The organism is Streptomyces anulatus (assembly GCF_014650675.1).
In the GTDB taxonomy this organism is placed as follows: domain Bacteria; phylum Actinomycetota; class Actinomycetes; order Streptomycetales; family Streptomycetaceae; genus Streptomyces; species Streptomyces anulatus.
Map to the genome: position 1 here is coordinate 173,015 of NZ_BMVK01000003.1, position 55,294 is coordinate 228,308.

Consider the following 55,294-nt stretch of genomic DNA (forward strand, 5'->3'; position numbering starts at 1 on the left):
CGCGCTGAACAGGCCGTACGCGCACAACCACAGCGCACGGGCGCGCCGCACGGGGTCGGGGACGGCCTCGGCCGTGATCTCGATCCCGGCCGCGATCCCGGCCGCGATCCTGATCCCGTCCTCGGTCCCGCTCTTGGTCCCGCCGGCGCCTCCGGTGCCTCCGGTGCCTCCGGTGCCTCCGGTGCCTCCGGTGTCTCCGGTGAGCAGGGCGAACGCGCGGTGCAGGAGGACGAGTTCGGCCGTGTCGGCTGATCCCCCGGGTACGGTCATCAGGACCGCACGCAGACTCCGGCGGGCCTCGGTGAGGCGGCCTCGCAGCAGCCACCACCAGGCCAGCGCCGCAGCCGGCCGCACGACCTCACCCGCCGCACCCGCCGCACCCGCCGCACCCGCCGCACCCGGGGAGACCGACGCACGGCGCACCGCCGCGTCGAGGGCCGCCCGCAGATTCCCGGCCTCGGCGTCCAGCCGGTCCAGCCAACGGCGTTGCTCCGCGCCGCGCAGATGGGGTTCGGCGCGCTCGGCGAGCGCGAGGTAGTGGCGCAGATGCCGGTCGCGTACGGCCGCGAGGCCCTCCGTCGCGCGCAGTTGCTCCGTCGCGTACGCGGCGACGGACTCCAGGAGCCGGTAGCGGGGCCCGTCGGGGCCGTACGCCACCGCCACCAGGGACCGGTCGACGAGCCGCCCGACGAGGTCGAGCACGTCCTCCCGGGCGACGCCGCCCCCCGCGCACACGGCCTCGGCCGCGGCGAGGTCGCAGCCGTCCCGGTGGACGGCGAGGCGGCGCAGGACCACGCGCTCGGGTTCTCCGAGCAGCTCCCAGCTCCAGTCGATCACCGCCCGCAGGGTCTGCTGGCGGGCCGGGGCGCCCCGCTGTCCGGTGGTCAGGACCCGGAAGCGGTCGCTCAACCGTGCCGCCAACTCCCGTACACCCAGCGCCCGTACGCGGGTGGCGGCGAGCTCCAGCGCCAGCGGGATGCCGTCCAGCCGGCGGCAGATCTCGGCAACGGCCTCGCGCTCGGGCCCATCCGGATCACGGGGGAATCCGGGGGCCGAGGACGCGGCGCGCTCCACGAACAGCCGGGCGGCCTCGGCGGGCGGGAGCGGCTCGACCAGGAACACCGCCTCGCCCGCCAGGCCGAGGGGCTCCTGGCCGGTGGCGAGGACGCGCAGCCCGGGGGCGGTGCGCAGGAGCAGCTCGGCGAGTCCGGCGGCGGCGTCCACGACCTGCTCGCAGTTGTCCAGGACCAGCAGGGTCCGGCGGTCGCGCAGGGCGGCGGCCAGGCGGTGCGGCAGGGACAGGGCGCCGCCTCCGACGCCCGGCGCGGCGCTCGGGGCGTCGTCCCGGACGCCCAGGGTGGCGGCGACGATCTGGGCCAGGTCGGCGGGCGTGCCCGTGCGGACGCCCGCGAACTCGACGAGCCAGATGCCGTCCCCCGGGCCGCCTGCCTCGGCACGGTCCCACTGGGCGGTGGCCGCGGCGACCGCCAGCCGGGTCTTGCCGACCCCACCGGGCCCGGTGAGGGTCACCAGCCGCTCGTCGGCCAGGAGCCGGGAGATCCGGGCGAGCGCCCGGCGGCGGCCGACGAGGGGAGTGAGGGGCAGCGGAAGGTTCCCTTGAGGACCCTGGGGAGCCCGCGGTGCCTGAGCTGCCTGAGCTGTCCGAGCTGCCCGGGGAACCTGGAGCTCCTGGAGTGCTGGGGCGTCCTGGGAGTGCACCCGCCCGGCCGCGGGCCCAGGCGCAGGAACAGATACGAGCGTAGGAGCAGGCGTCAGCACCGACCCCGTCCCCGGCATCAGCAGCGGGTCCTGCCGGAGCACCGCCCGGTGCAGGGAGGCGAGTTCGGGGCCGGGGTCGACCCCCAGTTCCTCGACGAGCCGGCCCCTGAGGTCGTCGTACGACGCGAGCGCCTCGCTCTGGCGGCCCGCCGAGTAGAGCGCCCGCATCTGGACCGCGCGCAACCGCTCCCGCAGCGGGTGCCGGGCGACGAGATCGGCCAGTTCCCCGGCGAGCAGCACATGGTCCCCCGCCTCCCAGCGGGCCTCCGCCTGCTCCTCCAGCACGGACAGCCGCTGTTCCGCGAGGCGCTGGGCGGCCTCCCGGGCGAACGGGGCGTCCGCGAAGTCCGCGTACGCGGGGCCCCGCCACAGCCCGAGTGCCTCGGTGAGCAGCGCGGCCCGCGCGCGGGGATCCCGTACCGGGCGGGCCTCGGTCACCAGGGCCCTGAAGCGGTCGGCGTCCACCTCGTCCGTGCCGCGCTCCAGCCGCAGCCGGTAGCCCGGGGGCTGCCGCACCACGCGGTCGCGGCCGAGCACCCGGCGCAGTTGGGAGACCTTGGCCTGGAGCGCGCCCGAGGGCCTTCCGGGCGGCGCGTCGCCCCAGAGGTCATGGATGAGCCGGTCGACGGGGACCGGGCCGCCGTCGTGGGCGAGTAGGTCCGCCAGCAGGGCCCGGACCTTGCGCTCGGGGACGGTGACGTCGTTCCCCTCGCCGTCCCCCACCACCAGTGGCCCGAGCACCCCAAACCGCATACGCGCCACCGTACATGTGGGGAAAGGGGCCGGTCGTCAGCGTTCCCGAAGCTTTCCCGAAGCCCACCGGAGCACAGTCGTGACCGGCGCCGGTGACCGGCACCCGATGGCCGAAACCCGTGACCCCGGACCCTTGGAGCAGCCCCCATGAGCACCGCACCCGACACGGCCGCCGCCTCCCCGGCGGCACCGGAGCCCCGGAGCGGGGACAGGGCGCAGCAGAAGCTCCCGTTGCTCGCCCTGCTCGCCCTCGCCACCGCCGTCTTCATCACGAGCCTCACCGAGACCCTTCCCGCAGGTCTGCTCCCCGCGATGAGCGCGGATCTCCGGGTGAGCGAGTCCGCGACCGGGCAGACGGTGACGGTCTACGCGATCGGCACCGCCCTCACCGCGATCCCGCTGACGGCGGCCACCGCCGCTTGGCGGCGCAAGCGGCTGCTGCTCGCCTCGATGGCCGGCTTCGCCCTCGCCAACACCGTCACCGCTCTGTCGTCCGTCTACGAACTGACGATGGCGGCACGGTTCGTCGCCGGGGTCGCGGCCGGTCTGGCCTGGGCGCTGCTCGCCGGGTACGCGCGGCGGATGGCCCCCGCGCACCTCCAGGGCAAGGCCATCGCCGTCGCCATGGCGGGGATCCCGGTGGCCCTCTCCCTCGGTGTGCCCGCCGGTACGTTCCTCGGCGACGCGCTCGGCTGGCGCGTGGCGTTCCTCTCCATGACCGGGCTCACCGTGCTGCTCCTGCTGTGGATCTCCGCGGCCGTGCCGGACTTCCCCGGGCAGGGGCGCGGCGAACGGCCGAAGATGCTGCGGACCCTGCGCATCCCGGGGGTGAGCCCGGTCCTGTTCGTCACGCTGGTCTTCGTCCTGGCCCACACCATCCTGTACGCGTACATCGCCACGTACCTGGAGGACCTCGGCCTGGGCGGCTCCACCGGGCTGATCCTGCTGGTCTTCGGGGCCGCCTCGCTCGCGAGCATCTGGATCACCGGCGTCCTGATCCACGACCGGCTGCGCGGCCTGACCGTCGCGGGCGCCCTGCTGGTCGCCGTCGCCGCGGCCCTCCTGGCCGTGCTCTCCGACACCACCACGCTCGTCTACGCCGCCGCCGTGCTGTGGGGCCTGGGCTGGGGCGGAATGCCCACCCTGCTCCAGACCGCCGCGGGCGACGCGGGCGGAGCGTCCGCCGACGCGGCCCAGGCGATGCTGGTCACGCTCTGGAACGCCGCCATGGCGGGCGGCGGCATCGTCGGCGGGATCCTCCTCGACACCACCGGCAGCGGTTCCTTCCCCTGGGCCGTCCTGCTGCTCCTGCTGCCGGTGATCGCGGTCGTGCTGTACGCCCGTGGAGCGGGCTTCCCCACCCGGCGGAACGTGACTGCGACCGCGACAGCGACACCTACGACGGCAGCGGCGGCAGCGGCGGCGGCCGGAAGCGAGGAGGACCGGGCATGAGACAGATACACCTCGCCGCACAGCTGCCCGGGATCCACAACGTGACCGTCTGGTCGGATCCCCGGTCCGAGAGCCAGATCGCGATCGACTCCTTCGTCCGGCTCGCGCGGACCGTCGAACGAGGAAAGTTCGATTTCTTCTTCCTCGCCGAAGGGCTGCGGCTGCGCGAGCACAAGGGGCAGGTCTACGACCTGGACATCGCGGGACGCCCGGAGAACCTGACCGTGCTGAGCGCCCTGGCCGCCGTGACCACCCACCTCGGGCTGGCCGCCACGGTCAACGCGACCTACAACGAGCCGTACGAGGTGGCGCGCCGGTTCGCGACCCTCGACCACCTCAGCGGCGGGCGGGCCGCCTGGAACGTGGTCACCAGCCACGACGCCTTCACCGGCGAGAACTTCCGCCGGGGCGGCTTCCTGACCGAGGCCGACCGCTACTCCCGCGCCGCCGAATTCCTCTCCGTGGCCCGGGTGTTGTGGGACAGCTGGGCGGCGGACGACCTGCGCGCCGACGCCGCGTCGGGGGTCTTCGCACGGGCCGGGGCAGGCCGCTTCGCCCATCGCGGGCGGCACTTCGACATCGCGGGCCGCTTCACCACCCCGCCGGGCCCGCAGGGGCACCCCGTGATCATCCAGTCCGGCGAGTCCGACGCGGGCCGCGAGTTCGCCGCATCGGAGGCCGAGGTCGTCTTCAGCAAGCACAACCGGCTCGACGCGGCCCGGGACTTCTACCGGGACGTGAAACGGCGCCTCGCCACGTACGGACGGAGCCCCGACGACCTGCTGATCCTCCCCACCGCCAACGCGGTCGTCGCCGACACCGACGCGGAAGCGGCGGCGTACGCGGACGAGATCGCCCGCGACCTGGTGAGCCCGCAGACGGCCATCGCCCACCTGGAGGCCGTCTGGGGCCGCGACCTGTCCGCCTACGACCCGGACGGACCGCTGCCCGGCGTCGAACCGCAGGACGACGCCCACTTCCTGAAGGGACACTCCGTGTTCCGCCGGGACCGGGCCGCCACCGCCCGGCAGTGGCGCGGGCTCGCCGCGGAACGCGGCCTTTCGATACGGGAGTTGGTCATCGAGGTCGGCGGCCGTCCGACCTTCGTGGGCAGCCCGCGCACCGTCGCGGACGCCATCGACCACTTCGTGCAGACGGAGGGCGCCGACGGTTTCGTCCTCGTCCCCCACCTGACCCCCGGCGGCCTGGACGACGTGGTGGACCGGGTGGTGCCGCTGCTCCAGGAGAAGGGCTCGTTCCGCGCGGACTACACGGGAACGACCCTGCGGAACCACCTCCGCCCGCACTCCGGCACGACCCGGCGGGCCGTGAACGAGCAGAAGGCGAGCCCCGCATGACCGACACCCCGCTGCATCTCGCCGTCGCGCTCGACGGCGCGGGCTGGCACCCGGCGGCATGGCGGGCCGCCGGAGCCCGGCCCGGGGAGCTGCTCTCGGCCGCGTACTGGGCCGGGCTGGTCGCCGAGGCCGAGCGCGGCCTGCTCGACTACGTCACCTTCGAGGACGCCCTCGGGCTCCAGTCCGCCGCCCTCCACCGGCCCGACGACCGCACCGACCAGGTCCGGGGCAGCCTGGACGCGGTGCTGCTCGCGGCCCATCTCGCGCCGCTCACCACCCGTATCGGGCTGGTCCCGACCACGAACGTCACGCACACCGAGCCGTTCCACGTCGGCACCGGCATCGCCACGCTCGACCACGCGAGCGCGGGCCGTGCGGGCTGGCGGCCGCAGATCTCCTCCCGCGCCGCCGACGCAGGGCACTTCGGCCGGCGCGCGACCCCGCAGCTCACCGACGACGACCTGACCGGCCCGGAATCGATCGCCGCCCGGCTGAGCCCGCTGTTCGCGGAGGGCGCGGAAGTGGTGGAGGCGGTGCGGCGGCTGTGGGACAGCTGGGAGGACGACGCGGAGATCCGGGACGTGGCCACGGGCCGCTTCCTGGACCGCGACAAGGTGCACCACATCGATTTCCGGGGAACGCACTTCTCCGTCAAGGGCCCCTCGATCACGCCGCGTTCACCGCAGGGAGCGCCGCCGGTGGTGAGCCTCGCGCACGCCTCCGTGCCGTACCGGTTCGCGGCGCTCTCCTCGGACGTCGTGCACCTCACGCCGCACGACCGGGCGGGTACGTCGGAGGTGCTCGCCGAGGTCGGCGCGGCGGTCGAGAGCACCGGCCGGGACGTACGGGAGCGGCCGCTCCTGCGGTTCGCGGACCTGCTGGTCCTCCTGGACGAGGAGCCGGGCGCGGCCGGCCGCCGCAGGGCACGCCTGGACGAGTCGGCCGGTACCGGACTCGCCTCCGACGCCGCGATCTTCACCGGCACGCCCGGCGACCTGGCCGACCTGCTGCTCGACTGGCGTGACGCCGGGCTCGACGGCTTCCGGCTCCGCCCCGCCGTCCTGCCGCACGACCTCACGGCGATCACCCGGGGCCTGGTGCCGGAGCTCCAGCGGCGCGGCGCGTTCCGGACGGCGTACGGCGCGACGACGCTCCGCGGCCACCTGGGCCTGGCCCGCCCCGCCGGCCGTTACGCCAGCACGGGCTGACCGGTGCGGCGGCCTCGGGGCCGTGCCCCGGTCACAGGCCGCCCGGGGCCGGGGCCGGGCCCGGGTCCCGTCCGTACGGTCCCGGCTTCACGGTCCCGGCCTCAGGCCCCCGTCGTCGATCCCGGCCGGACGATCATCAGCACGACGACCGTCGCCCAGAGCAGGTTGAAAATCCCGGTGGTCATGGCGAGCCGCGTCGCCGCCGACCGGCGCTCGGCGACCGGCGCGTCCATGAGCAGCTCACGCTGTCCGGGCAGGACCATCGCCATCAGCAGGGCGGCGGCGACGGCCGTGAGCACGATCGACGCGAGCAGCCAGGCATCACCCAGCACCCCCATCTGCGCGCCGGTGGCGAGGCCGAGGACGGGTACGGCGATGCCGACGAGCGCGTACGCCCGGCAGATCTTGTGCAGGAAGGCCGCCGTGCGGGTGTCGTGGTCGTGCGGGCCCTCGCCGCCGGGGGCCGGCGGCTTGGCGTAGCGGGGAAACATCGAGGCCGCGACGGTGATCGGCCCGACGGCCAGGATCGACGCCAGGACGTGCAGCGAGAGCAGCAGCTTGGTCACGGGGCCCCTCCAGGGGTGCATGGCGATGACAGTGGCAGTGGTGGCAGTGGTGGCAAGGGCACGGGCAAGGGATTGCACGGGCGGGGCGCGGACGGCCCGAACCATAGGTTGGCTACCAACGTATGGGCCGCCGCCCCAGGAATAGCACGATCCGGCGCTCGATAGGTAGCCTGCCTACTTATTCACCACGGACGGCGACCTCACCCCGGCGCGTCCACCCGGCACGCTGGCCCTGCCCTCCGACCATGTGTAGCCTGCCTACACATGAGGCAGGATGCGGTACGCGGACATCTGGACGGTCTCCTCCTGGCGGTTCTCGAACCGGCCCCGCTGCACGGATACGCGATCATCACCGCGGTCCAGCAGCGCAGCGGCGGTGCGCTCGAACTGCGGACCGGCACCATCTACCCGGCGCTGAACCGGCTGGAGCGGCTCGGTCTGCTGCACAGCAGCTGGGAGGCGGACGGCGGGCGCAAGCGCCGCTGCTACGCGTTGACGGATGCGGGAGCGCGCTTCCTGGCGGACGAGCGCACGGCGTGGCAGGACTTCACCGCCGCGATCGGCTCGGTCCTCAACCCCGTCGCACCGCACCCGCACCCGCAGCCGCACGGACAGGGCGCATGACCGCCGGCCCCGCGCGCGGTGGCAGCGCCGACGACCTCGTGGAGAAGCACGTCGCCGAGCTGGACGCCCTCCTGCACGGCCCCTCCCGGGCCAAGTCCCGTCTGGTCGAGGAGGCCCGCGACGGGCTCACCGAGACCGTGGCGGTGTACACGGGCGAGGGCGAGCCGTACGAGCGGGCCGTCCACCGGGCGGTGGCGGAGTTCGGCTCGGCGCGGGAGCTGGCCGCGAGCTTCCAGCGCGAACTGACCATCGCCCAGGCCCGGCACACCGCCCGCGCCATCGCCCTCAGCGCCCCGTTCCTGCTGGCCTGCTGGTTCCTGGTGCAGAGCACCGGGGCCCCGCAGACCTCGGCGGTGCCCCGCGCCGCGCAGCTGCTCGCCACGCACCTGGCCACCGTCGCGGGGGCGGCGGTCCTCCTCGCCGCCGCGGCCCTGGCCGCCACCGGCGTCCTGGCCCGCCGGCTCCCCGTCCCGCACCGGCTGCCCATCACGGTCGCCTGGACGGGCACCACCGCGAGCGTGTCCATGGCCGTGGCCACCCTGGCCCTCGCCACCGCGTCGGTCCTCGCCGAGAACTGGCCCCTGACGGCGGCGGCCTGCGCACTGGCCGCCGCCTCCCACGCGGTCGTCGCCGGCTCGGCCCGCGCCTGCCGCCGGTGCGCACGACTGCCCTCGGGGGCGCCCGTCACCCTGTGAGCCGGTCCGTCACTGCGAGCGGTCCACCACCGTGAGCGGGCCGTACGCGTCCGGGCGGCGGGTGGCCAGGAACGGGAACAGCTCCAGCCAGTCGCGGCGGGCGTCGAGATCGAGATCGGCGACCAGCACGGCGGGCTCGTCACGGGGAGCCTGGGCCAGGACGCGGCCGTACGGGTCCACGATGAAGGAACTGCCGTAGAAGGTGAGGCCGTTCTCGGCACCGATGCGGTTCGGCACGACCATGAAGGTGGCGTTGGCGATGGCGTTCCCGGTGATCACCTTCTGCCAGAGCGGCTGGGAGTCGAAGCCGGGGAAGCCCGGCTCGGAGCCGATGGCGGTCGGGTAGACGAGGACGTCGGCCCCGGCGAGCGAGTAGGCGCGCGCCAGCTCCGGGAACCACTGGTCCCAGCAGGTCGGCAGGCCGAAGCGGGCCTCGTCGACCGTGACCAGCGGGAAAGCGTCATCGCCCGCCGGACCGGGGCGGAACCAGTCGTCCTCGTAGTACCCCTCGGTGACCGGGATGTGGGTCTTGCGGGTGCGCTGGGCGAGGGCGCCGTCGGGGGCGACGAGGATCGCGGTGTTGTAGCCGAGGCCGTCGTCCTCACCGCCGGGCGCCGGGGCCTTCTCGTACAGCGAGGCGTGCACGTACACGCCGTGCTCACGGGCGGCCCCGGCCGCGAACGTGAAGGTGGGGCCGGTCAGCAGCTCCTCCGGCGCGGCGGGCGCGGGGTGGTCGGCCCGGCGTACGACGGCGAAGTACGGCGACAGCGTCAGCTCCTGGAGACAGACCACGCGGGCGCCCTCGGCCGCGGCGAGCCGGACGCCCTCCAGCAGGGCGGCCCGGTGCTCGGCGGGGTCACGGTGCCAGCGCTGCTGGACCGCCGCCACACGCAGGGGGGCGCGCTCGGCGGGGCGGGTCCGGGTCGGGGACGCGGGCGGGTCGTACGCGGTGATCAGACGCATGGCGGGTTCCTGGGGAGGGAGGGGCCGGCGGGGCGGGCACGGGCAGAACGGACACGGAGAGGAGTGCCGGAACGTTCCGGCAACGGGTCGAACCTAACCCTGCCGGAACGTTCCGGCAACCCTTCGCCGCCCCCTGGGCGAACGTCTAGACTTCACCCCCGTGACCTCCCGGACCGTGACCCTGCTCGATGTCGCCCGCGCCGCCGGGGTCTCCAAGAGCACCGTCTCCGACGCGCTCCAGGGTTCGGGGCGGGTCGCGGAAGCCACCCGGGACCGGGTCCGCGCGGTCGCGGAGGAGCTCGGCTACCGCCCCAACAGCGCCGCCCGGCGGTTGCGCCGCGCCAGCACCGGAGCCGTCGGGCTGCATCTGCCGGCGACCGCGACCCGGCTGGACTACTACATGAACCTCGCCTTCGGGGCGGTGGAGCGCGCCCAGGAGGACGGGCTCGACATGGTGCTGCTCGCCCCCTCCGGGGCGGCGGGCGGACGGATCGCCTCGCGCGTCGACGGCCTGCTGGTGATCGACCCCGAGCCCGGCGACAGCGCGGTGCCGGGACTGCTCGACGCGGGCGTCCCGGTAGTGACCGGCGAGCGCTACCTCGGCCCGGCCACCGGCCCCAGCGGCGCCGTGGTCTGCGACAACGCCGCCTCACTGACCGCCCTCCTCGACCATGTCACCGAGCGCGGCGCCCGCCGCCCGGCGCTCCTGGCCCCGTCCGGCTCCTCCGCCTGGGCGACCGCCCTGCGCGCGACGGCCGGATCCTGGGGCCGGGCCCACGGGGTGGCGGTGACCCTGCGCACCGTGCCGTTCGCGGCGACCCCGGCCGAGGCCGAGGCGGCCACCCGGGCCCTGCTCGCCGCCGACCCCGCCGTGGACGCCGTGATCTGCGCCCCCGACGGCTCCGCCCCGGGCGTCCTGCGCGCGGCGGCGGCCCTCGGCCGGAAGGTCGGCGCAATCAGCGCAAGCGGGGCAAGCAGCGCACACGAGGCAAGCGAGGCACGCGGCGCAAGCAGTGCAAGCGAGGCAAGCTGCGGAAGCAGCAGAAACGGCAGAAACGGCGGAAGCGGCGGAAGCGGGCGAGCCGGCGAAGGCGGCCGTAGCGAAGGCGGCGGGCCCGGCAGGCCGGGCGGCACCGGTGCGGCCGTCGGCCCCGCGGGCGCCGGCCTGCTCGTCGCGTCCTGCGTCGACGGCACGGCGACCCGGGGCGCCGAACCGCCCGTCACCGCGGTCGACCTGCACCCCACCGCGTACGGGCGCGCCTGCGCCGAGCTGCTCTGCGACATCCTCGCGGGCCGCGCGGCCCCCGACACCGTCCGCCGGCACTCCTGGTCCCTGGAGACCCGCGCCTCCACGGGGTCACCGGGCTGACCAACCCCCGGCGGGCGGCGACCGGTTGCCGTCCTCCAGGTCTCCGCAATGTGAACGTTGTGAGTCGACTGGCAACTGGCGTGGCGGCCTTGACATTTCGGCGCGCGGCCGATGATAAGATCATCTTACTTCCAGTGGGCTGATGGCGTGTGGGGGCATTCCGGGAGGGATGAAATCCTCGGCCCCACCTTCGGAGGGGCACCTCCCGAAGCGGCGCACGGTCGTGGCGAACGAGCCCTGGCTGCGTGCCGCATGACGGGGTGTCAAGCCGTTTCCGCCATGGCACTTGAAGTGAGTCTCATGACATTTCCACAGGGCCCCGTCATCTGGGCGCTGGTTGTCGTAGCACTGGTCGCCGTGGGTGCCGTTCTGCGGGCTCGCGCGACCAACGTCAAGCTCCGCAGACACCATGCGGAGCTGCGCCAGGAGCGCGACGCGCTCCTGCACCAACGGGACGAACTCCACGTCGTCCACAACGGTCTGCTCCAGCGTCAGTCCACCGAACTGGCGGAGGTCCGCAAGGACGCCGAGGAGGAGACCAAAGCCGTCCTCAAGGCCGCCGTCCGCACCCTCCAGGGCCTCGCGGACGAACAGCAGGTCGTGATCGAGAAGGCCCAGCGCAAGTACGGCGACGATCCCGGGATCCTCGCCGACCTGATGGCCATGGACCACGCCAACAGCCAGTTCGGCCGGCGTGCCCAGGGCATCGCCGTGCTCTGCGGCGGCTGGCTCGGCCGGCGCGAGACCGTGGCCTCCGTCTTCGACGTGGCCCGCAGCGCCCAGGGCCGTATCCGGCACTTCGACCGGGTCCGGGTCAACGGCCAGGTGAACTTCTCCGTCGTCAGCCGGGCGGTCGAACCCGTCGCCGTGGTCCTCGCCGAGCTGCTCGCCAACGCCACGAACTACTCCGCCCCCGGCACCCCGGTCGAGATCAACATCCAGGCCGTGCCGACGGGCGTCTGCCTCATCGTCGACGACGCCGGTCTCGGCATGGGCCAGGAGGAGAAGGACCGCGCGGCGGCCCTCCTCTCCCCCCAGGCCGCGATCAGCGTCTCCAGCCTGGGCATCCCGCCGCAGTTCGGGTTCGCCGTCTCCGGGATGCTCGCCGCCCGCTACGGCTTCCGGGTCTCGGTGGACTCCGTTTCCCCCTATGGAGGCGTACGCGCGGTGGTCCTCATCCCCGACGAACTGCTCACCACGGAGGCGCCGCCGGCCGCCGCGCCCGCCGAAGCGCCCGAAGCGGCCGTCTCCCCCGCACCACAGGTGCGGCAGGCGGACCAGTGGCAGGCCCCGGCTCCGGCGCCCACCCCGCTCTTCCCGCCCACCCCGCAGCCCGACACCGCCACCCAGCCGCTGGCCCAGATCACCACCACGGCCGGGGGGCTGCCGAAACGTCGTCGTAAGAGCCCGGTCTCCGCGGTGCCGTCGGCGGAACCGCAGCCCGTGCGCAGCAACGAGGAGACCGCCTCCCGACTCGGCGCGTTCCAGCGCGGCACCCGGTCCGGACGCGACACGACGACGACGGAAGGACCCGAGTTCCAGTGAACCCCGATCTGTCCTGGGTGCTCAACGACCTGCTCCAGGTACCCGGCGCCAGGCACGCGATCCTCGTGTCCGCCGACGGCCTGCTGCTCGCCAACTCCAGCGAGATCGGCCGGGACGACGCGGAGACCGTCGCCGCGGCGATGAGCTCCATGCAGTCCCTCAGCCGGGCCGTCGCCCCCTTCATCGGAACCCGTGAGCCCGGCCGCTGGCGGCAGACGCTCCTGGAGTACGAGGACGGCTGGATCTTCCTGATCGCCGCCGGCACCGGCGCCTACCTCGCCGCCACCGCCGCCGCCGACGTGGACATGGAGGCGATGTCCTTCCGGATGCAGCAGCAGGTCACCGCGCTGGGGAAGGCGATGACCACGCCGCCCCGCCAGAACGCGAGCAGCGAAATATGACGGCGCCGGGCGAGGAGCAGCAGGTCAGCAGCGGGTTCGTCCGGTCCTATGTCATCACCGGCGGGCGGGGGCTGCCCGACGCGGAGGACCTCTCCCTCGTCACCCTGGTCACCCTCGCGCCCGACCGTCAGCCGCCGCCGAACCCCAGCCCCGAGGTCAAGGCGATCTGGGAGCTGTGCTCCGGCGGCTATCTGTCGGTGGCCGAGGTCGCCGGTCACCTCGGCCTGCCGGTCGGGGTGGCCCGTCTCCTGCTCCAGGATTTAAACCAGCAGGGACACCTGCTGCGCCGGAAGGCGCCGCCGCCGGCCCAGCTCGTTGACAGGAAGATCCTCGAAGAGGTGTTGCATGGACTCCAAGTCCGGTTCGGCTGAGAGCATCTATGTGCCGGACGCGGTGCAGCGCGCGGCGAAGATCCTCGTCGTCGGGCACTTCGCCGTGGGCAAGACGACCCTGATCGGCACACTGTCCGAGATCACCCCGCTGCGCACCGAGGAGCGGATGACCCAGGCCGCGGCCCAGGTCGACGATCTGCGCGGCGCACCCGACAAGAAGACGACGACCGTCGCCCTGGACTTCGGGCGCCTCACGCTCAGCGACGAACTGGTGCTGTACCTGTTCGGCACGCCGGGCCAGCAGCGTTTCGTGGAGCTGTGGGAGGACATGGCGCGCGGTTCGCTGGGCGCGCTCCTCCTGGTCGACCCGGCGCGGCTCGCCGACACGTTCCCCGTCATCGACCTGGTCGAGACGTACGGGCTGGAGTACGCGGTCGCCGTCAACAGCTTCGACCCGTACTCGCAGCACGCCGAGAACGAACTGCGCGAGGCGCTCGACCTGCTGCCGGACACCCCGGTCGTCTTCTGCGACGCCCGGGACCAGAACTCCTCCGCTCAGGCCCTGATCACCCTGGTCCGCCACCTGCTGGCGCACGCGGCCTGACGCACCCCCAGACGTATACCGAGCCGGGGCCGACCGGGCCCCGCGATCACACCGAGGAAGCCGACATGGACCCGCAGCCGGGAGCCACCCCGTACAGCGCCCCCGCCGGGTGCCCCATGCACCAGCAGCAGACGTCGCTGTACGGACCGGAGTTCGCCGCCGATCCGCACCGCTTCTACGACGCGGCCCGTACGCACGGCCCCGCCGCGCCCATCGAGCTCGCGCCCGGCGTGGACGCCACGCTGATCGTCCAGCACGAGGCGGCGCTGCGGGTGCTGCAGAACCCGGCGCTGTTCGCCCGGGACTCGCGGCGCTGGGCCGCGCTGCGCGAGGGTGCCGTCCCCATGGACAGCCCCGTCCTGCCGATGATGGTGTACCGGCCCAACTGCCTGTTCACCGACGGCGCGGAGCACCTGCGGCTGCGCAAGGCCGTCACCGAGTCGCTGTCGCGGCTCAACAGCAGCAGGCTGAGCCGGGACGTCGAGCGGATCGCCGACTACCTGATCGACCAGTTCATCGAGCGCGGCACCGCCGATCTGCTCAACGAGTACGCCAAGCTCCTGCCGCTGCTGCTGTTCAACCAGCTCTTCGGCTGCCCCGGCGACATCGGCGACCGGCTGACCCGCTCGATGTCCGCCATCTTCGACGGCGAGGACGTGCTCCGCGCCAACGCCGAGCTGACCGAGTGCCTGATGGAGCTGGTCGCGATCAAGCGCCGCCAGCCCGGCGAGGACATCACCTCCTGGCTGATCCAGCACCCGGCGGGGCTGCGGGACGAGGAGCTGAAGGACCAGCTGGTGATGCTGATGGGCGCGGGCGTGGAGCCGGAGCGCAACCTGATCGGCAACGCGCTGCTGCTGATGCTCGCGGGCGACGAGCCGGGTGCGCCCGAGCGGCGCGGTTCGGGGCTGCTCGTCGAGGACGCGCTGGACGACGTCCTGTGGAACAACCCGCCGATCGCCAACTACGCGACGCACTACCCGGTGCGGGACATCGAGCTGAACGGGGTGACGCTGAAGGCGGAGACCCCCGTACTGATCAGTTTCGCCGCCGCGAACAGCGACCCGGGGCTCACCGACGCCCGCCAGACCCTGAGCAAGGGCGCCCACCTGGCCTGGGGCGCCGGCCCGCACGTATGCCCGGCCAAGTCGCCCGCGACGCTGATCGCGCTGACCGCGATCGAGAAGATCCTCAACACCGTTCCGGACCTCTCGCTGGCCGTGCCCGCCTCGGGTGTGGCCTGGCGGCCGGGCCCGTTCCACCGGGCCCTGGTCGCGCTGCCCGTGCGGTTCACCCCGACGGCCGCGCGGCGTGCGGGGAACGGGGTGCAGGCCCCGGCCCAGACCTCCGCCCAGCTGCCCGACCCGTTCCGGAACGCGCCCGCCGCTCCCTCCGTGACACCCCGTCACGCACAGGAACCGGCCAAGAAGCAGAAGGGCTGGTGGAGTTCGTTCCTCGACGTGTTCCGCGTATGACTCACAGGCTGACAATTCGCCTGTGACAACGGGCATTTAGTGACGATTGCATGTGACGGGGGCAACAGGGAACGATGCTTGGCGTCGATATCCGGAGGGGTAGGTTCAGGGCGGTAACCACGGGCCTAGGTCGAGGAACTCTGCGTGAGCATCACTGGCGGTACAACCAGGACGCCCGACGGACGGCGCGCGGTCATCGGGCTGCTCCGCAGACTCAATTCCCCGGAAGGACAGGCCGAGCCGTACGGAATACTCGCGGAGCTGCGGACGATGGGTGACGTCGTCCGCGCTCCGTGGAACGGGTATTTCGTCACCGGCTTCGACGCCTGCAGTCAGGTGCTCCGGGGCCGCAACTGGCTCGCCCCGGACCTCGCCTGGCAGGAGCGGCAGGACGACTCCAAGCAGTGGGACGCGATCGCGACCCGGGAGATGACCACCACCCTCGCCCGGCTCAACGCCCCCGAGCACACCTGCCAGCGCCGCTCCCTGGGCAATCTCTTCGACCGCTCCACCATCGAACGCCTCACCCCCGACGTCGAGCGCGACGCCGACCGGCTGCTGGACGAGCTGGCGGAGAAGCTCCGCTGGGGTGAGGCGGACTTCGTCTCCACCGTCAGCGAGCAGCTGCCGATCAGCACCGTCGGCGGCTGGCTGGGGATACCGCCCGAGGACTACCCGGACATCCTGGAGATCACCCACAACCAGGTGTTCGCCCAGGAACTGCTCCCCACCAAGTCGCAGCTCACCGTCTCCGCCGAGGCGACCCTGCGGCTGCGGGCCTACTTCACCGATCTGGTCGCCCGGCGCCGGGCGGAGCCCCGCCACGACGTGCTGACCGGCTGGATCCACACCTGGGACGCGATGGAGCCGGACCGGGAGCGGGCGGACGAGATCCTCTACCGGCTGACCATGTTCGTCACCATCGCCTCGCTGGAGACCACCGCGACGCTGCTCACCTCGATGACCTCCCTGCTGACCGAGCCCGGCCGGTGGGCGTGGCTGCGGAAGTACCCGGAACACATCGACGCGGCCGTCGACGAGGTCCTGCGGTACGACCCGCCCATCCACATCAACACCCGGATCGCCGCCGAGGACACCGTCCTGGCCGGGGTCCCGATCAAGAAGGACAGCATGATCCACGTCCTGTACGGCGCGGCCAACCACGATCCGCGGCGGAACCCGGATCCGGGGGCCTTCGACATCCTGCGCGGCGGCAGCCACCTCACCTTCGGCGGCGGGGTGCACTACTGCCTGGGCGCGGCGCTGGCCAAGCTGGAGGCGCGGACGCTGCTGGCGCGGATGCTGGATCGTTTCCCCACCCTGCACACCGTCGCGCGGCCGGTGCACGCCCCCCGGATGGTCTTCAGACGGATCACCTCCCTGGGCGTGGCCCTGTGAAGCTCTCGCTGCCCGACTTCCTGACCCCCGCCGGCCGCTCCGCGACGGTACGCACCCGGCGCGAGGGGCCCGTCCTGCAGGTGGAACTGCACGCGCCGGACACCGGCAACGCGGTGACCGAGGCGATGCTCGACGAGCTGCTCGACATCGTTGCCGCCCCGGACCCCGAGGTGCGGGTGCTGGTGCTCAGCGGCGCGGGTGACGACTTCTGCCTGGGCGGGGACCGCACCGAGTTCGCGGGGTGGCTGGAGGAGGACCCCGCCGGCCGGGGCATCCGGGTCGCCGGGGAGAAGGCCCGCCGGGTCTGCGAGGCGATCTCCGGCGGCCGGGCGGTGACCATCGCCCGGGTGCAGGGCAAGGCGGTCGGCGCGGGGTTCGCGCTGGCCCTCGCCTGCGATCTGCGGGTCGGCGCGGACACCGCCTCCTTCCGGCTGCCGGAGCTGGCGCTCGGGCTGCCGACCGCCTGGGGCGGGCTGCTGCCGCGGCTGATCCACGAGGTGGGCGCGGCCCGGGTCCGCGAGCTGATCCTCACCGGCCGGGCCTTCGACGCCGCCGAGGCGCACGAGCTGTCGGTGCTCCAGCGGGTGGTGCCCGAGGCGGAGCTGGACGCGGCGGTCGCCGCCTGGGCGAAGCCGGTGGTCCGCCGCCCGGAGGCCGCGCTGCGGGTCACCAAGGCGCTGCTGAACTCCTACGCCGCCGCCACCCGGCTGGCCGACCCCTCGTTCCTCGACGCGGAGCTGATGGCCTCGGTCGCGGCCGCCACCCGGCGCCCTCCGGCGGGCGGCAACGGAGCGGGCGGGTCACACTCGTAAAAACCCGAGTGGGAGGACCCCGGCGTGGACGTACCGGTGTGGCTCTGGATCGTGTTCGCCGCGACCGTCGTCGTCTCGCTGACGGTCGACCTCCTCGCACACCGCAAGGCGCATGTCATCGGCTTCAAGGAGGCCGGGCTGTGGAGCGCTCTGTGGGTGAGCCTCGCGCTGATCTTCGGCGGGGTCGTCTTCCTGACCCTCGGGTCGACCGCCGGAACGGAGTACACGACCGCGTGGCTGCTGGAGAAGAGCCTCTCGGTCGACAACCTCTTCGTCTTCGCGCTGATCTTCGCGTACTTCAAGGTGCCCCGGGAGTATCAGCACCGGGTGCTCTTCTTCGGCGTCATCGGCGCGCTGGTGTTCCGCGCGGTGTTCCTGACCCTCGGCGTCGCGGTGGTCAACCGCTTCACCTTCGTCCTGTTCCTGTTCGCCGCGATCCTTTTCTACAGCAGCTATAAAATCCTCAGCGGCCAGGAGGAGAATTTCGACCCGGGCAAGAGCTTCGCAGTACGGCTGCTGCGAAAAATAATGCCGGTCCAGGACCACTATTCCGGCACGCATTTCGTCGTCCGCGAGGAGGGGCGGCGGGTCGCCACCCCGCTGCTCGCGGTGGTCGCCGCGATCGAGGCGGCCGACCTGATCTTCGCGGTCGACAGCGTGCCCGCGGTGCTCGCGGTCAGCGACGACCTCTTCATCGTCTACACCAGCAACGCCTTCGCGATCCTGGGGCTGCGGGCCCTGTACTTCCTGCTGGCGGGGCTGCTGGACCGGTTCCACTACCTGAGCCACGGACTGGCGGTCATCCTCGCCTTCATCGCGGTCAAGCTCATCCTGCAGGCCTCCCACAAGATGATCAGCACCTCGATCCCGGAGATTCCGTCGCCGGTGAGCCTCGCGGTGATCATCGTCATTCTGGCGGTATCGGTGACGTTGAGCATGCGCCGTCCGGCGAAAAGTCCGGGCGGTACGGACGCGTCCGACGCCGATACGGACAAGTAGGGTCACGGAAAGCGACACCATTCCCCGGCAACGCAAAGGGAAAGACTTTCCAAAATCTCCCGCCCCGCCTATCGTGAGTAAATGGCCAGCAAAGAGCGTGACACCCGACAGCGGGCCGCTTTCATGTGCCCGACCTGCAAACAGCCCGTCCCCTCCGAGATCCACCGCCACAAGTCCCTCGGGATCTTCGTCCCCGTCTGGCGGGCGGGGCCCTGCGAGAACCCCGACTGCGCGGACCACGTCGCCGATGAGCGGCCCGCCCGGCACCGGACCGGCTCCTCCTAGCCAGGAGCCCGGGCGCCCTTCCCTCCCGGAGTTCTCCCGACGCGCGGACCCGCCCCCGGCTGACTAGCGTTGCCCGTGCGGGCGGGGGCCGTACGGGCGGGGCCGAAGACAGGGACTCCAGGGAAGGACCGGCACCATGGCTGTACAACCCGAGGGCACCCCATGCTGGGCGGACGCCATGTTCGCCGATGTGGAGGGCGCCAAGAGCTTCTACGGTGACGTGCTCGGCTGGACGTTCGGCGAGAGTTCGTCGGAGTTCGGCAACTACACGCAGGCGTACGCGGACGGCAAGGCGGCGGCGGCCGTCGTCCCGCCGATGCCGGGCGCGGAGGGCCAGTCGGCGTGGTGTCTGTATCTCGCGTCGCCGGACGCGGCCGCCACCGCGGAGAAGGTCCGCGCGAACGGCGGCGAGGTGCTGATGGAGCCGATGCGGGTCGGTGAGTTCGGCACGATGGCACTGGCCCGTGACCCCGGTGGAGCGGTCTTCGGCATCTGGCAGGGCGGCAGCCACGAGGGGTTCGAGACGGAGATGGGCGCGCCCGGCGGGTACTGCTGGGGCGAGGTCTTCACCCGGGACCCGAAGAAGGTCGACACGTTCTACCCCTCGGTCTTCCCGTACACCATGCGGAAGTTCGACGACGAGTCGATGGACTTCTCCATGTTCGACGTCCAGGGGGAGACGGTCCTCGGCCGGATGGCGATGGGCGACGACTTCCCGCCGGAGGTGCCCGCGTATCTGAACGTGTTCTTCGCCGTTCCGGACTGCGACGCCGCCGTGGCGAAGGCGACCGAACGCGGCGGGGTGCTGCGGTTCGGGCCGACGGACAGTCCGTTCGGCCGGTTCGCCGCCCTCACCGACCCGCAGGGCGCCGCGTTCACCGTGATCGACGTGACCACCACCGAGGGCGAGATGCCGGCGACGAGCCCGGCGACCTGACCCGGGACCGTCACACCGTACGGGCCGCGACCGGGAAACCGGCGCGGCCCGTTCCGTGCGCCCCGTACGTTCCTCCGACAGGTCTCGCATCTGCGCTGGATCATCGTCCGGAGAATGGTAAATGCCAGCCCGGTTGGCCTAGCGTGTCGCACATGCAGTCCTACACAATCGGTCAGGCAGCACGACTTCTCGGGGTCAGCCCCGACACCGCCCGCCGCTGGGCGGACGCCGGCCGGGTCGCGACCCATCGCGACGAGGCCGGCCGGCGTCTGATCGACGGCCGTGCGCTGGCCGCCTTCTCGATCGAGGTCGGCCAGGGCGCGGGCGGCGAGGACGAGGCCGTGTACACCTCGGCCCGCAACGCGTTCCCGGGCATCGTCACCGCGGTGAAACTCGGCGACGTCGCGGCCCAGGTCGAGATCCAGGCCGGTCCGCACCGGCTCGTCTCGCTCCTGACCCGGGAGGCGGTGGAGGAGCTGGGGCTCGAGGTCGGCATGCAGGCGACCGCCCGGGTGAAGTCGACGAGCGTGCACATCGACCGCGTCTGAGACCGGCCGACCACGAGCATCCAAGGAGCCAAGACCCTCATGTCCCCGCTGATCAACCGCCGCCGTGCGGCCGCCGCCGTCCTGACCACGGCCCTCCTGATCCCGCTCGCCGCCTGCGGCGACGACTCCGGTTCGGCCAAGGACAAGGGCGAGGGCAGCGGCTCGGCGGCCGCGACGGGCGCCCCCGCGGCCGACCTGACCGTGCTGGCCGCCTCCTCCCTGACCGACGTCTTCAAGGCGGCGGGGGCCGCGTACGAGAAGGAGAACCCCGGCACGAAGGTGACCTTCTCCTTCGCGGGCTCCCAGGAACTGGCCGCACAGGTCAAGCAGGGCGCCCCCGCCGACGCGCTGGTCACCGCCGACACCAAGACGATGGACGGCCTCTCGGGCGACACCGGGAAGCCGACCGTCATCGCCAAGAACCGCCTCGTCATCGCCACCGGCGAGGGCAACCCGGAGAAGGTCGGGAGCCTGAAGGACCTCGCCGACCCGAAGCTGAAGGTCGTCCTGGCCGCCCCCGAGGTGCCGGTGGGCCGCTACAGCGCGCAGATCCTCGACGCGCAGAAGATCGCGGTGAAGCCGGTCTCCCAGGAGCCCAACGTCCGCGCGGTCCTGTCCAAGGTCTCGCTCGGCGAGGCGGACGCCGGGCTCGTCTACAGGACCGACGCCGCGACCGCCACCGACAAGGTCGATGCGATCGAGATCCCGGACGCGGAGAACGCCATCGCCTCCTACCCGGCCGCCACCCTGAAGACGTCGGAGCACAGCGAGGCCGCCGCCGCGTTCGTCGCCTGGCTATCCACGCCCGCCGCGCAGAAAATCCTCCGGGGCGCGGGCTTCCAGCAGCCGTAACCGCACCCGCACGGCAGCCCCGTACCGCCCGGCAGCCCCGTCCCGTCCGACGGGCCTGCCGGGCACCGCACCGCACTCCGAGCCCGACGAGGTCACCCCGATGAGACGTCCCGGCCGCCGCACCGCAGGGGCCCGCGCACCCCTGCTGCTGACGGTGCCCGCCCTGCTGGCCGTGGCGTTCCTGATGCTGCCGCTCGTCGGCATCCTCGTCCGCACCTCCTGGGGCGAGCTGGGCGACCACCTCACCGCCGAGGCCACCACCGAGGCGCTGCGGCTCTCGCTGCTGGTCTCCCTGTGGGCGCTCGGGCTCTCCCTGCTGCTCGGGGTGCCGCTGGCCTGGCTGCTGGCCCGGGTGCCGTTCCCCGGCAAGGCGTTCGTCCGCTCGCTGGTCCTGCTGCCGATGGTCCTGCCGCCCACGGTCGGCGGCGTCGCCCTCCTGCTGGCGTTCGGGCGGCGCGGGCTGCTCGGCCCCTGGCTGGAGGACGCCTTCGGCGTCACGCTCCCCTTCCACACCTCGGGGGCCGTGCTCGCGGCGACGTTCGTCGCGATGCCGTTCCTGGTCATCTCGTTGGAGGGCGCGCTCGGCGGGCTGCGCCCCCGGTACGAGGAGACCGCGGCCTCCCTCGGGGCCTCGCCGGTCCGGGTGTTCCTCACCGTGACGCTGCCGATGGTCGCCCCCGGGCTGATCGCCGGAGCGGCCCTGACCTGGGCGCGGGCGCTCGGTGAGTTCGGCGCGACCATCACCTTCGCCGGGAACCTCCCCGGCACCACGCAGACCCTGCCGCTCCAGGTCTATCTGCTGCTCCAGGACTCGCCGGAGGCCGCCACCTCGGTGTCGCTGCTGCTCCTGGCCATCGCGATGATCGTGCTCATCGCGCTGCGGGGCCGCTGGACCGGCACCCCGGGCGACCACCGGGACCCCGTACTCCGGTCCGTTCCCGACCGCTCCGACGGTACGGACGAGGCGACCGATGCGTACGGAGCCGGCTACGGAGCCAAGGGGCACGGGGCCGGCGGGACGGAGGCCACCTCCCGTACGCCGAAGGCGCCCGCGCCGTCCGAACCCTGGCCGCTGCACGCCGACGTCACCGGCTTCACCCACCTCACCCTGGACGCCGGACCCGGCACCACCATCGCGGTGGTCGGCCCCAACGGCGCGGGCAAGACGACACTCCTGCGGGCCCTCCTCGGCCTCACGCCCCGCGCGCACGCCGCCCTGCGCCTCGGCGACAGCGACGTCACCGCACTCCCCCCGCACCGCCGCGGCGTCGCCTGGGTGCCCCAGGACGGGGCGCTCTTCCCGCACCTGAGCGCCCTGGCCAACACGGCGTACGGGCTCCGCGCCCACGGGGTGCCCCGCGCCGAGGCCCGGCGCGAGGCCCAGGGCTGGCTGGACCGGCTCGGGGTGGGCCACCTCGCCCACCGGAAGCCCGCCCAGCTCTCCGGCGGTCAGGCCCAGCGGGTCGCCCTGGCCCGCGCGCTGGCGGCCCGCCCCCGGCTCCTGCTGCTGGACGAACCGCTCGCCGCCCTCGACCAGACCACCCGGGCCCGGGTGCGGCACACCCTGCGCGGGCACCTCGCGGACTTCGGCGGGGTCTGCCTGATCGTCACCCACGACCCGGTCGAGGCCGTCTCGCTGGCCGACCGGGTCCTGGTGCTGGAGGACGGCCGGGTCCTCCAGGACGAGCCGCCCGCCGAGGTCACCCGGCACCCGCGCTCGCCGTGGGTGGCCCGGATGCTGGGCCGCAACGCCTGGCCCGGCACCGCCACCGCCGACGGCCTGGCCCTGGAGGGCGGCGGACACCTCGTGGTCGCCGAACCCCTCCCGGCGGGCTCGGACGCCCTCGCGGTCATCGCGCCGGAAGCCGTCTCCGTACACCGGGAGAGGCCCACCGGCTCCCCGCGCAACGTCTGGCCCGGCACGGTCCGTGAGATCACCTCGGGCGGCAGCCGGCTGCGGCTGCTGATCACCTCCGCCGAGGCCCCGGACCTGGTCGCGGAGATCACCCCGGGGGCCGCCGCCGAGCTGGGCATCGCCGACGGGAGCACCGTGTGGACCAGCGTGAAGGCCACCGAGGCGACGGTCGTCCCGCTGTAGGCGGAAGGTGTCGGCCGGCCCGGTCCGGGAACCAGAACCCCACCGCACACGTACTCCTGTACGACGCGCGGCAGAGAAACACGCGACGGAGAACACGGAGAAACGGGGACCCTCATGGCACTGTTCGGCAACGCCCACACGATCAACCCGGCCACCGCCCAGCAGGACTACGCGCGGCTGCTCGGACAGGGCGAGCAGGTGCACGCCGCGTTCCTGCTGATCCGCGACACGATCCTGTTCACGGACCGGCGGCTGATCCTCGTCGACAAGCAGGGCATCACCGGCAAGAAGACCGAGTACCACTCCGTCCCGTACCGCAGCATCACGCACTTCTCCGTGGAGACGGCCGGGACGTTCGACCTCGACGCGGAGCTGAAGATCTGGATCTCGGGCAGCGCGACCCCGCTCCAGAAGACGTTCACCAAGGGCGTCGACATCTACGAGGTGCAGGCGATACTCACCCAGTTCGTCGCCCGGTAGCTCATCCGCGCGGTAGCTCATCCGCGCGGGAGCTCATCCGCGCGGGAGCGTCAGAAGTACGGGCGCAGCCGGGCCGCCGCAGAGTGCCCGGGGGCGGCGGCGCGCAGCTTCGCGGCGCGCTCCCGCAGCTCGGGCAGCAGCCCGTAGAGCGCGTCGCCGGGGCAGCGGGTCTCGAAGCTGTCGCGGTGCCCGGAGATGACGTGCAGCCGGGCCACCTGGCCCTCGTCGAAGCGGCTCTCGTCGTTCGTCGAGACCAGGTCGACCGTGCCCAGCGGATCCGCCCCGGGCCGCAGTTTCCAGGCCGCCAGCTTCACCAGCGCGTCCATCATCGGCTTCGGGACCTCGGCCCCCGCGCCGAAGTTCCCGATCGCCGCGATGCCGACCGTGTCGGTGTTGAACCCCTTGGTGTGCGCGCCGAGCACCGAGCGGCCGACCCCGCCGGCGCGGCCCTCGTAGATGGTGCCGCAGCGGTCGACGAGGAAGTTGTAGCCGATGTCGTCCCAGCCGTCCTGCCGGATGTGGTCGCTCTGGACGGCCCGGATCAGGTCGGGGGCGTCCGCGCAGTCGTAGTCGTTGGGGTTGCCGGTGTGGTGGACGAACACCGCCCGCGCCGGGGCCGTGTAGTGCGGCCCCTCCCGGACCAGGTCCTCGTCCGCGCCCCAGTCCCGGCGGCTGACGACGGCCGGCTGCGGCAGTCCGCGCGGCGGGCGGGGTCCGGAGGCCAGCTCCGTCCCCGGCGCGTGGAACGCCGGGCCGTCCCCGAACACCAGGAGGGCCAGGGGCAGGAGCAGAACGCCCAGGACGAGTCGGCGGGACCACATGGACTCCACCCTGCGCTCCGACCTCCGGCTTCGCAGAGGAGCGGGCCGTTCGGGTGACGCACCACCGGCGTGAGGCGTTCCGTCCGGAATGCGGTTTTCGACGGGTCTTCCTACGATGAGATCCGGATCATCGCCCGCTCCCGGCGGGGATGCCCGGCGGATCGAGGAACCATGGCCCACGACCGTGTGCGGGACGAACCGGCGGTCGGCCTCAAGCCGAACGCGATCGGGTTCGTCGACGCCCTTGTCATCGGGTTGAACGCGACCTCTCCCGCGTACTCGCTGGCCGCCGTCATCGGCCCGATCGTCGCCCTGGTGGGGATCTACGCCCCGGGCGTCATGTTCGCCTCGTTCGTGCCGATGCTGCTGATCGCCTCGGCGTTCTACTACCTGAACAAGGTCGACCAGGACTGCGGCACGACGTTCTCCTGGGTGACCCGGGCGATGGGCCCCTGGGCGGGCTGGCTGGGCGGCTGGGCGATCACCATGACCGGTGTCCTGGTGGTGGGCTCGCTGGCCGACGTGGCGGTGAGCTTCACGCTGCTGGCGGTGGGGCTGGACGGCTGGGTCGAGAACGACTTCGTGCGCCAGTTGCTCACCGTGCTGCTGATCGTCGTGATGACCGGGCTCTGCGTGATCGGCACGGAGCTGTCGGCGAAGGTGCAGAACGTGCTGATCCTCCTCCAGATCGCGTTCCTGCTGGTCTTCGTCGTGGTGGCGCTCTACCGGGTGTACGCGGGCACGACCGGCTTCGACTCCATCGAGCCCTCCGGCGGCTGGCTCAACCCGTTCGGCGCGGGCGGGGCGGCGCTGACCGGCGGGCTGCTGCTCGGGGTGTTCATCTACTGGGGCTGGGAGTCCGCGGTCAACCTCACCGAGGAGACCGAGAACTCGGCGAGCGCCCCGGGCCGGGCGGGCCTCTGGTCCACCGTCGTCCTCCTGGTGACCTATCTGTCGGTCGCCGTCGCGGTCGTCGCCTTCGCCGGAACGGCGTTCCTGGCGGAGAACGCGGGCGAGGAGGAGTTCATCTTCGCCCAGCTCGCCGGGGACGTCCTGGGCGGCTGGGACTGGATCCTGCTGCTGGCGGTGGCCACCTCCGCGATCGCCTCGACCCAGACCACGATCATCCCGGCGTCCCGGACCGCCCTGTCCATGGCCCGCCGCCAGGCGCTGCCCCGGCACTTCGGGCACATCAGCCCCCGGTTCCGCACCCCGGACGTCAGCACGTGGTGGGTCGCCGGGATCGCCATCGCCTGGTACCTGGTGGTCAACCAGATCAGCACGAACGCCCTCTTCGACTCGCTCACCGCGCTGTCACTGTTGATCGCCTTCTACTACGCGCTCACCGGGGTGGCCTGCGCGGTCTACTACCGGCGTCATCTCACCGAGAGCGTGCGCAACTTCCTGCTCATCGGCCTCGGACCGGTGGTCGGCGCCGGGCTGCTGACCTGGCTGCTGGTGCGTTCGGTCATCGACATGTCCGACCCGGCCAACTCCTACAGCGGCACGTCCTGGTTCGGCCTCGGTCCGCCGCTCGTCATCGGGATCGTGATCTTCCTGGTCGGCGTGGTCCTGATGGTGGTGTGGCGGCTCCGGGACGCGGTGTTCTGGCAGGAGCGCCCGGGGGTCGCCGACCCGGACCTGGTGCACTCCCCCGCCCGGAAGGAACGCTGAGATGTCGGTCGTCCTCGGTTACGACGAGTCCCCCGGCGCGGCCCGTGCCCTGCGCATCGCCATCGAGGTGGCGGCGGCGTACGGGGAGGAGCTGGTGCTCGTCTACGGGGCCGCGGCCCCCGGGCTGCGCGACGGCGCGGAGTACCGCAGCCACTACGAGGCGATCCGGCAGGCCGGGCGCACCGGCCTGGAACACGCGCTCACCTCGGCCGAGGAGGCGGGCGTCCCGGCCTCGGTGGAGGTGCTGGACGAGAAGCCCGCACAGGCCCTGCTGGACGCCGCGGAGCGGCACGGGGCCCGGGTCATCGTGGTCGGCACCTGGGGCGAGAGCCCGATGCGCGGGGCGCTGCTGGGCTCGACCCCGCACAAGCTGCTGCACATGTCGACGGTCCCGGTGCTGTGCGTACCGACCGAGGAGGACGTCCCGAAGCCCTGACCCGCCGGGCCCGCCGCCCACCGGTGCGCGCCCGGAGCACGGCAGGTCCATCGCCCACCGGTCCTCACCACGCCTCACCGGTCTCCGCCGTCCGGCCCGGGACGGGCCTGCCCCCGTCGCCCTCCTCCCGGCGCAGCAGCCGGAACGCCAGCAGGGGGAACACCAGCACCGACACCATCGCGGCGGCGACCAGGGCGGCGGCCTCGCCCGCCCCGATCACCTTCTCGTCCAGGCCGATCGCGGTGATCGCGACCACCAGCGGCAGACAGGTGGACGCGAACAGCCCGAGCGCGGACCGCGAGGCGCGCCCGGTCAGGTCGCGCGGGGCCAGCAGGTAGGCCGGAACCCCGCGCACCAGCAGGAACAGCAGCAGGAAGACCGGCAGGAGCAGCAGCGGGCGCCCGCCGTCCAGGAGCGCCGCGAGGTCGAAGTCGATGCCCGTGACGATGTAGAAGAACGGCACGAGGAAGCCGAAGCCGATCGCCTCGATCCGCTCCAGGATCTCGTCGCTGCGCTCGGGCACCGCCCCCTGGAGGACGAGCCGGGTCAGCATCCCCGCGGCGAACGCGCCGAGCAGGGTGTCCAGGCCGAAGACGTGGGCGAGGCCCAGCATCCCGGCGAGCAGCAGCATCACGAAGCGGACCGCGAACTGGCCGCTGGAGTGCAGGGTCACGGCGATGAGCCGGGCGAACCACGGCGGCCTGGGCCGCATCGCCCAGAACACCGCGCCGGCCGTGACGACCGCGAACACGGCCAGCACCGCGCTCGCCGCACCCGGGCTCCGGCCGCTGAACAGCAGGGCCATGGCGATGATCGGGCCGAACTCGCCGACCGACCCGAACGCCATCACCACCGACCCGAACCGCCCCTCCAGCCGCCCCGAGTCCCGCAGGATCGGCAGCACCGCGCCCAGCGCCGTGCTGGTGAGCGCGGTGCCGATGACCAGGCTCTTGGCCAGGTCCGCCCCGCTGAGCAGCAGCGCGACGCCGAGCCCGGCGGCGAACGAGAGAACCCACGCCCCGCCGGCCCGGCGCAGGGTGGAGCCGCGGACCTCGGCGAACCGGATCTCGTAACCCGCCAGGAAGATCAGCATCGAGAGCCCGAGGTCGGACAGGGTGTCGATGACCTGGTCGTGGTGGGCCCAGCCGAGCACATCGGGCCCGGCCAGGATCCCGAGGACGATCTCGAAGATGACGACGGGGACCGGCAGCCAGCGCCCGGTCGCGTAACCGAGCAGCGGGGCGAGAACCGCCAGGGCCATGATCAGGACGAGGGTCCCGGGGTGCTCCATCGCTCGTGTATAGCAAGGAACACCCCGGAATCAGCCGCTATGACACCCTCTGCCCCCTTCCGGGACACCGGGTCAGTTCGGGCAGTGGGCATCCCGGGCGGGGCGTTTCCCGGTCACCAGGAAGTCGCTGACCACCCGGTCTCCGCAGGCGTTGCCGTTGCCCAGGTACATCCCGTGCCCGCCCTGTCCGACGGTGACCATCCTGGCCCGCTCGCCGAGCGCCGACCGCATCTTCAGGGCCCCGGCCAACGGGGTGGCCGGGTCGCGCAGGCTCTGGATCATCAGGACGTTCGAGGGGCCCTCGTCGGTGATCCGGGTGGGCCTCGGCTCCTCGTCGTACTTCCAGAAGGCGCACGGGGAGATGTTCGCGGGCAGTCCGGCCGTCAGCGGATACCGCGCCCGGTCGGCGGCGACCCGGCGGGCGTAGCCGGAGTCCGGCCCGGGCCAGCGCGCGTCGTTGCAGATCACCGCCATCGTCAGCGACGCGTCCTCGTCGGGCAGCGCGCCCGCGAGCTCCGGCGGCAGCACAGGGCGGCCCTCCGGGTCCTGCGCCGACCGGATCAGCCGGGCCAGCTGCGGGAACGCCGTATCGCTGTTGAGGCTGCCGTGGAGCGCCTGCCGCAGATGGTTCCCGGTCAGCGCGACGCCGGGGGTCTCCGACTCCTTCGGGTCCCGGTCCAGCTGCTCGGCCAGGGCGAGGAACAGCGGCTCCACGTCCTCGGCGCGCCGGGCCAGCCGGAGCCCCTCGGCCTCCCGGGCGGGGTCGGCCGCCCAGGCCGCGAAGTCGGGGAACCGGAGGGCGACGCCCGGGCCGACGTTCGCCATCCAGCCGTACGCCACCCGCTCCGGGTCCGGGTCGCCGGTGCTGTCCAGGACCAGCCGGTCGACACGGCCCGGATACTCCTGCGCGTACCCGGCCCCGACGTAACTGCCGTAACTGTGGGCCCAGACCGACAGCTTCCGTTCGCCCAGGGCGGCGCGCAGCCGGTCCATGTCGCGTACCTGGTTCCGTGTGCTGAAGGACCGCACCACCGGGCCGCCGTCGCGCGCGCACGCGTCCGCGGTGCGACGGGCGCGTTCGGTGTTCTCCGTGATCGAGCCGTCCGCCGCGGGCCAGGACCGCAGCGTCACCAGGTGCCGGTCCGCCCCGGGGATCCCGCAGTTCGCCCGGGTGGAGCCGCCGACCCCACGCGGGTCGAGGCTGACCAGGTCGTACGCCCCCTCGGTCGCCGTCCGCAGCGCCTCGCCCTTCTGCGCGAGGCGCTGCACCCCCGAGCCGCCGGGGCCGCCGGCGAGCACCAGCAGGGTGCCGCGCCGGGCCTCGGGCCGGTCGGTGCGCAGCCGGGTGACCGCCACGTCGAGGGTGCGGCCGCCGGGGGCGCGGTAGTCCAGGGGAACGCGGAGCGTCGCGCACTGCTGCCCGTCGGGAACGGGCGTCCCCGGGATCGGCCCGCAGGGCCCCCAGCCGATCGGGGGCACGGCGGGGCCCGCGGGGCGGCTGTGCGCCACGGGCGCGCCGACGGCGGTCAGCGTGCTCGCCGCGGCGGCGGCGGAGACAGTGAGGAGTAAGGCCTTTCGGGTCCAAGTCGTCATGGACACAGCCTTGTTGAGCCGGGGCCCGGTGCCCATACGGGAGCCCGGTGGATCGAGGTGGGGACACCCCCCGAGTCACCACCCGGACAGCCCCCGGCCGCCCTCGTCACCCGTTCCCCCGCACCGGCGTGCCGGGCGGCGGCCGAAGCCGTTGAATGCGAAGTCCGAAGCGTCCCGGCCGAAGACTGCGCGCCGGAACGGGCAGGAAGCAGGCACCGCATGCCGTCGTCACCAGCCCCCACGCACGGGGAGACCGCCCCGCCCCGAGGGGCGCTGCGGCGCACCGGCCAGTGGTGCGCCCGGCACTTCGTGACCGTCCTCGTGCTGTGGGTGGCCGCGCTCGCCGGGCTCCAGGTCCTCCAGCACGCGTACGGCGGCGACTACTCCGACGACTTCTCCCTGCCAGGCACCCAGTCCCAGGACGGCCTGGACGTCCTGGAGGCGCACGCGCCGCAGGCGGGCGGGTACAGCGCGCAGGTGGTGCTGCACGACGCGGACAAGCCGCTCACCTCCTTCTCCGACCAGGTCTCCACGGCCGTCACCGACCTCCAGAAGCTCCCGGACGTGCTGTCCGCGCAGAACCCGCTGCCGCCGTCCGGTTCCACCCCGCCCACGCCGCCCGACCCGAACACGGGACCGCTCTCCACCGACCAGAAGACCGCCTACATCACCGTCCGGTTCAGCGTGCAGCCCTCCACCCTCGACCCGTCGTACCTGGACGGGGTCGACCGGGCGGTGCAGCCGCTGCGGTCGGCCGGCGTGACGGTGGAGTACGGCGGATCGCTGGGCGAGCTGGCCCGGCCCGAGCCGGACGACCGCACCAGTGAGGCGATCGGCTTCGGGGTGGCGATCGTCGTCCTGCTGATCGGCTTCGGCAGCCTGCTGGCCGCCGTGCTGCCGCTGGTCACCGCCCTGATCTGCGCCCTGTGCGGTCTCGCGCTACTGGGGCTGCTGGCCGCCACCGCGACCTTCGCGACCGTCTCCCCGACGCTCGCCACGATGATCGGTATCGGCGTCGGCATCGACTACGCCCTCTTCCTGGTCACCCGGCACCGGCAGAACCTGGTCGACGGCCAGGACCCGGTGACCGCCGCCGGGAACGCCGCCGCCACCAGCGGGCACGCGGTGCTGCTCTCCGGCTGCACGGTGATCATCGCGCTGTCGGGCCTGTGGGTCTCCGGCATCGGGTTCATCGGCAAGCTCGGCCTCGCCGCGGCGGTCACCGTCGTCACCGCGGTGCTCGGCGCCCTCACCCTCGTGCCCGCGGTGCTCGGCCTCATCGGCCGCCGGATCGACCGGGTGCGCGTACGGAGACCGGTGGCCGAGACCGTACCGGCGAAGGACGGCGCGGAGGCGGGCGGCTGGCACCGGTACGCGCAGCGGGTGGAGCGGCGGCCCTGGTGGTTCCTGGCCGGAGGAGTGGTGGTGCTGGCGATCCTGTCGTTCCCCGTCTTCTTCATCCAGCTCGGCCACATCGGCGACGGGGCCGACCCGAAGTCGTTCACCGACCGGCGCGCCTTCGACCTGATGTCCACCGCCTTCGGTCCCGGCTCCAACGGACCGCTGACCCTGGTCATCGACCAGACGAAGGTCTCGTCCGGCGACCGCTCGGCCCTCGCCGACCAGGCGCAGAAGGCGCTGACCGGCGTACCGGACGCGGCGGTGATCACCCCGCTCACCGCCACGTCGGACGGCGACGTGCTGACCGCCACCGCCTACTCGGTGGCGGCCCCGCAGGACGAGCGGACCACCTCCCTGACGAACCGGCTCACCGACGACGTCCTGCCGCAGGCCGTCTCCGGCTACGACGCGAGCACGTACGTCACCGGCACGACCGCCGCCCAGGTCGACTTCCTGGACATCGTCTCCAGCAGGCTGCCGCTGATCATCGCGGTCGTCGTGGGTCTGGCGTTCCTGGTGATCCTGGCCGTCTTCCGGGGCCTGCTCGTCGCGGTGAAGGCCGCCGTGCTCAACGTCCTGTCGATCGCCGCCTCGTACGGGGTGGTGGTGGCCGTCTTCCAGTGGGGGTGGGGCGGCCCGGCGCTGGGAGTGTCGGGAGACGTCCCGATCGAGAGCTACGTGCCGATGATGATGTTCGCGATCGTCTTCGGGCTGAGCATGGACTACGAGATCTTCCTGCTCTCCCGCATCCACGAGGCATGGGTGCGCACCGGAGATCCGCGCGCGAGCGTGGCGCACGCCCTGGAGATCACCGCCCGGGTCATCACGTGCGCGGCGCTGATCATGGTGAGCGTCTTCGCCGCGTTCGTCATCAGCGACAACATCGTGGTGAAGATGCTGGGACTCGGGCTGGCCGCCAGCGTGCTCATCGACGCCACCGTCGTACGGCTGCTGCTGGTCCCCGCGGTGATGACCCTGCTGGGCCGGGCCGCCTGGTGGATCCCGGGCCCGCTGGACCGGATCCTGCCGCACCTGGACGCCGAGGGGAGCGCGGAGCCGCCCGAACGGGCCGGGACGAAGTGATGAGCGACACAGTGGGCGGAGGGAACGCCTCCGCGTTCTAGGGTGTCAGGATGCCTTCCCCCCTTACCTCCGAGCAGCCGCGCCCCACCGCCGCTGCCGGCGCCCCGGAGACCGGAAAGCCACCGTCCGGCGGCCGGGACCACTTCTTCGACAACGCGAAGTATCTGGCGATCGTGCTGGTGGCGATCGGACACGCGTGGGAGTCCCTGCCCCCCGGCCGCCTCGTGGAAGCCGCGTACACCTTCGTCTACACCTTCCACATGCCGGTGTTCATCCTGATAGCGGGCTACTTCTCGCGGAACTTCGAGCTGCGGCCGGACCGGGTCTGGAAAATGGTCACCAGCCTCCTGGTGCCTTATGTCCTGCTCGAAGTCCTCTACACGCTCTTCGAGCGGGCGGCGGACAAGCCGGACTACGCCCTGTCCCTGCTGGAGCCCTACTGGCTGCTGTGGTTCCTGCCCGCCCTGTTCCTCTGGCGGCTGTCCACCCCGCTGTGGCAGTCGGTGCGCTTCCCGGTGCTGGTCTCGCTCGCCATCGCCGCCCTGGCGACGGTGACGCCGGCCGCCGACGGAAGCCTCCAGGTCCAGCGCGTCCTGCAGTTCCTGCCGTTCTACGTACTCGGCCTGCGGCTGCGCCCGGAGCACTTCGCGGCTCTCCGCTCCACCTGGGTGCGGGGCGTCTCGGTGCCGGTGTTCGTGGCCGGGATGCTCGTGGCGTACTGGCTGGTGCCCCGCACCTCGACCTCGTGGTTCTTCCGGAAGAACAGCACCGACCGGCTGGACATGGCCGAGTGGACCGGACCGACCGCCACGCTCCTGCTGTTCGTGGCCGCGATCGTGCTGGGCGCCTGCTTCCTCGCCTGGGTGCCCAAGGGCCGCAGCTGGATGACCACGCTGGGCACCTGCACGCTGTACGGGTACCTGCTCCACGGCTTCGTCGCCCGGGGCCTGAAGTACGGCGGCTTCTACGACGACCCGTTCTTCGACACCACGATGGGCACGGTCGCCGTCACCCTGGGCGCGGTCGTCATCATGACCCTGCTGTGCACGCCGCCGGTGCGGCGACTGCTGCGTCCGCTGCTGGAGCCGCGCATGGAGTGGGCCCGGCAGAAACCACCGGCCGCCCGCGCGTCCTGAGACGCCGAACGGCCGGGAGCCGGGGGAGGGTTCAGTCCACGATGATGTTGTGGCCGAGGACCGCGACGTGCTCCAGCACGTCCTCCAGCGGATCGTCGATCTGGCCCGTCGAGATCAGGGCCACCTGCGGGCCGTTGTGAGCGTCGGTGTGCGTCTCGTCGGCGTGCGCGGCGGTGGCGGGCAGCACGAACGCCACCAGTGTCACGCCTAACGCGGTCAGCTTCCTCGTCATGGCGGCGATCATCGCACGCCCCGCGACGCCCGAAGACGGCGTCGCGGGGCCGGGAAGCAGGTCTCAGACCCCGTCGGCCCGGGGTGCGGACACCGCTTCGGGAGCCTCGCTCCGCGCCTCGGCCGGCGTCCCCAGAAGCGCGGAGGCCGTCTCCAGCGGGGTACGGGCGGGGGCCGGCGCGGGCACGGCCGACTCTGCGGTACGGCAGGTGAAGCCGAGCTTGGACAGCGCCCGGACCACCTCGGCGGAGCTGAAGTCCCGGCGGTCCTGCCGGGTGATGACCTCACCCACCTGCTTGACGGGGTAGACCCGGCGGCTGATGACCACCGCGTCGCCGGTGACGGGTTCGGGCTTGATGCCCTTCATCGATTCCTCCACCTCGTTCTTGAACAGATCGAAGGGGAAGCGGGCGATGACACAGCGCATGGTTCCTCAACAGGGGTCGAGTGCACGGGGGACGTGTCGAGTGCACGGAGGGGACGTTAGGGAGCCCGGAGGGATGTACGGGGCCCGGAGGGGATGTACGGGAGCCCGGACGAGGGGCTCGGTGCACGCGCCGGGGGGATCGCCGGGCGTACGGGGCGGCCGGCGGCGGACCGCCGGCCGCACGGATCACGCGGCGCGGTTGTTCCGGCGCTGTGCCGCGGCCGCACGGGCCTCGGGCGTCGGCACGCCGGGACGACGGCCCCGGGCCGGAGCCCCGCTGCCGCCGCGCTTGGTGCCGCGGCCCATGAACGCGCCGCCTCGGCCGCTACCGCGCTCCTTGGCCGGGGCGGAGACGACGACCGGGACGCCGGAGGGCGCCTGAGCACCGGTGATCCGGCTCAGCTCGGCCTCGCCGGAGCGGACCTGGGCGATCTGCGGGGTGATCCCGGCGTCCGCCATCAGCCGGGTCATCTCGCGGCGCTGGTTCGGCAGCACCAGCGTGACGACGCTGCCGGACTCCCCGGCGCGGGCGGTACGGCCGCCGCGGTGCAGGTAGTCCTTGTGGTCGCTCGGCGGGTCCACGTTGACGACCAGGTCGAGGTTGTCGACGTGGATGCCGCGCGCCGCGACGTTGGTGGCGACCAGCACCGTGACGTGCCCGGTCTTGAAGCGCTCCAGGGTGCGGGTGCGCTGCGGCTGGGACTTGCCCCCGTGCAGCGCAGCCGCCCGGACCCCGCTGTGCAGCAGGTGGTCGGTGAGCTTGTCCACCGCGTGCTTGGTGTCCAGGAACATGATCACGCGGCCGTCGCGGGCCGCGATCTCCGTCGTGGTGGCGTACTTGTCCGCGCCCTGGACGTACAGGACGTGGTGCTCCATCGTCGTGACGGCGCCGGCGGCCGGGTCGACGGAGTGCACGACCGGGTCCTTCAGGTAGGTCCGCACCAGCAGGTCGACGTTGCGGTCCAGGGTGGCCGAGAAGAGCATCCGCTGCCCGTCCGGGTTCACCTGGTCGAGCAGCTCGGTGACCTGCGGCATGAAGCCCATGTCGGCCATCTGGTCGGCCTCGTCGAGGACGGTGATGGTGACCCGGTCCAGTCGGCAGTCGCCGCGCTCGATCAGGTCCTTGAGGCGGCCCGGCGTCGCGACGACGACCTCGGAGCCACCGCGCAGCGCGCTGGCCTGGCGGCCGATGGACATGCCGCCGACGACGGTGGCGATGCGCAGCTTCAGCGACCGGGCGTACGGGGTGAGGGCGTCGGTGACCTGCTGGGCCAGCTCCCGGGTGGGGACGAGGACCAGGGCGAGCGGGCGCTTGGCGTCGGCGCGGCGGCCGGCGGTGCGGGCCAGCAGCGCGAGGCCGAAGGCGAGCGTCTTGCCCGAGCCGGTACGGCCCCGGCCCAGGACGTCGCGGCCGGCCAGCGAGTTCGGCAGGGTGGCCGCCTGGATCGGGAAGGGCACGGTCATGCCCTCGGCGACCAGTGCCGCCTTCAGCGGTGCGGGCATCTCCAGCTCGCCGAAGGTCTCGGCGGCGGGGAGGGCGGGGGTGACGGTCACCGGCAGGGCGAATTCGCCCTTGACACCGGAGGCGGAGCGGCGGCCGTAGCCACCGGACCGGCCGGAGCCGCCGGAGCGCTTGGGTCCGCCGCCGAAGCCCGCGGCGCGGCGCTCGCCACCGCCACCACCGGAGTAGCGGGGGGCGCTGCCGGAGCGGGTGCGGGAAAATCGATCGTTCGAGCGGGGCGTGCGTTCGCGGTTCATCTAGAACCTTTCCTCGATGGGGCACGTATCGAGGGATTCTTTTTCGGGAAGCGACCGTGAACGGCACCCAGAATCGCAAGAACGAGCCGATGAAATGACAAAAGAAAACGAAGCCCGGCCGCCGGGAAACAGTGCACCGGACGCGGCTTCGTCTGGGGGCGCGCAGAGCGGGCCCCGGAAACGACAACGAGCCGGGGCCCGCACCCCAAGGTGCGGGCCCCAGCTGCGCAGTACTACCTGAGTGATCAGGCGGGGGTGATGTTCTCGGCCTGCGGGCCCTTCTGGCCCTGCGTGACGTCGAAGTTCACCTTCTGGCCCTCCTGCAGCTCGCGGAAGCCGGAGGCGGCAATGTTCGAGTAGTGGGCGAAGACGTCGGCGCCGCCGCCGTCCTGCTCGATGAAGCCGAAGCCCTTTTCCGCGTTGAACCACTTCACGGTGCCAGTAGCCATGTCATATCTCCTTAGGGGCAGAGCCCGCGGGCCCACACTGTGCGGACCCCACGTCGCCGCGATGATTACCCCGTCCGGAAGAACACCGGAAATACAAAAGTGTGCCCGCCGACATACGACCGGCAAGAACACTTGAAGTTTTTGGGAACCACAACTGCAACTGAGATCAACAGTAGCACGATGGGACCGGAGAGGCGGGTGCCAAATATCACCGGCCACGTCGGAACAGACCGGGAAGAGAAAAGCCTCATCGCGCATTGCGCGAAATTCTGTGCTGACGAATGCAGATATCTTCCCCGGCCACGCGGGGCCCGGCGCACGGCGCGGCGCGGGCGGCCGTCAGCGCCCGGCGGGACCGCCGGAACGGGCGGACCGGCCGCGCAGCTCCTCGTTGAGGCGCAGCGCCTCCTCCAGCTGGTCCTCCAGGATGACGATGCGGCAGGCGGCCTCGATGGGCGTGCCGGCGTCGACCAGGTCGCGGGCGCGGGCGGCGATGCGCAACTGGTAGCGGGAGTAACGGCGGTGGCCGCCCTCGGACCGCAGCGGAGTGATCAGCCGGGCCTCACCGATGGCCCGGAGGAACCCCGGCGTCGCACCGATCATCTCCGCGGCTCGCCCCATCGTGTAGGCGGGGTAATCGTCGTCGTCGAGCCGGTCGGTGGCGTGCGAGGGGGTCTCCTGGGGCATCTGCACCTCTTCCGTCACGCGCGACCGGAGGAGCCGGGCGCCGTACGCCTGCGGGGTGCGCCTCTGCTGCGTACCACTGTTTCACGTGACTGCACAAGAAACCCTAAACGCCCGGGAAGGCCATGTCTATCGCGGCCGGAACAGATTCGGACCGCCGGGAAGGGCACGGCGGAGCCGCCGCCGCGGATCACTGACCGACCAGTCAGTTGTCGTCGGGAGGACCACGGGGCCATAATGCACGCGTAGCCCTTCACGCATCCCCCGTCGTGAAGGGCTACACCCCTGTCCGGAGCCTGCTCCGGGCGTCGCGGGGCACAGGATCATTCACGGGCAAGGGACTCCCCTCGTGGTCCCCTGCCCGTGTTTTTTCGAGTTAACAGTGACGTAGAGTGTTTACGCAAGCTCAGTTCCGACTCCGAGGTGATCGTGGAGGCCCGGATGGCCATGGACGACGGCGACGAACGCGGTCCGCAACCCGTCGAACCCCCCGGTCCGGACGAGCTTCCCCGCTTCGACTCGCTGCGGGAAAAAGTCGAGTACATGGTCGAGAAGACCTTCCCCGGCCAGAAGATCTCGGGCCGGGTCTTCGCCGAGCTGGTCCGCGACCGCGGCGGGTCGCTGTCGCACAGCTACTTCTCCAACATCCTGGCCGGCAAGGTCACCCAGCCGTCCGAGGACATCCTCAAAGCCCTCGGCCTGGGGTTCGGCGTGGACTGGCGCTTCTTCAAGGAGGAGTCCGAGGTCGTCGACGACGTCGTCGCCGGACTCCAGTTCCTGGCCAAGCGGCGCACCGGGGAGATCAGCGGCCTGGCCGGCCGGGGCCTGGACGACGACGGGCTCCCGCCGGAACTGCTGCGGTTCGCCCTGTCCCTGCTGGAGGACGCCGCCCGGGAGAAGGACGGTCCGGAAGGGCAAAGCGGTGGCAACGATTCCGCCGTGAGCCACCGCCCGGCGGGTCCGGCAGCGTAGCGTCTTGGTCATGTCCCTGCGGAAACTGCGGAGAGAGTGCGAGGCCGGGCTCGCCGACCTGCCCATCCCGGTTCCCTTCACGCTGGACGAGCTCGTCGCGAACATGGAGGAGGCGAGCGGGCGCACGATCCGGCTGCACGAGATGCCGGACCGGCTCGCCCGCGTCAACGCCGCCTGCGGACTGCGCCTGAAGGCGGGCGGCACCAGCCTCGTCCTCTACCGCCGCAGACCGACCGCGTACCAGACCCAGCACGTGATCCTGCACGAGCTGTGCCACGAGTGGTTCGACCACGGGACGACGCTCGACGCGGAACAACTCCGCACGCTCCTCCCGGTCTTCGACACCTCGCTGATCGCCCGGATGATCTCCCCGGACGCCGCCGCGTCCTTCGCCTCCGGCGGCGGCACCGTCCAGGCCCGTGCGCAGTACGCGACCCATGACGAACGCATGGCCGAATTCGGTGCCTCCCTGATCCCCCGGATGGCGCGGGACCTCACCACCGATGACATGGTGGGGCGGCTGGACAACTCCCTGTCCCGCCCGGTGGCCCACCGACGGCGCGGTCTCTTCCCCGGAAGACGGTCCGGCGACGCCTGACACGTGCCACCGCCCCACCCGCGGGCCCCCCGCCCCGCTCCACCACTCCGAGGACGAACACCGCCGTGACCCCCCTCGATCTCGCCGGCTACCTGATAGCCGGCCTGATGACGGCCGTTGCCCTGTGGCGTATGCCCGCTGCCCTGTGGGGCGACGAGGAGGACCGCAGACGGCGGGCCCTGTGGGGCTGCTACGCCGGATTCGCCATCGCCCTGTGGACGAAGACCGAGGTGGTGCGCATCGGCCTCAACAACAGCGCGATCACCGACCTCGCCGTCCTCATCAAGCACTACACCGCCACGGTGGCAATTCTGGCCATCCTCAGCTACATCGTGGCCATCTACGGCAGCTACCCCGAAGCGGGCGAGGCCCCCCGCCACGTACGGTTCGCGCAGTTCGTCCAGAAGCTGGCGGCCAAGGCCTCCGTCGCCACGCTGATCCTGCTGACCGTCCTGTTCTTCACCGTCGTCGACCGCTCCGTGCCGTCGGACCGCTTCGTCTCCGACCACGCCGGCGAGTGGGGCGCCACGCTCTACATGAGCGTCTTCTACCTCTACCTCGGGGCCGCGTCCGCCGTGTGCGCCTTCCAGTGGGCGCTGGCCACCCTCGACACCCGGCGGCGCCATCTGCGCATCGGGCTCGGGATGATGACGTTCGCGATGTTCATCGGCGTCGGCTACACCGTCAGCCGCACCCTCTTCCTGTGGATCAGCGTGGTGGACGAGCCGAGCGAGGCGTTCGCCCTGCGGTTCGACCAGGTCACCGAGGCGGCGCAGCTGGTGCTCTTCGCCTTCTTCGCCCTCGGCGCGTCCGTCCCCGCCTTCGCGGCCGGCGCCCGCCGGGCCCGGCTGTGGCGGGCCCAGGTCCGGCTGCACGCCCTCTGGTACGAGCTGATGACCGCGTTCCCGGACCAGCCGTTCGACCCGCCCGCCTCGCTGGCCCGCGAGCTGACCCGGTTCAACGTCCCGGCCGACCTGCGGGTGGACCGCTGGGCCGCCGACATCGCGGACGCGGCCGAGAAGCTGCGCCACTACGTGCCCGACGGGCTGCTCGCCACCGCCGCACGGGCCGCCGCCCGCGACACGGACGACCCGCGCCGGGCCGAGTCCCTCACGGACGCCTACTGGATCCGGGCCGCCCTGCTCGCCAAGGACTCCGGCGCGCCCGCCGGCGGAGCCGCGACGGTCGCCGCCCAGCACGCGGCGGACCAGGACGGCGAGGTGGCCCGGCTGCTCCGGGTCGCCGCCGCGTACCGGACGGTCGGCGAGGAGCGCGCCCGCGCGGTCCTCGCGGCGGCGACGGCCGAAACCACCCGCACGACGGAGACGAGCGCATGACCGGCACCACGACCGGCGAGGGGATCCCCACCGCCTCCGCCCGCACGGCCTCCGTGGCGCGCACCGTCACCGACGTCCTCCAGCCGCGCAACGTCCTGCTGGCGGGCATGCTCGGCCTCGGCCTGGCGGCGGCGGGCGACTGGACGGGGCTGCTCTGGGGCTTCCTCGGGGCGCTCTGCGCCGGGCTGATACCGGCGGGGTACATCGAGTGGGAGCGAGGGCGCGGCACCTGGGGCGACCGTCATGTGGTGGACCGCACCAAGCGGGCGCCGATCTTCTTCGTGATCCTGGGCTCGATCGGCGCCGGCTCGGTGGTGATGGTGCTGGGCGACGCGCCCACCGGCATCCTCGTCGCGATGCTCGCGCTGTGGGTGATGACGATCGGGCTGCTGGCCGTCAACACGGTGTGGAAGATCTCGGTCGACTCGGCGGTGGCCTCGGCGTCCGTCTCTCTCCTCGCCGTCGTGCACTCCCCCTGGTGGATCGCCGCGTACGCGCTGACCTGCGCGGTCTGCTGGTCCCGGGTCGCCCTCGGCTACCACACCGTCGCCCAGACCGTGGCGGGCGCGGGCCTGGGCGCGGCGACGACCGTGGCGTACGTGTTCGGCTGAGGGCCTGCCGGGCGACCGGGCCGGCGCTACCGGGTCAGAGCGCGGCGCACTGCCCGGTGCGCGGTCCGCTCACCTCGTTGGCGCGGCCCGTGTCGTCCACGCCCGGCCGGTTGGCGGAGCACACCAGCGGACCGGTGACCGTGTTGGCGGCGAGCAGCACGCCGCCGGTGTTGCCGGTGAGCACGACGGGACCGGCGACCGTGTTCGCGGTGCAGCCCGGACCTCCCACCCGTACGGGACCGGTGCTGCGGCTCACGGAGACCGGTCCTTCGACGCGCGAACCGCAGAGGTGGACCGCCGCCGCCCGGTCGGCCTGGAGCGGGCCGTCCAGCGTGGAGCCGGTGACCACGAGGGCCGCTCCGGGGCGGACGACGACCGGGCCGCGCTGGGCGGCGCGGTCCAGGCAGGTGACGCCGCCGGTGACGGTCAGCGGCCCGTTGCGGGGGCCGGTGACCGTGCGCGTGCAGGCGGGGACGGGCAGGACGCGGGACTTGTAGTCGAGGGCCTCGGCGAGCTTGCCCGGCTTGGGGTCGCTCAGTGGCTTGCCCAGCTTGGCGAACTCCCCGCCGGTCTCCTTCTTGCCGCCGTTCCACTCGTCGATCCGGCCGAGCTGAGCGGCGGTCCGCCCGTCGTCGACGACCGCGTCGGGGGCGAGCGCGGCCATCGACTTCGAGGCGCCCTTCACCAGGTCGAGGTACGGGCCCGGGGCCGTCAGGTCGTACGCGCTCACGTCGTGCTCGCCGCGCAGCCACGCCCCCCAGGAGAACTCCAGGAACTCCGTGGCGCCGTCCGGGACCTCGTAACCGATGTCCCGGGTGAAGTAGACGAGGCTGCGGTACGGGTCGTCGCGGAAGTGCGTGATGCCGAGGCGGTCCGGCAACCGGTCCACGCCGAGCGGCCGGTTGTTCTCGTCGCGCAGCCACACCTTCTTCTGCTCGGTCATCCGCTGCCAGAACGCCGGGGCGGACAGGGAGCTGAAGTTGTCGGTGACGCGGAGCCTGATGCGCAGGTCGGCGGAGCCGTCCGGGCCCTCCAGGAAGGACGTCAGCGTGTGGTGCCCGTCGGTGAGGTACAGCTTGCCGCCCGGACCGACCACGGCCGTCTTCATCGGAGCGATCGTCCCGGGCGTCTCCTGCCCGACCGGGACGGTGCAGGAGAAGCTCGACGGGTCGTCCAGCCGGGCGCCGGGGCCGGCCGCGGCCGCCTCCCCCTGACCGTTGGTCTCGCACCAGTCGTCGAAGCGCTTGTTGACGCCGCCCGCCACCTCGTCGCGGTCGCTGCCGTACCGGCCGAGCTTGTAGAAGACCTGGTCGAAGCCGAGTACCGCCTGCGTCGGGTGCAGTTCGCCGAGACGGACGTCGATCAGGTCCCCCGGCTGCGCGCAGACGCGCGGCAGCGGCCCGCCCCCGGCGCACGGGTCCGCGGCGGCGGCTCCCGTGCCCGCACCGGCCACGATCGTGCCCGCCGCCAGCGCCCCGGCCAGCAGCAGCGCCCCGCTCCGTGGCAGCCGTGCCCTCGTTCCCGATCCGTTCATGGACGTCCCTCCCGCGTGATGGTCTTCCGCAGGGACGATCGCAAGGCGCGACGACCCCCGCGCGGACACGGTGTGAACGAGGGATGGCGCCGGGGTGCCACGGTGGGACGGGTGCGGCGCGGCGTCGTCGTGGGACCGCCCGTTTGCGGGGGCGGCGGACACCCGGTTACGTGTACGGGGAGGGCGGTCCGCGAACGGGACGGCCCGCAGGCTGGAGGTACCCCGATGGCGAAGAACCGGTCCGCGCCCGCCAAGGGCCTGCGCGGCAGCAAGGCCGGGCTCGTACTGAGCCTGGGCAGCAGCGCGCTCGCGGTCGTCAGGGCGTCCAAGCAGGTCCGCCGGGCCAAGGGCACGCACGACAAGCTGAACACCGCCGACGCGGTGGCGGGTCTGCTGCCGCTGATCACGTCGGCCGCCCTCGTCCTGCGGCAACTGCGCGGCCGGCGACGGGAGAACCCGGAAGCGGCCTAGGGCCTGTCGCACGCCGGCTCCGCCCGAAAGGCCGGAAATCGCCCCGTCGTCGATCACTGAAGCGGCTCCGCCCGGGGTACGACTGTGCCGTGCCGAACCCTTTCGAGATCACCGCGGCCCGCGCCGAGGACATCGTGACGCTGGGCGAGTGGGCCCATGAGGAGAGCTGGAACCCCGGCCTGCACGACGGCGGGGTGTTCTTCGCGACCGACCCCGGCGGCTTCCTGTTCGGCCGCCTGGACGGCGAACCGGTCACCTCCGTCTCCGTCGTCCGCTACGGCACCGACCACGGCTTCCTGGGCTTCTATCTGACCCGCCCCCACCTGCGCGGACAGGGCTACGGGCTGCGGACCTGGCAGGCCGGCACGGCCCGGCTCGCCGGGCGCACCGTCGGGCTGGACGGGGTGCCCGCGCAACAGGACAACTACCGCCGCTCCGGCTTCCGTACCTGCTGGAGCAACGCACGGTTCGAGGGAACGCCCCCGCCCCAGCAGGACCTCGCACCGCCGCCGGGCATCGAGCTCGTCGACGCCCGGAGCGTGCCGTTCGACCTGCTCGCCGCCTACGACCGCCGGTACTTCCCGGCCGCCCGGGACACCTTCCTGGCCTCCTGGATCACCGCCCCGGGGCGCACCGCACTGGCGGCGGTCGGGGACGGCGGGCTCCAGGGCCTCGCGGTGCTGCGGGCCTGCCGTGCCGCGTCCCGGATCGGCCCCCTGTACGCCGCGTCCCCCGCCGTGGCGGCGGCCCTGGTCGGCGCGCTCGCGGCCACCGCCCCGGACACCCCGGTCGCCGTCGACGTACCCGACGTCAACCCGGCGGCAGTGCGACTGGCCGAACAGCTGGGCCTGACCCCGTCGTTCGACACGGCGCGGATGTACAGCGGCCCGCCACCGGTCATCGACCGGACCGGCCTGTACGGCATCACGAGCCTCGAACTGGGCTGACCCGGAACGGGCCGGGGCCGAGGTCCAGGTCGAGGTCGAGGGTGCCCTCGGTGGCCTCGGCGGTGGGCGGCAGGGCGAGGGCCTCGCCGACCCGGCCCGGCAGACTGCCGGAACCGAGCAGACCGGTGACCAGCGCGGTGGTGAGCCGGTGCCAGGCGGAGGCCCGGCGGATCATGGCATGGTCGCCGCCCCGGACGGTGACCATGCAGCTACGGGCTCCGGCGCGCCGGGCCCGCGCGGTGAGCGACTGGGTGGCCTGGGGGCTGGTCATCCGGTCCCGGTTGCTGTGGACGAGGACGACGTCACGGCCCGCGAGCTGGGTGACCGGGTCCCCCGGCGGACACCAGGGGGCGAGCCCGACGACGCCCCGCACCAAGGGGTGCCCGGCGGCGCGGAGGGCGGCGCGCGCCCCCATGGAGTGGCCCAGGAGCACCACCGGCAGCTCCTCGCCCGCTTCCTCCCGCAGCGCGTCGAGGGCGGCCACGGCGTCGTGGAAGGGGTCCGCGCGGGCGCCGTTCCAGCCCCGGTGGGCGTACCGCACCTGCGTCACGAGGATGTCGTCGCCGTCCTCGCGGGCGGCACGGGCGACGGCCCGGACGAAGGGGCGCATCCGGGTGCCGGGCAGATTCAGCAGACCCGCGGGCGGAGGCTCCGTACCGGTCTCGCGGCCCCCGTGCAGAACGAGTACGGCTGCCGACGGCGGTCGTTGGGCCACGCGTACCTCCAGGTGCGGGTGCGGGGCGCGCTGCCCCCTCTCCCCGTATTCGGCGCCGAGGCCGCTCCGGATGGGCGTACGGATCGCCGGATCGCCGGGCCGACGCTCGACGGGGGCGGAATGCCGTCCACTGTACGGTCACGGTCGCGGAACCATCCGTGCCCTCAGCGCCATCCCCGTATACGACAGCGAAGGAGCCTCCCATGGCATCAGGCCCTCAACTCGGTAGCGCAGCACCGGACTTCACCCTCCCGGGCGGAGTTCTGTCGGGCGAGACCTTCGAGCGCGCCGACTACCGGCTGTCGTCCGCCCGCGGGCGGTCCGTGGTGCTGGCGTTCTACCCCGGGGACAACACCAGCGTCTGCACGAAGCAGTTGTGCTCGTACTCCTCGGGCATGGAGGCCTTCGAGGGCCTCGACGCCGACGTCTGGGGAATCAGTCCACAGGGTGTGGACAGCCATGAGTCGTTCGCCCGCTCCTTCGATCTGCGCATGCCGCTGCTGGCCGACGAGGGCCGGGAGACCGCCAGGGCGTACGGGGTCTCCGCGCCGGGCATCGGGGTGCGGCGGGCGGTCTTCCTCATCGGCCCGGACGGGGTCCTGCGCTGGAAGCACGTCGCGCTGCTCGGTGCGACGTTCCAGTCGCTCACCACGCTCACGGACCGCCTGTCCGGCATCAAAGACGCGTAAAGATTGCCGGAATCCGGCAGTGACCGAAGGTGGTGCTGTATGGGATCATCCAGCCAGATCGACGGAAAACGCTCGGGGGAAGTCGACAACAGGGGCGACAGGGGAGTGATCGCGTGACCATTTTTCTCGGTCTCGGCATTGCGGGGATCGTGCTGCTCGCGCTCTCCCTGATCTTCGGCGGGATCCTCGAAGGCCTCTTCGACGGCGTTCTCGACGGCCTCTTCGACGGGCTGCTCTCGCTTCCGGTGATCGCCGGCTTCATCTCGATGCTCGGCTTCGGCGGAGCGATCGTGCTCGGCTCGACAGGTGCCGGAACGTTCCTGGCCACCGTCGTCGGCGTCGCCGCCGGCCTCGTGGCGGCCGTGCTCACCTGGAAACTCAGCAAGGCCCTGATGCGCGACCAGACGCACACCACGCCGCGCGACTCCGACCTGGTCGGCACCTCGGGGTCCGTCGTGACGGCCATCCCGGCCGAGGGTTACGGCGAGGTGCTGCTGCGACTGGGCGGCCAGCCCGTGAAGTACGCGGCCAAGTCGGCCACGCCCGTCGCGCGCGGGACCGAGATCTGGGTGGAAGAGGCGCTGTCGACCACGTCGGTCGCGGTCCGCCCGGTGGAGCGCTGACCACGCCCCACCGCTCGGCCTCACCCCCGTACCACTTCACGCACCCACCGCACCCACCAACACCACCGCACCGCCCAGTTCCACAACAATCTGCCGTCCCCCACGGGAGGCAGGGGGGACACCTCACATGAGTCCAGTAGTCATCGCCGTCATCGGCATCGTCGTACTCCTCGTTCTGCTCGGCCTCGTCGTCATCACGCGCTACAAGGTGGCCGGGCCCAGCGAGGCATTCATCATCACCGGCCGCCGCGGCAAGAAGTCGACGGATCCGATCACCGGACAGACCAGCATCGACAACAGCGGCCAGAAGGTCGTCGTGGGCGGCGGCGTCTTCGTCGTGCCGTTCGTCCAGCAGAAGTTCACCCTCGACCTTTCCAGCCGGCACATCCCGATCGCCGTGCGCGGCGCGGTGACGCTGCGCGGCGTCAAGTCGAACCTCGAAGGCGTCGCGATCGTCAAGGTCGGCGGCAGCGAGGACGCGATCCGCGCCGCGGCCCAGCGCTTCCTCCAGCAGCAGGACGGCATCGTCGGCTTCACCCAGGAAGTGCTCTCCGGAGCGCTCCGCGCGATCGTCGGCCGGATGTCGGTCGAGGACATCATCCGGGACCGGGCCGCGTTCGCCGGGCAGGTCGCGGAGGAGGCCGAGGCCAGCCTCTCCGGCCAGGGCCTGATCCTGGACGCCTTCCAGATCCAGGACATCACCACCGAGGGCTCCTACCTGGAGGACCTCGGCCGCCCGGAGGCCGCCCGCGCCAAGCAGGAGGCGGACATCGCCGAGGCCATCGCGAAGCGGGCCTCGGAGCAGGCCCGGCTGAAGGCGGCCGAGGAGATCGCCATCGCCGAGCGGACGTACTACCTGAAGCAGGCCGAGATCAAGGCCGAGACGGAAGCCGCGGCCGCCAAGGCCAACGCCGCCGGTCCGCTCGCCGAGGCCGCACGCCAGCAGGAAGTCCTCCAGGAGCAGGAGAAGGTCGCCGAGCGCCAGGCCGCGCTGACCGACCGCGAGCTGGACACGAAGGTCCGTAAGCCCGCCGACGCCGCCCGCTACCAGGCCGAGCAGGAGGCGGAGGCCCGCCGCATCGCCCAGGTCAAGGAGGCCGAGGCCGACGCGGAGCGCTCGCGCCTGACCGGTCAGGGCGAGAAGCTGCACCGTTCGGCGCTGGCCGACGCGGTCCGCATCGAGGGTGAGGCGGACGCCGCGGCGATCGCCGCCAAGGGTGCGGCCGAGGCGGAGGCCATGCAGAAGAAGGCCGACGCGTTCGCGCAGTACGGCGACGCGGCCGTCCTCCAGATGCTGGTCGAGGTCCTCCCGAGCGTCGTGGCGAAGGCCTCCGAGCCGCTGAGCGCCATCGACAAGATGACGGTCATCTCCACGGACGGCGCGAGCCAGCTGGCCCGCACGGTCACCGACAACGTCGCGCAGGGCATGGAACTGCTCACCTCGACGACGGGCGTGGACCTGGCGGCCCTCCTCCAGAACCTGAAGGGCCGTACGGGCACGGTGCCCGCCCCCACGTCCCCGGAGGCTCCGGCGGACTCCTCGGCCCCGCAGAAGAACGGCGAGATCGAGATCAAGGGCTGACGCGCGAGGCCTCTACCCGGGGCCGAGCCCGTTCCCGCTCCCCGATCCCGCTACCCGATCCCGTGCCCGTGCCCGGCAGCGACCTGTTCGCCGCCGGGCACGGGCATGTCCGCGCCCGCTCACGACATCTCCGCCCGCTCCTGGCGGGCGGCCGCAGCGGCGGTGGCAGCGGCCAGCCGCCCCCGCCACCCACTGAGCTGTTCCTGCGCCTGCCAGCCGTCGGCATCGCCCCCGAGGTCGGCGATACGGTGCTCCGCCCAGCGGGCCCAGGCGGCGGCCTGCCGGCAGTCGGGGCACTCGGTCTCCCCGGCCATGGCCCGGAAGACATGCTCGGGCCCGGGACCGGGGCAGGTGACGAGCGGCGGAACGTACCGGGGAACGGCGGGCGGGGGAACCGCGTCGGAGGCCGACGGCTCCGGATCTTGCTCCGGCGCCGACTCCGACGCCGACTCCGACGCCAGCTCCGGCATCGGCATCGGCATCGGCATCGGCATCGGCATCGGCTCATGCTTCTGCTTCTGCGTCGGCTGGACTTCACGAGCTGCGGGGACGGTGGCTTCGGGCATCTTCTCCGCGAGCCGGTGCCGCAGGAACCCCACGGCGGACCGCACCCCGCCCTCCGGCAGATCACTGCTCAACACCCGCCGCAGCTCACCGGCGGAGACCCCGCGCCGCAGCCACTCCACGGCCTGCCCGACGAGCACACGGGCCTCGGCGACACCGAGGTGGAGCCCACGACTCACATGCCGGAGTGACAACAACACCCGCTCGGCTTGGACCTCTTCAGCGGTCAACGACTCCAAGACCGCTTCCACGCACGGGGCTTCGGTGGGTGGGCGGGAGGAGTTCTTCTCCCGTTCTTCGTCTACCGGTAGTTGATGACCGACGGTCCGGGGACCCGGCTGACCGACGGTCGGAAACCGGGCACTCGGAGACGGTGCGACACCGAGACCGGCGTCGCACCACAGAGGAGACACCTCGGTATCGGCCAACGGCACATTGGAGAAGACCTGCTGGGTGACCCAACGCCCACGCTCCCCCATGACCCGCCGCTCATGCACGAACCCGCACAGGAGCAACTGCTCCTTGGCCCGCTGATAGGCCCGCCCCTTGATGTCCAGCTTCCGCGCGTGCTCGGACAACGCCAGATCGGTGCCGCCGTCCGGCAACCCCTGAACGTAAAGAATCAGAACCTTCGCGTCACTGCACAGACGCGGATGACGCACGACGTCGTGCGAAGCCTTCGTGTAGCGCCGAGAGGGCGCGATAGCATGCCAAAGCATCCCGGTGGACTCCTGTTTCCACTAGTTGGGTGAAGGCCCTCGGCTCGGTGCTACGAACACCACCGGGGGCCGCCCCATGTGCGGGTACACACAGAGCGTGATGACGCGATCACGGTACCGCAGCCGGGAAGGCGCGAGCGCCAAAAGGCGGAACACCCCACCCGACCAGGTGACTTACTGCTTCCGTGGACGCATGCACGAGGTAGACCACCGCCAAGCACGCCGCCCGCCCCGCCCACTTCTCCTCCTGGACGTGGACGGCGTACTGAACCCTTTCGCGTCCCCGACCTGCCCACCCGGCTACCGCGAACACGACTTCTTCCCGGACGACGACCCACCGGTCCGCCTGAACGAATCCCACGCCTCCTGGCTGCCCCTGCTCGCCACCCGCTTCGACCTGGCCTGGGCCACCGGCTGGGAGGACGAGGCGAACACCTACCTGTCCCCGCTCTTCGGCCTCCCGCGACTACCGGTGATCCGCTTCCCCCCGGTCCCTTTCGCCCCCGCGGAAAAGGTCCCGCCCATCGCGGCCTTCGCCGGGGACCGCCCCACGGCCTGGGTGGACGACGCACACACGGAGGAGGCCCGGGAGTGGGCCGCCGCCCGTACGGCACGGACCCTGCTCCTCGCTACGGACCCGGCGGAGGGGCTGACGAGGGAGGCGGTGGAGGAGCTGCTGCGGTGGTGAGCGACGGCCCCTGCCAGGGCGCGTGTTCCGGGTGGGCCGGCAGGTCAGAGAGGGACGATGCGGACCTTGTTGCCGCAGAGCTTGGTCATGTCGTCGCTGTCGGAGGTCAGGATGGCAACCGGTTTCGGCTGGCGCAGGGCGACCTCGGCGACCGTGGCGTCGATGGCGTACTTGTGCCCGTGTAGCCCGGCGCCCTTGAGGAGTTCCGCTGCCGCTTTCGCCGCCTGCTCGGTGACGGGCTCCACCTTGACGCGGGACAGGGCCCAGTTCAGGCGGGGCATGGTGCGTAAGTGGCTGACTTCCACGATGGCGTTCGCCCCGATCACCAGGACGGCTCCCATGTCGTGGAAGACCTGCAACATCGCAAGGAACTCGCGGTCCTGCTCGATCCAGGCGGAGAGTACTTCCGAGTCCAGGACAACGGTTTGATGCACTCGCTCACGCCGCGTCCGCGTCCTTGAGGGAGCCGGCGGCACCGAAGATCTTCGAACGGGCGTCGGCAAGCTCCTCATCACTGAAGCGTCCGTGCTCCTCCTCGTGGCAGCGAAGATCGTCGCCCAGAAGCTGGTGCCGGATCTGACGGGCTACGGCTTCCGCCACATAGCCGCACCCCCTCGGCGGCTTGATTTTCAGCACTGACCTCGTGTGCGCTCGACCGCCGGTAACCTCTCGGCAGCGTTCAGTGTCGAGGAGGGGGTGGGTCGTGACTGAGCAAGCATTCGGGATCGACAAGATTCAGCTGGTCAAACTGCTGCGTCGGGTGACCGAAGGCGAAGCACAGCTACCGGAGTTCCAACGCGGCTGGGTGTGGCCGGACCACAACATCATCGGCTTGCTCGCCTCAATCTCTCGTGGATACCCGGTCGGCACCCTCATGCTGCTGCAGACCGGTGGTGACGTCCGTTTCAAGTGTCGCCCGGTTGAGGGCGCCACCCCGCCCCCGGGCACCGAACCGGACGCCCTGATTCTCGACGGCCAGCAGCGGATGACCTCGCTCTTCCAGTCGCTCATGCTCGGCAAGCCGGTCGAGACACAGAACCAGCGTAAACAGCGGATCACCGGCTGGTTCTACGTCGACATGGTCAAGGCTCTCGACCCTCAGGCGGACCGTGAAGACGCCATCCGCCTTCTGCCGGCGGACCGGATGGTCCGCAGCTTCCGCGGCGATCTCATCGAGGACTACTCGACCCCGGAAAAGGAATACGCCGCCCGGCTCTTCCCACTCTCCCAGCTCTTTTCCAACCGAGATTGGAGCTACGGTTACGAGGACTACTGGAAGGATCAGGGGCAGGACGGCCGTAAGTGGTGGCGGGACTTCGAGGAGGCATTCGTTCGCCCCTTCGAGCTCTACCAGGTACCGGTGATCGAGCTAGGGAAGCAAACCGAGAGGCAGGCTGTCTGCCAGGTCTTCGAGAAGGTCAACACCGGCGGCGTCACCCTCACAGTCTTCGAGCTGCTCACCGCCACATATGCCGCCGAAGAGTTCGACCTGCGCCACCACTGGAACAATGCGGTCCGGGCCGCTTGGAAGGCACCGGAGTACCGCGTCCTCAAAGAGGTTGCCAACACCGACTTCCTGCAGGCCGTCACCCTGATGGCAACGGCTGCCCGGCGCGCCGATGCCGCTGCCGCAGGGATGGATGAAGAGCGTCTGCCGCGAATCGGCTGCAAACGCAAGGACATGCTGGACCTGGGTCTGGACGAGTACCGCCGCTACGCACCACTGGTCGTCCAAGGCTTCAAGGACGCCGCCAAGTTCCTCCGCCAGCAGTATCTCTTCGACACCAAGTTTCTCCCCTACGGCACCCAGCTCATCCCTCTTGCCGCGATCCTCAGCACGCTCGGCGAGCAGGCCGAACCGGCCGGTGCGCAGCAGAAGCTCGCCCGTTGGTACTGGTGCGGTGTGTTCGGCGAGCTGTACGGCGGCTCGACGGAGACCAGGTTCAGCCATGACCTCCCCGAAACCGTGGGTTGGGTGCGCGGCACCAGGGCCGAACCTCGCACCATCCACGATGCCCGGTTCAGTGAGAGCCGCCTGCTGACATTGCGCACCCGCAACAGCGCCGCCTACAAGGGGATCTACGCACTTCTGATGAAGGAAGGCGCCGTCGACTGGCGAACCGGTGAGAAGACCGAGATCACCGAGTACTTCGCTGAGGCCGTTGACATTCACCACATCTTCCCGCAAGCGTGGTGCGAGCGGGAGAACATCGCCCGGGGCACTTACAACTCAATCGTCAACAAGACCCCGCTGACCGGACGTACCAACCGCATCATCGGCGGGACAGCGCCCTCTGCCTATCTCCCCAGGCTCGCGAAGAACGCCGAGGTGGACGCGGACACCGTGGCCAACCACATTCGTACCCATCTGGTTGATCCCACGCTGCTCGCCAAGGATGACTTTGCGGGCTTCTTCGAAGCCCGGCAGCAAGCCCTGGTCGAGGCGATCGAGACGGCCACTGGCAAGGCGGTCGTTACTGAAGACGGTTATCCCACAACCGGTGTGGTGGACGAGGGCGACGAAGACTAAATGACCGCCGGGTGCCGTGGCGGACCCTCTTCCCGGGCCACGTCGACTGCTCGTTGAACGGGCACCTTGCCATCAGTCGCAACCGACGCACGGACGGAGCCGGCCACGGGCAAGAGGGCGATGAGATCGGAGCCCGGTAGACGCGGGGCCGTGCTGCCGGAGTTCCTGCGGAAGGACTTTCAGCGGCACATGAGTCGGCACGCCGAGAAGGGGCCGGATGGTGCGGTCGGCCCGTTACAAGGCGCGCGAGGAGGGCGACGAGCACTACGGCCTGCTCGCCGAACTCGGCCAGTACGGCACCGCCCTCTGGCTCCGCTGGCACGGGTCCGACGTGGACGTGGCCGTGCTACCGGACTGCCCGGTGATCGGAACCGGCTCCGGCTCCGGCTCCGGTGGGGACGCCTGCGGCCTTTTCGCCGGTCACGTCGAGCGGCACAGCTGGGCAGAAGCGCCGCCTCAAAGAGCGCTTAGTCCTGGTGGGAGTGTTGGGAACGCAGTGATCTCGGGGATGATTGCGTGGTGTTGGTCCAGGTGGAAGCGGTGGGGCGGGTCGTCGACGGGCGCGTGACGGTTCGGGTGCGCTCGGAGGTGGGTGCCGCCGCGGCATTCTGGTGCGGCGGTCCGACGGGAGTGGGCCGCGAGCATCATGTGGAGTGGACTGTTGAAGAGGACGTGTCCTGGGGCGGCAACACCCGACCGGCCGCTTCCTTCCTGTCCGGGGTGGATGAGAAGGAAGGTGACCGGATCGTCTTTCGGGGGCGGCTGGGCTTGACGGGCGACGGCGGGGCCACGTTGGAAGTAGCCGGAACCCACATCCTTTCGACCTCGCCGACCCGCCGCCATCGACTGCTGTCGATGGAACGTGGGTCGAGATCAGCGTGGAGCGGAACAGTGTCAGCCTGTGGCCCTACCTGCTGTGATTAACAGGAGCGCGATTGGGTGGCCGTTCAGCTGTCGCGCCAGTTGTAGGTGGATTCTCGGGTGAGTCTGCGACTCATGAGCCGCCGGATCATCCGCGAATCCGCCCCGGACTGGCGTGACGCCTGAGCACGCGGCGCTGTACCCCCACCCGTCGGGCATCTACGAACCCACCGCTTCACAGATCAAGCACTTCTTCAGGTGGTCGGGCTCTGGGCAGGGCACCCCCGTAGACGTACGGGTCGATTTCGTTGCCCTTCCTGTCACAAAGGTGGAAGCAGTGGCCGTTGACCCACAGCGTGACCGAATCGCGCCGGTGGCCAACCTGGAAGGGCTCGTCCCCAAGCTGCGTCCCAGGCCAAGAACCATCTCCCGCTGAGGAATGAGTGACAACGACGCATGTCTCCTTCGGCAGGATCCGATGGACGTCTCCCCAGGGTTCCAACATCAGATCCAGCGGCATCTCGTCGTCGTTCCTGACCACCAGCCGCGCCGTTCTCCCCGCGAACATTGCCATCGCCCCTCCCCGGCCCTTCGCAGCCACACGTGCGACTGCTACCTCGGTCCGCACGCGACAAAATCCTCACACGCAGGATCAGTCGAACCAAGCGTCACGAGTTACCAAATACCCCAGTTGGAATGAAACGCCCTTTCAGTGACATGCGCACTCGCCGACTTTCCCGGCCCCTCCGGGACCCCGCACCGCCCTCGTCGCGTACAGCGCTGCGTAGGCAGGGCTGCTGGGACTGCCCCGCTCCCTCGCCCGCGAACTGGGCCCGTACGGAATCTGCGTCGGACACCGTCATGCCCGGTGCCAGCCAGGTCGAGGCCGAGAGCACCCTCCCCGCCCAGCACCGAGCGCTGCCGGAGGACCAGATCAAGCGTCAGTGCGTCCCGCGCCGTGGCCGGCCCGAGGGTGTCGCGACCCTGGTGGCGCTTCTCGTGGGGCCCTCCGCCTCCTTCATCACGGGACAGTCCATCCACGTCGACGGCGGCCGGCTGCTGGACTGAGACCACCAACAAGCAGGGAGACAAGCCGAAATGATGGAACGAGTCCGCGCCGTCCTGGTCACCGCAGACGACACGATGCTGGTCATCCGCCGCACCCGGCCCGGCATCCCCGAATACTGGGTCCTGCCCGGCGGCGGCGTCGAACCCGGCGACGCGTCCCGGGAGGCCGCCCTCCACCGGGAGATCCACGAGGAAATCGCGGGGAAGGCCGACATCATCCGTCTCCTCCACACGATGGAGTCCGACGACGAGCGTCAGCTCTTCTACCTCGCCCGCATCGCGACCTGGTCCTTCGAGGACCGCACCGGCCCCGAGTTCAGCGCCGAAGGCCGCGGTGAATACGCGCTGGAAGAGATTCCGCTGACCACGGAGGGGCTCGACGGCATCGACCTCAAGCCCGAAGAGATCGCCCATGTCCTACAGGCAGCCATCAGTGGCGAAAGCCTCGGAGTCGAGGGATCGCTCTGAGCCTTTGAGTCCGTCAACCCGCCATCAGGGCCAGACCGAGATGAGCCGGCCTCGCAGGGAGGGCGCCCCGTCCCCGTAAGCGGGAGGGCCCGCAGAACACGGGGTCCCGGAGACTTCGCCCTTCGGGACCCCGGAGCGTCCTCCGCCTCCCCTTTACCCCGCCTCCACCTGCGTCAGCGCCTCCGTGATCATGCGGGTCGCGAAGTCCGGGTCCTCCGTGATGCGGTTGATGTGCTCCGCCAGCAGGAACGCCGTCGCCTCCAGCGGCGTCAGCTCCGTCTTCTTCCACTCGCCGTACTGCTGGCGCCACAGGGTGGGGCTCAGGCCGATGGCGGCGGCGATGACCATGCCGGACATCGTGGGGATGGTCTCTGGAGGAATGCTCCTGGGCATCCGCCTGAGTGTCGCGACCAGGGTCGGGACCACGTACTCGATGACGTCCTTGTCGTGCGCCTCGTGGGCCTCGCGCAGCCACTTCACGTACAGGAAGATCAGCGTGCACGCGCCGTCCAGCACGTCGTCAAGGCCCTCCGGGCCCAGCGAGGAGATGAGTTGCCGGGCCAGATCCTCCTGTTCGGGATCGGCATCGGTCCTGTCCTTGTGGACGCTCCTGAGCCGGGAGTCGATGAGCATGAGCGCCGCGCTCACATCACCGGCGGGAGCGTATCGGGGTTCAAAGGGTGACAAGACAGAAGACCTTCTGGGATGGCCACCGGTGGGCAGCCCGCAGGGCCGGGGGCGGCATTCCACTCCTCTACGTACTCGGGCGGTTACGCAGAAGACTCTCCACCATCCCCGGCCGTCCCGTCCGGCACTCGGCGGATTCGGCGGGCTTCCGCCGTCACTTCCGCCAGAACAGGTGGTGCGTCATGCCGCTCGGGCTCGGAACGACGTCCAGGTGGTACCGGTCGAGCAGTTCGTCGGGCGACTCCCACAGGTGCAGGCCCGTTCCCAGCTTCACCGGTGCGACCGCCACGTGCAGGGTGTCGACCAGGCCGGCGTCGAGGAACTCACGGATCGTGGTGACTCCGCCGCCGAGTCGTACGTCCTTGCCGTCCGCCGCTTCCCGCGCCCGGTCGAGGACCGTCGCCGGGTCGTCGTCGACGAAGTGGAACGTGGTGTCCGACAGCGTGATCGACGGGCGCTTGTGGTGGGTCATCACGAACACCGGTGTGTGGAACGGGGGCTTCTCGCCCCACCAGCCCTGCCACTCGTGGTTCTCCCAAGGGCCGCGCTGGGGGCCGAACTTGTTGCGGCCCATGATCTCGGCGCCGATGTTGCGTGCGAAGTCCCGTGTGAAGTAGTCGTCCAGGCCCCGGCTCCCGCCGGCGTCCGTGCGCATGGGCCAGCTGGCCGTCGCCCCGGCCCAGGAGAAGAGCCGCTCGGGGTCGACGTGACCGAACGGGCGCTCCAGCGTCTGGTTCTCTCCGGCGGCGATGCCGTCGCTCGAGACGGTGAAGTTCTGGACTCTCAGCAGCTGGGTCACGCGTTTCTCCTGCTCCTGTGCGGTCAACGACGGTGGTGAGACTTCCCGCAGAGGGAAAACTCATCGGTCGAGGGGAGAGATCACCTCACCTCACCACACCACAACGCACGCGCTTCAGCGATCCAGGAGAGTCCTCGTGAGCGATCAGTCCGGCCGACAGGCCCGTAAGCCGTTCCTGTACGTCGTCGTCTGCGCGGCCGGGGTCGCCCGCGATGTCGACCGGCTGTTCGCCGCCGCGCAGGACGCCGGGTGGGACGTGGGCGTCATCGCCACCCCGCAGGGGCTCGGGTTCCTCGACGCGGCGGCCGTCGAGG

At 71.7% G+C, this 55,294-nt stretch carries 57 protein-coding genes (2 of these 57 cut by a window edge); 38 read left to right on the plus strand and 19 right to left on the minus strand.

The window, feature by feature from the left end:
* A protein-coding gene (locus IE272_RS09205; protein WP_190006620.1) for an AfsR/SARP family transcriptional regulator crosses the window boundary here: on the minus strand, positions 1-2,532 show its 5' portion. 969 nt of this gene lie to the left of the window's left edge; the window shows 2,532 of its 3,501 coding nt (coding positions 1-2,532); it begins with the start codon at positions 2,530-2,532; its stop codon lies beyond the left edge, outside the window.
* A 147-nt stretch (positions 2,533-2,679) separates the two neighbouring features.
* Between IE272_RS09205 and IE272_RS09210 the strand changes: the two genes are divergently transcribed.
* Genes IE272_RS09210 through IE272_RS09220 form a run of 3 tightly spaced genes read left to right on the plus strand, consistent with a single transcriptional unit; the run spans position 2,680 to position 6,550 of the window.
* On the plus strand, positions 2,680-3,984 hold the full coding sequence (locus IE272_RS09210) for an MFS transporter (RefSeq protein WP_190006621.1): 1,305 nt from the start codon (positions 2,680-2,682) through the stop codon (positions 3,982-3,984).
* Positions 3,981-5,342 carry an NtaA/DmoA family FMN-dependent monooxygenase gene (locus IE272_RS09215; RefSeq protein ID WP_190006622.1) on the plus strand — a complete coding sequence of 454 codons (1,362 nt, stop codon included), beginning with the start codon at positions 3,981-3,983 and terminating at the stop codon, positions 5,340-5,342. Before IE272_RS09210 ends, IE272_RS09215 begins: the two co-directional genes overlap by 4 nt.
* Positions 5,339-6,550 (plus strand): LLM class flavin-dependent oxidoreductase, encoded by a 1,212-nt coding sequence (locus tag IE272_RS09220; RefSeq protein WP_190006623.1) that lies wholly within the window; start codon positions 5,339-5,341, stop codon positions 6,548-6,550. The genes IE272_RS09215 and IE272_RS09220 overlap by 4 nt, the downstream gene beginning before the upstream one ends.
* A 101-nt stretch (positions 6,551-6,651) precedes the next feature.
* Here the strand turns inward: IE272_RS09220 and IE272_RS09225 are convergent, their stop codons facing one another.
* Positions 6,652-7,116 (minus strand): hypothetical protein, encoded by a 465-nt coding sequence (locus IE272_RS09225; RefSeq protein ID WP_050358399.1) that lies wholly within the window; start codon positions 7,114-7,116, stop codon positions 6,652-6,654.
* A 264-nt stretch (positions 7,117-7,380) separates the two neighbouring features.
* Between IE272_RS09225 and IE272_RS09230 the strand changes: the two genes are divergently transcribed.
* A complete protein-coding gene (locus IE272_RS09230) occupies positions 7,381-7,740 on the plus strand; it encodes a PadR family transcriptional regulator (RefSeq protein ID WP_050358398.1) in 360 nt (119 codons plus the stop codon).
* Positions 7,737-8,435, plus strand: a complete 699-nt coding sequence (locus IE272_RS09235; RefSeq protein WP_050358397.1) for a permease prefix domain 1-containing protein — start codon at positions 7,737-7,739, stop codon at positions 8,433-8,435. Before IE272_RS09230 ends, IE272_RS09235 begins: the two co-directional genes overlap by 4 nt.
* Before the next feature lie 9 nt (positions 8,436-8,444).
* Here the strand turns inward: IE272_RS09235 and IE272_RS09240 are convergent, their stop codons facing one another.
* Complete coding sequence (locus tag IE272_RS09240; protein WP_190006624.1) at positions 8,445-9,398, minus strand: carbon-nitrogen hydrolase; 954 nt, start codon at positions 9,396-9,398, stop codon at positions 8,445-8,447.
* 160 nt (positions 9,399-9,558) lie between these two features.
* Here IE272_RS09240 and IE272_RS09245 point away from each other — a divergent pair, with 160 nt between their 5' ends.
* The 15 genes from IE272_RS09245 to IE272_RS09315 all read left to right on the plus strand — a co-directional run bounded on the left by IE272_RS09245 (position 9,559) and on the right by IE272_RS09315 (position 23,533).
* Positions 9,559-10,767 (plus strand): LacI family DNA-binding transcriptional regulator, encoded by a 1,209-nt coding sequence (locus IE272_RS09245; protein ID WP_190006625.1) that lies wholly within the window; start codon positions 9,559-9,561, stop codon positions 10,765-10,767.
* Positions 10,768-11,067: 300 nt separating this feature from the next.
* On the plus strand, positions 11,068-12,312 hold the full coding sequence (locus IE272_RS09250; RefSeq protein ID WP_050358394.1) for an ATP-binding protein: 1,245 nt from the start codon (positions 11,068-11,070) through the stop codon (positions 12,310-12,312).
* Positions 12,309-12,713: a roadblock/LC7 domain-containing protein gene (locus tag IE272_RS09255; RefSeq protein WP_007452160.1), complete on the plus strand. Its 405-nt coding sequence runs from the start codon at positions 12,309-12,311 to the stop codon at positions 12,711-12,713. The genes IE272_RS09250 and IE272_RS09255 overlap by 4 nt, the downstream gene beginning before the upstream one ends.
* On the plus strand, positions 12,710-13,084 hold the full coding sequence (locus IE272_RS09260; RefSeq protein ID WP_050358393.1) for a DUF742 domain-containing protein: 375 nt from the start codon (positions 12,710-12,712) through the stop codon (positions 13,082-13,084). Before IE272_RS09255 ends, IE272_RS09260 begins: the two co-directional genes overlap by 4 nt.
* Positions 13,059-13,649, plus strand: coding sequence for a GTP-binding protein (locus IE272_RS09265; protein WP_018960846.1), 591 nt, complete (start codon positions 13,059-13,061; stop codon positions 13,647-13,649). The genes IE272_RS09260 and IE272_RS09265 overlap by 26 nt, the downstream gene beginning before the upstream one ends.
* Before the next feature lie 65 nt (positions 13,650-13,714).
* Entirely contained in the window at positions 13,715-15,124 is a 1,410-nt protein-coding gene (locus IE272_RS09270) for a cytochrome P450 family protein (RefSeq protein ID WP_078961222.1), read from the plus strand.
* 270 nt (positions 15,125-15,394) lie between these two features.
* A complete protein-coding gene (locus tag IE272_RS09275) occupies positions 15,395-16,522 on the plus strand; it encodes a cytochrome P450 (RefSeq protein ID WP_050358392.1) in 1,128 nt (375 codons plus the stop codon).
* The gene (locus IE272_RS09280; RefSeq protein ID WP_050358391.1) at positions 16,519-17,334 is read left to right on the plus strand and encodes an enoyl-CoA hydratase/isomerase family protein; all 816 of its coding nucleotides are present in this window, start codon (positions 16,519-16,521) and stop codon (positions 17,332-17,334) included. The genes IE272_RS09275 and IE272_RS09280 overlap by 4 nt, the downstream gene beginning before the upstream one ends.
* 24 nt (positions 17,335-17,358) lie before the next feature.
* Complete coding sequence (locus IE272_RS09285) at positions 17,359-18,333, plus strand: TerC family protein (RefSeq protein ID WP_057664648.1); 975 nt, start codon at positions 17,359-17,361, stop codon at positions 18,331-18,333.
* A gap of 81 nt (positions 18,334-18,414) precedes the next feature.
* Complete coding sequence (locus IE272_RS09290; RefSeq protein WP_050358389.1) at positions 18,415-18,618, plus strand: hypothetical protein; 204 nt, start codon at positions 18,415-18,417, stop codon at positions 18,616-18,618.
* A gap of 136 nt (positions 18,619-18,754) precedes the next feature.
* Positions 18,755-19,555 (plus strand): VOC family protein, encoded by an 801-nt coding sequence (locus IE272_RS09295; protein ID WP_190006626.1) that lies wholly within the window; start codon positions 18,755-18,757, stop codon positions 19,553-19,555.
* 152 nt (positions 19,556-19,707) lie between these two features.
* Entirely contained in the window at positions 19,708-20,103 is a 396-nt protein-coding gene (locus IE272_RS09300) for a TOBE domain-containing protein (RefSeq protein ID WP_003967638.1), read from the plus strand.
* A gap of 39 nt (positions 20,104-20,142) precedes the next feature.
* Entirely contained in the window at positions 20,143-20,955 is an 813-nt protein-coding gene (gene modA / locus IE272_RS09305) for a molybdate ABC transporter substrate-binding protein (RefSeq protein ID WP_057664645.1), read from the plus strand.
* A 100-nt stretch (positions 20,956-21,055) separates the two neighbouring features.
* Entirely contained in the window at positions 21,056-23,053 is a 1,998-nt protein-coding gene (locus IE272_RS09310) for an ABC transporter permease (protein WP_190006627.1), read from the plus strand.
* 114 nt (positions 23,054-23,167) lie between these two features.
* Positions 23,168-23,533 carry a PH domain-containing protein gene (locus tag IE272_RS09315; protein ID WP_007447979.1) on the plus strand — a complete coding sequence of 122 codons (366 nt, stop codon included), beginning with the start codon at positions 23,168-23,170 and terminating at the stop codon, positions 23,531-23,533.
* Between the two features lie 50 nt (positions 23,534-23,583).
* Here the strand turns inward: IE272_RS09315 and IE272_RS09320 are convergent, their stop codons facing one another.
* Entirely contained in the window at positions 23,584-24,354 is a 771-nt protein-coding gene (locus IE272_RS09320; RefSeq protein WP_050358385.1) for a peptidoglycan recognition protein family protein, read from the minus strand.
* Positions 24,355-24,525: 171 nt separating this feature from the next.
* Here IE272_RS09320 and IE272_RS09325 point away from each other — a divergent pair, with 171 nt between their 5' ends.
* Positions 24,526-26,028, plus strand: a complete 1,503-nt coding sequence (locus tag IE272_RS09325) for an APC family permease (RefSeq protein WP_190006628.1) — start codon at positions 24,526-24,528, stop codon at positions 26,026-26,028.
* Between the two features lies 1 nt (position 26,029).
* Positions 26,030-26,464: a universal stress protein gene (locus tag IE272_RS09330; RefSeq protein WP_050358383.1), complete on the plus strand. Its 435-nt coding sequence runs from the start codon at positions 26,030-26,032 to the stop codon at positions 26,462-26,464.
* Positions 26,465-26,528: 64 nt separating this feature from the next.
* Here IE272_RS09330 and IE272_RS09335 read toward each other — a convergent pair whose 3' ends face one another.
* Together IE272_RS09335 and IE272_RS09340 are read right to left on the minus strand one after the other, a co-directional pair.
* Positions 26,529-27,755, minus strand: coding sequence for a cation:proton antiporter (locus IE272_RS09335; RefSeq protein WP_050358382.1), 1,227 nt, complete (start codon positions 27,753-27,755; stop codon positions 26,529-26,531).
* A 72-nt stretch (positions 27,756-27,827) separates the two neighbouring features.
* The gene (locus IE272_RS09340; RefSeq protein WP_190006629.1) at positions 27,828-29,348 is read right to left on the minus strand and encodes an alpha/beta hydrolase; all 1,521 of its coding nucleotides are present in this window, start codon (positions 29,346-29,348) and stop codon (positions 27,828-27,830) included.
* Between the two features lie 219 nt (positions 29,349-29,567).
* On the opposite strand from IE272_RS09340, the gene IE272_RS09345 reads away from it, so the two are divergent.
* Both IE272_RS09345 and IE272_RS09350 read left to right on the plus strand, forming a co-directional pair.
* Positions 29,568-31,832 (plus strand): MMPL family transporter, encoded by a 2,265-nt coding sequence (locus IE272_RS09345; RefSeq protein WP_190006630.1) that lies wholly within the window; start codon positions 29,568-29,570, stop codon positions 31,830-31,832.
* Positions 31,833-31,882: 50 nt separating this feature from the next.
* Positions 31,883-32,968 (plus strand): acyltransferase family protein, encoded by a 1,086-nt coding sequence (locus IE272_RS09350; RefSeq protein ID WP_190006631.1) that lies wholly within the window; start codon positions 31,883-31,885, stop codon positions 32,966-32,968.
* A gap of 31 nt (positions 32,969-32,999) precedes the next feature.
* Here IE272_RS09350 and IE272_RS09355 read toward each other — a convergent pair whose 3' ends face one another.
* The 5 genes from IE272_RS09355 to IE272_RS09375 form a co-directional block, all read right to left on the minus strand.
* On the minus strand, positions 33,000-33,200 hold the full coding sequence (locus tag IE272_RS09355) for a hypothetical protein (protein WP_229897247.1): 201 nt from the start codon (positions 33,198-33,200) through the stop codon (positions 33,000-33,002).
* A gap of 63 nt (positions 33,201-33,263) precedes the next feature.
* Entirely contained in the window at positions 33,264-33,626 is a 363-nt protein-coding gene (locus IE272_RS09360) for an SCO5918 family protein (protein WP_190006632.1), read from the minus strand.
* A gap of 186 nt (positions 33,627-33,812) precedes the next feature.
* Entirely contained in the window at positions 33,813-35,384 is a 1,572-nt protein-coding gene (locus IE272_RS09365) for a DEAD/DEAH box helicase (RefSeq protein ID WP_007447960.1), read from the minus strand.
* A 245-nt stretch (positions 35,385-35,629) separates the two neighbouring features.
* Positions 35,630-35,833 carry a cold-shock protein gene (locus IE272_RS09370; protein WP_015609674.1) on the minus strand — a complete coding sequence of 68 codons (204 nt, stop codon included), beginning with the start codon at positions 35,831-35,833 and terminating at the stop codon, positions 35,630-35,632.
* Positions 35,834-36,172: 339 nt separating this feature from the next.
* Positions 36,173-36,520, minus strand: a complete 348-nt coding sequence (locus IE272_RS09375; protein ID WP_050358375.1) for a MerR family transcriptional regulator — start codon at positions 36,518-36,520, stop codon at positions 36,173-36,175.
* A gap of 438 nt (positions 36,521-36,958) precedes the next feature.
* On the opposite strand from IE272_RS09375, the gene IE272_RS09380 reads away from it, so the two are divergent.
* From IE272_RS09380 to IE272_RS09395, 4 genes are all read left to right on the plus strand, one after another.
* Positions 36,959-37,489, plus strand: a complete 531-nt coding sequence (locus IE272_RS09380) for a hypothetical protein (protein ID WP_050358374.1) — start codon at positions 36,959-36,961, stop codon at positions 37,487-37,489.
* A 10-nt stretch (positions 37,490-37,499) separates the two neighbouring features.
* A complete protein-coding gene (locus IE272_RS09385) occupies positions 37,500-38,087 on the plus strand; it encodes a hypothetical protein (protein WP_050358637.1) in 588 nt (195 codons plus the stop codon).
* A 65-nt stretch (positions 38,088-38,152) separates the two neighbouring features.
* Positions 38,153-39,424, plus strand: coding sequence for an MAB_1171c family putative transporter (locus IE272_RS09390; RefSeq protein ID WP_050358373.1), 1,272 nt, complete (start codon positions 38,153-38,155; stop codon positions 39,422-39,424).
* Positions 39,421-40,035: a phosphatase PAP2 family protein gene (locus tag IE272_RS09395; protein ID WP_056702009.1), complete on the plus strand. Its 615-nt coding sequence runs from the start codon at positions 39,421-39,423 to the stop codon at positions 40,033-40,035. The genes IE272_RS09390 and IE272_RS09395 overlap by 4 nt, the downstream gene beginning before the upstream one ends.
* A 34-nt stretch (positions 40,036-40,069) precedes the next feature.
* Here the strand turns inward: IE272_RS09395 and IE272_RS09400 are convergent, their stop codons facing one another.
* Complete coding sequence (locus IE272_RS09400; RefSeq protein ID WP_190006633.1) at positions 40,070-41,569, minus strand: ParB/Srx family N-terminal domain-containing protein; 1,500 nt, start codon at positions 41,567-41,569, stop codon at positions 40,070-40,072.
* A gap of 225 nt (positions 41,570-41,794) precedes the next feature.
* On the opposite strand from IE272_RS09400, the gene IE272_RS09405 reads away from it, so the two are divergent.
* Complete coding sequence (locus IE272_RS09405; RefSeq protein WP_050358370.1) at positions 41,795-42,040, plus strand: hypothetical protein; 246 nt, start codon at positions 41,795-41,797, stop codon at positions 42,038-42,040.
* A gap of 89 nt (positions 42,041-42,129) precedes the next feature.
* Complete coding sequence (locus IE272_RS09410) at positions 42,130-42,987, plus strand: GNAT family N-acetyltransferase (protein ID WP_190006634.1); 858 nt, start codon at positions 42,130-42,132, stop codon at positions 42,985-42,987.
* Here IE272_RS09410 and IE272_RS09415 read toward each other — a convergent pair.
* Entirely contained in the window at positions 42,965-43,702 is a 738-nt protein-coding gene (locus IE272_RS09415) for an alpha/beta fold hydrolase (RefSeq protein WP_190006635.1), read from the minus strand. The genes IE272_RS09410 and IE272_RS09415 overlap by 23 nt on opposite strands.
* A gap of 203 nt (positions 43,703-43,905) precedes the next feature.
* Between IE272_RS09415 and IE272_RS09420 the strand changes: the two genes are divergently transcribed.
* From IE272_RS09420 to IE272_RS09430, 3 genes are all read left to right on the plus strand, one after another.
* Entirely contained in the window at positions 43,906-44,391 is a 486-nt protein-coding gene (locus IE272_RS09420; protein WP_050358368.1) for a peroxiredoxin, read from the plus strand.
* A 113-nt stretch (positions 44,392-44,504) separates the two neighbouring features.
* The gene (locus IE272_RS09425) at positions 44,505-45,014 is read left to right on the plus strand and encodes an NfeD family protein (RefSeq protein ID WP_007447936.1); all 510 of its coding nucleotides are present in this window, start codon (positions 44,505-44,507) and stop codon (positions 45,012-45,014) included.
* 127 nt (positions 45,015-45,141) lie between these two features.
* Entirely contained in the window at positions 45,142-46,596 is a 1,455-nt protein-coding gene (locus tag IE272_RS09430) for a flotillin family protein (protein WP_050358367.1), read from the plus strand.
* A 119-nt stretch (positions 46,597-46,715) separates the two neighbouring features.
* On the opposite strand, the gene IE272_RS09435 is transcribed toward IE272_RS09430, so the two are convergent.
* Entirely contained in the window at positions 46,716-47,879 is a 1,164-nt protein-coding gene (locus IE272_RS09435; RefSeq protein ID WP_190006636.1) for a hypothetical protein, read from the minus strand.
* Positions 47,880-48,072: 193 nt separating this feature from the next.
* On the opposite strand from IE272_RS09435, the gene IE272_RS09440 reads away from it, so the two are divergent.
* Positions 48,073-48,567 (plus strand): HAD domain-containing protein, encoded by a 495-nt coding sequence (locus IE272_RS09440; protein WP_190006637.1) that lies wholly within the window; start codon positions 48,073-48,075, stop codon positions 48,565-48,567.
* A 44-nt stretch (positions 48,568-48,611) separates the two neighbouring features.
* On the opposite strand, the gene IE272_RS09445 is transcribed toward IE272_RS09440, so the two are convergent.
* Positions 48,612-49,001: a PIN domain-containing protein gene (locus IE272_RS09445; RefSeq protein ID WP_229897248.1), complete on the minus strand. Its 390-nt coding sequence runs from the start codon at positions 48,999-49,001 to the stop codon at positions 48,612-48,614.
* 4 nt (positions 49,002-49,005) lie between these two features.
* Positions 49,006-49,203, minus strand: coding sequence for a hypothetical protein (locus tag IE272_RS09450; protein ID WP_190006639.1), 198 nt, complete (start codon positions 49,201-49,203; stop codon positions 49,006-49,008).
* Positions 49,204-49,270: 67 nt separating this feature from the next.
* Here IE272_RS09450 and IE272_RS09455 point away from each other — a divergent pair, with 67 nt between their 5' ends.
* Complete coding sequence (locus IE272_RS09455; RefSeq protein WP_190006640.1) at positions 49,271-51,097, plus strand: DUF262 domain-containing protein; 1,827 nt, start codon at positions 49,271-49,273, stop codon at positions 51,095-51,097.
* 1,096 nt (positions 51,098-52,193) lie between these two features.
* On the opposite strand, the gene IE272_RS09460 is transcribed toward IE272_RS09455, so the two are convergent.
* Positions 52,194-52,532, minus strand: a complete 339-nt coding sequence (locus tag IE272_RS09460) for a hypothetical protein (RefSeq protein ID WP_190006641.1) — start codon at positions 52,530-52,532, stop codon at positions 52,194-52,196.
* A 287-nt stretch (positions 52,533-52,819) separates the two neighbouring features.
* Between IE272_RS09460 and IE272_RS09465 the strand changes: the two genes are divergently transcribed.
* Together IE272_RS09465 and IE272_RS09470 are read left to right on the plus strand one after the other, a co-directional pair.
* Positions 52,820-53,026: an SDR family oxidoreductase gene (locus tag IE272_RS09465; protein WP_229897249.1), complete on the plus strand. Its 207-nt coding sequence runs from the start codon at positions 52,820-52,822 to the stop codon at positions 53,024-53,026.
* 30 nt (positions 53,027-53,056) lie between these two features.
* Positions 53,057-53,494 (plus strand): NUDIX hydrolase, encoded by a 438-nt coding sequence (locus IE272_RS09470; protein ID WP_190006642.1) that lies wholly within the window; start codon positions 53,057-53,059, stop codon positions 53,492-53,494.
* 153 nt (positions 53,495-53,647) lie between these two features.
* Here the strand turns inward: IE272_RS09470 and IE272_RS09475 are convergent, their stop codons facing one another.
* A complete protein-coding gene (locus IE272_RS09475) occupies positions 53,648-54,127 on the minus strand; it encodes a hypothetical protein (RefSeq protein WP_190006789.1) in 480 nt (159 codons plus the stop codon).
* A gap of 208 nt (positions 54,128-54,335) precedes the next feature.
* On the minus strand, positions 54,336-54,980 hold the full coding sequence (locus IE272_RS09480) for a dihydrofolate reductase family protein (RefSeq protein WP_056702040.1): 645 nt from the start codon (positions 54,978-54,980) through the stop codon (positions 54,336-54,338).
* 136 nt (positions 54,981-55,116) lie between these two features.
* Here IE272_RS09480 and IE272_RS09485 point away from each other — a divergent pair, with 136 nt between their 5' ends.
* Positions 55,117-55,294: the 5' end (the start) of a flavoprotein gene (locus tag IE272_RS09485; RefSeq protein ID WP_050358358.1), read on the plus strand. It continues 377 nt past the right edge of the window; the window shows 178 of its 555 coding nt (coding positions 1-178); its start codon is at positions 55,117-55,119; its stop codon lies off the right edge, out of view.

Coding starts and splice junctions, on each gene's coding strand:
- IE272_RS09330 (WP_050358383.1), top strand. CDS start 26,030: ATGTCGGTCGTCCTCGGTTACGACGAGTCCCCCGGCGCGGCCCGTGCC.
- IE272_RS09395 (WP_056702009.1), top strand. CDS start 39,421: ATGACCGGCACCACGACCGGCGAGGGGATCCCCACCGCCTCCGCCCGC.
- IE272_RS09220 (WP_190006623.1), top strand. CDS start 5,339: ATGACCGACACCCCGCTGCATCTCGCCGTCGCGCTCGACGGCGCGGGC.
- IE272_RS09470 (WP_190006642.1), top strand. CDS start 53,057: ATGATGGAACGAGTCCGCGCCGTCCTGGTCACCGCAGACGACACGATG.
- IE272_RS09355 (WP_229897247.1), bottom strand. CDS start 33,200: ATGACGAGGAAGCTGACCGCGTTAGGCGTGACACTGGTGGCGTTCGTG.
- IE272_RS09235 (WP_050358397.1), top strand. CDS start 7,737: ATGACCGCCGGCCCCGCGCGCGGTGGCAGCGCCGACGACCTCGTGGAG.
- IE272_RS09340 (WP_190006629.1), bottom strand. CDS start 29,348: ATGACGACTTGGACCCGAAAGGCCTTACTCCTCACTGTCTCCGCCGCC.
- IE272_RS09385 (WP_050358637.1), top strand. CDS start 37,500: ATGTCCCTGCGGAAACTGCGGAGAGAGTGCGAGGCCGGGCTCGCCGAC.
- IE272_RS09370 (WP_015609674.1), bottom strand. CDS start 35,833: ATGGCTACTGGCACCGTGAAGTGGTTCAACGCGGAAAAGGGCTTCGGC.
- IE272_RS09260 (WP_050358393.1), top strand. CDS start 12,710: ATGACGGCGCCGGGCGAGGAGCAGCAGGTCAGCAGCGGGTTCGTCCGG.
- IE272_RS09365 (WP_007447960.1), bottom strand. CDS start 35,384: ATGAACCGCGAACGCACGCCCCGCTCGAACGATCGATTTTCCCGCACC.
- IE272_RS09325 (WP_190006628.1), top strand. CDS start 24,526: ATGGCCCACGACCGTGTGCGGGACGAACCGGCGGTCGGCCTCAAGCCG.
- IE272_RS09345 (WP_190006630.1), top strand. CDS start 29,568: ATGCCGTCGTCACCAGCCCCCACGCACGGGGAGACCGCCCCGCCCCGA.
- IE272_RS09270 (WP_078961222.1), top strand. CDS start 13,715: ATGGACCCGCAGCCGGGAGCCACCCCGTACAGCGCCCCCGCCGGGTGC.
- IE272_RS09310 (WP_190006627.1), top strand. CDS start 21,056: ATGAGACGTCCCGGCCGCCGCACCGCAGGGGCCCGCGCACCCCTGCTG.
- IE272_RS09290 (WP_050358389.1), top strand. CDS start 18,415: ATGGCCAGCAAAGAGCGTGACACCCGACAGCGGGCCGCTTTCATGTGC.
- IE272_RS09420 (WP_050358368.1), top strand. CDS start 43,906: ATGGCATCAGGCCCTCAACTCGGTAGCGCAGCACCGGACTTCACCCTC.
- IE272_RS09400 (WP_190006633.1), bottom strand. CDS start 41,569: ATGAACGGATCGGGAACGAGGGCACGGCTGCCACGGAGCGGGGCGCTG.
- IE272_RS09210 (WP_190006621.1), top strand. CDS start 2,680: ATGAGCACCGCACCCGACACGGCCGCCGCCTCCCCGGCGGCACCGGAG.
- IE272_RS09275 (WP_050358392.1), top strand. CDS start 15,395: ATGGGTGACGTCGTCCGCGCTCCGTGGAACGGGTATTTCGTCACCGGC.
- IE272_RS09405 (WP_050358370.1), top strand. CDS start 41,795: ATGGCGAAGAACCGGTCCGCGCCCGCCAAGGGCCTGCGCGGCAGCAAG.
- IE272_RS09475 (WP_190006789.1), bottom strand. CDS start 54,127: ATGCTCATCGACTCCCGGCTCAGGAGCGTCCACAAGGACAGGACCGAT.
- IE272_RS09230 (WP_050358398.1), top strand. CDS start 7,381: ATGAGGCAGGATGCGGTACGCGGACATCTGGACGGTCTCCTCCTGGCG.
- IE272_RS09240 (WP_190006624.1), bottom strand. CDS start 9,398: ATGCGTCTGATCACCGCGTACGACCCGCCCGCGTCCCCGACCCGGACC.
- IE272_RS09320 (WP_050358385.1), bottom strand. CDS start 24,354: ATGTGGTCCCGCCGACTCGTCCTGGGCGTTCTGCTCCTGCCCCTGGCC.
- IE272_RS09215 (WP_190006622.1), top strand. CDS start 3,981: ATGAGACAGATACACCTCGCCGCACAGCTGCCCGGGATCCACAACGTG.
- IE272_RS09435 (WP_190006636.1), bottom strand. CDS start 47,879: ATGCTTTGGCATGCTATCGCGCCCTCTCGGCGCTACACGAAGGCTTCG.
- IE272_RS09460 (WP_190006641.1), bottom strand. CDS start 52,532: ATGGCAATGTTCGCGGGGAGAACGGCGCGGCTGGTGGTCAGGAACGAC.
- modA (WP_057664645.1), top strand. CDS start 20,143: ATGTCCCCGCTGATCAACCGCCGCCGTGCGGCCGCCGCCGTCCTGACC.
- IE272_RS09315 (WP_007447979.1), top strand. CDS start 23,168: ATGGCACTGTTCGGCAACGCCCACACGATCAACCCGGCCACCGCCCAG.
- IE272_RS09440 (WP_190006637.1), top strand. CDS start 48,073: ATGCACGAGGTAGACCACCGCCAAGCACGCCGCCCGCCCCGCCCACTT.
- IE272_RS09380 (WP_050358374.1), top strand. CDS start 36,959: ATGGCCATGGACGACGGCGACGAACGCGGTCCGCAACCCGTCGAACCC.
- IE272_RS09465 (WP_229897249.1), top strand. CDS start 52,820: ATGCCCGGTGCCAGCCAGGTCGAGGCCGAGAGCACCCTCCCCGCCCAG.
- IE272_RS09265 (WP_018960846.1), top strand. CDS start 13,059: ATGGACTCCAAGTCCGGTTCGGCTGAGAGCATCTATGTGCCGGACGCG.
- IE272_RS09375 (WP_050358375.1), bottom strand. CDS start 36,520: ATGCCCCAGGAGACCCCCTCGCACGCCACCGACCGGCTCGACGACGAC.
- IE272_RS09335 (WP_050358382.1), bottom strand. CDS start 27,755: ATGGAGCACCCCGGGACCCTCGTCCTGATCATGGCCCTGGCGGTTCTC.
- IE272_RS09300 (WP_003967638.1), top strand. CDS start 19,708: ATGCAGTCCTACACAATCGGTCAGGCAGCACGACTTCTCGGGGTCAGC.
- IE272_RS09250 (WP_050358394.1), top strand. CDS start 11,068: ATGACATTTCCACAGGGCCCCGTCATCTGGGCGCTGGTTGTCGTAGCA.
- IE272_RS09295 (WP_190006626.1), top strand. CDS start 18,755: ATGGCTGTACAACCCGAGGGCACCCCATGCTGGGCGGACGCCATGTTC.
- IE272_RS09430 (WP_050358367.1), top strand. CDS start 45,142: ATGAGTCCAGTAGTCATCGCCGTCATCGGCATCGTCGTACTCCTCGTT.
- IE272_RS09350 (WP_190006631.1), top strand. CDS start 31,883: ATGCCTTCCCCCCTTACCTCCGAGCAGCCGCGCCCCACCGCCGCTGCC.
- IE272_RS09360 (WP_190006632.1), bottom strand. CDS start 33,626: ATGCGCTGTGTCATCGCCCGCTTCCCCTTCGATCTGTTCAAGAACGAG.